General features: G+C 55.8%; 54 protein-coding genes, 1 other RNA gene and 1 pseudogene (2 of these 56 only partly in view). 28 read left to right on the top strand and 28 right to left on the bottom strand.

The window, feature by feature from the left end; all coding sequences use genetic code 11:
- The 5 genes from ACFQ14_RS11775 to def all read right to left on the bottom strand — a co-directional run.
- Positions 1–819, bottom strand: the 5' portion of a protein-coding gene (locus ACFQ14_RS11775; protein WP_377212926.1) for an adenosine deaminase. It extends 162 nt beyond the left edge of the window; 819 of the gene's 981 nt are visible here — the first part of the coding sequence; it begins with the start codon at positions 817–819; the stop codon falls past the left edge of the window.
- The gene (locus tag ACFQ14_RS11770; RefSeq protein WP_377212925.1) at positions 816–2,036 is read right to left on the bottom strand and encodes a phosphopentomutase; all 1,221 of its coding nucleotides are present in this window, start codon (positions 2,034–2,036) and stop codon (positions 816–818) included. The genes ACFQ14_RS11775 and ACFQ14_RS11770 overlap by 4 nt, the downstream gene beginning before the upstream one ends.
- Before the next feature lie 63 nt (positions 2,037–2,099).
- Complete coding sequence (gene truA / locus ACFQ14_RS11765) at positions 2,100–2,855, bottom strand: tRNA pseudouridine(38-40) synthase TruA (RefSeq protein ID WP_377212924.1); 756 nt, start codon at positions 2,853–2,855, stop codon at positions 2,100–2,102.
- On the bottom strand, positions 2,855–3,751 hold the full coding sequence (fmt, locus tag ACFQ14_RS11760) for a methionyl-tRNA formyltransferase (protein WP_377212923.1): 897 nt from the start codon (positions 3,749–3,751) through the stop codon (positions 2,855–2,857). Before fmt ends, truA begins: the two co-directional genes overlap by 1 nt.
- A 9-nt stretch (positions 3,752–3,760) precedes the next feature.
- Positions 3,761–4,318, bottom strand: a complete 558-nt coding sequence (gene def, locus ACFQ14_RS11755) for a peptide deformylase (RefSeq protein ID WP_377212960.1) — start codon at positions 4,316–4,318, stop codon at positions 3,761–3,763.
- Positions 4,319–4,428: 110 nt separating this feature from the next.
- Between def and ACFQ14_RS11750 the strand changes: the two genes are divergently transcribed.
- Genes ACFQ14_RS11750 through ACFQ14_RS11735 form a run of 4 tightly spaced genes read left to right on the top strand, consistent with a single transcriptional unit; the run spans position 4,429 to position 7,646 of the window.
- Complete coding sequence (locus tag ACFQ14_RS11750) at positions 4,429–5,646, top strand: DNA recombination protein RmuC (protein WP_377212922.1); 1,218 nt, start codon at positions 4,429–4,431, stop codon at positions 5,644–5,646.
- Between the two features lie 35 nt (positions 5,647–5,681).
- Positions 5,682–6,119: a CAP domain-containing protein gene (locus ACFQ14_RS11745; protein WP_377212921.1), complete on the top strand. Its 438-nt coding sequence runs from the start codon at positions 5,682–5,684 to the stop codon at positions 6,117–6,119.
- Positions 6,120–6,123: 4 nt separating this feature from the next.
- Entirely contained in the window at positions 6,124–6,789 is a 666-nt protein-coding gene (locus tag ACFQ14_RS11740; protein ID WP_377212920.1) for a glutathione S-transferase, read from the top strand.
- Between the two features lie 14 nt (positions 6,790–6,803).
- Complete coding sequence (locus ACFQ14_RS11735) at positions 6,804–7,646, top strand: NAD(P)H-hydrate dehydratase (protein WP_377212919.1); 843 nt, start codon at positions 6,804–6,806, stop codon at positions 7,644–7,646.
- A gap of 61 nt (positions 7,647–7,707) precedes the next feature.
- On the opposite strand, the gene ACFQ14_RS11730 is transcribed toward ACFQ14_RS11735, so the two are convergent.
- Entirely contained in the window at positions 7,708–8,703 is a 996-nt protein-coding gene (locus ACFQ14_RS11730; protein WP_377212918.1) for a BMP family lipoprotein, read from the bottom strand.
- Between the two features lie 241 nt (positions 8,704–8,944).
- Between ACFQ14_RS11730 and glk the strand changes: the two genes are divergently transcribed.
- The 4 genes from glk to ACFQ14_RS11710 all read left to right on the top strand — a co-directional run bounded on the left by glk (position 8,945) and on the right by ACFQ14_RS11710 (position 13,394).
- Positions 8,945–9,952: a glucokinase gene (gene glk / locus ACFQ14_RS11725; protein ID WP_377212917.1), complete on the top strand. Its 1,008-nt coding sequence runs from the start codon at positions 8,945–8,947 to the stop codon at positions 9,950–9,952.
- A gap of 123 nt (positions 9,953–10,075) precedes the next feature.
- On the top strand, positions 10,076–11,905 hold the full coding sequence (locus tag ACFQ14_RS11720; protein ID WP_377212916.1) for an ABC transporter ATP-binding protein: 1,830 nt from the start codon (positions 10,076–10,078) through the stop codon (positions 11,903–11,905).
- 21 nt (positions 11,906–11,926) lie between these two features.
- Positions 11,927–12,742 (top strand): 4-hydroxy-tetrahydrodipicolinate reductase, encoded by an 816-nt coding sequence (gene dapB / locus ACFQ14_RS11715; protein WP_377212915.1) that lies wholly within the window; start codon positions 11,927–11,929, stop codon positions 12,740–12,742.
- Between the two features lie 10 nt (positions 12,743–12,752).
- Positions 12,753–13,394: a 2,3-bisphosphoglycerate-dependent phosphoglycerate mutase gene (locus tag ACFQ14_RS11710; protein ID WP_377212914.1), complete on the top strand. Its 642-nt coding sequence runs from the start codon at positions 12,753–12,755 to the stop codon at positions 13,392–13,394.
- A gap of 10 nt (positions 13,395–13,404) precedes the next feature.
- On the opposite strand, the gene ACFQ14_RS11705 is transcribed toward ACFQ14_RS11710, so the two are convergent.
- The 6 genes and pseudogenes from ACFQ14_RS11705 to ACFQ14_RS11680 all read right to left on the bottom strand — a co-directional run bounded on the left by ACFQ14_RS11705 (position 13,405) and on the right by ACFQ14_RS11680 (position 18,662).
- Complete coding sequence (locus ACFQ14_RS11705) at positions 13,405–14,652, bottom strand: serine hydrolase domain-containing protein (protein ID WP_377212913.1); 1,248 nt, start codon at positions 14,650–14,652, stop codon at positions 13,405–13,407.
- A 227-nt stretch (positions 14,653–14,879) separates the two neighbouring features.
- Positions 14,880–15,203 (bottom strand): annotated as a pseudogene (locus ACFQ14_RS11700) (septal ring lytic transglycosylase RlpA family protein); the annotation flags it as partial.
- Between the two features lie 62 nt (positions 15,204–15,265).
- Positions 15,266–16,255 (bottom strand): acrylyl-CoA reductase (NADPH), encoded by a 990-nt coding sequence (acuI, locus tag ACFQ14_RS11695; protein ID WP_377212912.1) that lies wholly within the window; start codon positions 16,253–16,255, stop codon positions 15,266–15,268.
- A gap of 10 nt (positions 16,256–16,265) precedes the next feature.
- Positions 16,266–16,769 carry a signal peptidase II gene (gene lspA / locus ACFQ14_RS11690; protein WP_377212911.1) on the bottom strand — a complete coding sequence of 168 codons (504 nt, stop codon included), beginning with the start codon at positions 16,767–16,769 and terminating at the stop codon, positions 16,266–16,268.
- On the bottom strand, positions 16,759–17,604 hold the full coding sequence (locus ACFQ14_RS11685; RefSeq protein WP_377212910.1) for a TrmH family RNA methyltransferase: 846 nt from the start codon (positions 17,602–17,604) through the stop codon (positions 16,759–16,761). The genes lspA and ACFQ14_RS11685 overlap by 11 nt, the downstream gene beginning before the upstream one ends.
- Positions 17,601–18,662 (bottom strand): class I SAM-dependent methyltransferase, encoded by a 1,062-nt coding sequence (locus ACFQ14_RS11680; RefSeq protein WP_377212909.1) that lies wholly within the window; start codon positions 18,660–18,662, stop codon positions 17,601–17,603. The genes ACFQ14_RS11685 and ACFQ14_RS11680 overlap by 4 nt, the downstream gene beginning before the upstream one ends.
- Before the next feature lie 108 nt (positions 18,663–18,770).
- On the opposite strand from ACFQ14_RS11680, the gene ACFQ14_RS11675 reads away from it, so the two are divergent.
- Complete coding sequence (locus ACFQ14_RS11675) at positions 18,771–19,235, top strand: CoxG family protein (protein ID WP_377212908.1); 465 nt, start codon at positions 18,771–18,773, stop codon at positions 19,233–19,235.
- 246 nt (positions 19,236–19,481) lie between these two features.
- Here ACFQ14_RS11675 and ACFQ14_RS11670 read toward each other — a convergent pair whose 3' ends face one another.
- The 3 genes from ACFQ14_RS11670 to sppA form a co-directional block, all read right to left on the bottom strand.
- Positions 19,482–19,862 (bottom strand): LapA family protein, encoded by a 381-nt coding sequence (locus ACFQ14_RS11670; RefSeq protein WP_377212907.1) that lies wholly within the window; start codon positions 19,860–19,862, stop codon positions 19,482–19,484.
- Positions 19,863–19,915: 53 nt separating this feature from the next.
- On the bottom strand, positions 19,916–20,200 hold the full coding sequence (locus ACFQ14_RS11665; protein WP_377212906.1) for an integration host factor subunit beta: 285 nt from the start codon (positions 20,198–20,200) through the stop codon (positions 19,916–19,918).
- Positions 20,201–20,376: 176 nt separating this feature from the next.
- The gene (gene sppA, locus ACFQ14_RS11660) at positions 20,377–21,342 is read right to left on the bottom strand and encodes a signal peptide peptidase SppA (RefSeq protein ID WP_377212905.1); all 966 of its coding nucleotides are present in this window, start codon (positions 21,340–21,342) and stop codon (positions 20,377–20,379) included.
- A gap of 153 nt (positions 21,343–21,495) precedes the next feature.
- On the opposite strand from sppA, the gene mnmD reads away from it, so the two are divergent.
- A complete protein-coding gene (mnmD, locus tag ACFQ14_RS11655; RefSeq protein WP_377212904.1) occupies positions 21,496–22,224 on the top strand; it encodes a tRNA (5-methylaminomethyl-2-thiouridine)(34)-methyltransferase MnmD in 729 nt (242 codons plus the stop codon).
- Positions 22,221–23,300 (top strand): NAD(P)/FAD-dependent oxidoreductase, encoded by a 1,080-nt coding sequence (locus tag ACFQ14_RS11650; RefSeq protein ID WP_377212903.1) that lies wholly within the window; start codon positions 22,221–22,223, stop codon positions 23,298–23,300. The genes mnmD and ACFQ14_RS11650 overlap by 4 nt, the downstream gene beginning before the upstream one ends.
- On the opposite strand, the gene ACFQ14_RS11645 is transcribed toward ACFQ14_RS11650, so the two are convergent.
- Positions 23,297–24,253, bottom strand: coding sequence for an NAD(P)H-dependent flavin oxidoreductase (locus ACFQ14_RS11645; RefSeq protein WP_377212902.1), 957 nt, complete (start codon positions 24,251–24,253; stop codon positions 23,297–23,299). The two genes, ACFQ14_RS11650 and ACFQ14_RS11645, sit on opposite strands and share 4 nt — an antisense overlap.
- 188 nt (positions 24,254–24,441) lie before the next feature.
- On the opposite strand from ACFQ14_RS11645, the gene ACFQ14_RS11640 reads away from it, so the two are divergent.
- Positions 24,442–25,674, top strand: coding sequence for a hypothetical protein (locus ACFQ14_RS11640; protein WP_377212901.1), 1,233 nt, complete (start codon positions 24,442–24,444; stop codon positions 25,672–25,674).
- 9 nt (positions 25,675–25,683) lie between these two features.
- Here ACFQ14_RS11640 and ppk2 read toward each other — a convergent pair whose 3' ends face one another.
- Together ppk2 and ACFQ14_RS11630 are read right to left on the bottom strand one after the other, a co-directional pair.
- A complete protein-coding gene (gene ppk2 / locus ACFQ14_RS11635; protein WP_377212900.1) occupies positions 25,684–26,553 on the bottom strand; it encodes a polyphosphate kinase 2 in 870 nt (289 codons plus the stop codon).
- 135 nt (positions 26,554–26,688) lie between these two features.
- Positions 26,689–27,198: a GcrA family cell cycle regulator gene (locus tag ACFQ14_RS11630; RefSeq protein ID WP_377212899.1), complete on the bottom strand. Its 510-nt coding sequence runs from the start codon at positions 27,196–27,198 to the stop codon at positions 26,689–26,691.
- A gap of 491 nt (positions 27,199–27,689) precedes the next feature.
- On the opposite strand from ACFQ14_RS11630, the gene ACFQ14_RS11625 reads away from it, so the two are divergent.
- The 5 genes from ACFQ14_RS11625 to ACFQ14_RS11605 all read left to right on the top strand — a co-directional run bounded on the left by ACFQ14_RS11625 (position 27,690) and on the right by ACFQ14_RS11605 (position 36,147).
- Positions 27,690–28,913 (top strand): aspartate aminotransferase family protein, encoded by a 1,224-nt coding sequence (locus ACFQ14_RS11625; RefSeq protein WP_377212898.1) that lies wholly within the window; start codon positions 27,690–27,692, stop codon positions 28,911–28,913.
- 5 nt (positions 28,914–28,918) lie between these two features.
- Positions 28,919–29,845, top strand: coding sequence for an ornithine carbamoyltransferase (gene argF / locus ACFQ14_RS11620; RefSeq protein ID WP_377212897.1), 927 nt, complete (start codon positions 28,919–28,921; stop codon positions 29,843–29,845).
- A gap of 49 nt (positions 29,846–29,894) precedes the next feature.
- Positions 29,895–30,881, top strand: coding sequence for an Hsp33 family molecular chaperone (locus ACFQ14_RS11615; protein WP_377212896.1), 987 nt, complete (start codon positions 29,895–29,897; stop codon positions 30,879–30,881).
- A 202-nt stretch (positions 30,882–31,083) separates the two neighbouring features.
- Positions 31,084–32,661 carry an efflux RND transporter periplasmic adaptor subunit gene (locus ACFQ14_RS11610; RefSeq protein WP_377212895.1) on the top strand — a complete coding sequence of 526 codons (1,578 nt, stop codon included), beginning with the start codon at positions 31,084–31,086 and terminating at the stop codon, positions 32,659–32,661.
- A gap of 3 nt (positions 32,662–32,664) precedes the next feature.
- The gene (locus ACFQ14_RS11605; RefSeq protein ID WP_377212894.1) at positions 32,665–36,147 is read left to right on the top strand and encodes an efflux RND transporter permease subunit; all 3,483 of its coding nucleotides are present in this window, start codon (positions 32,665–32,667) and stop codon (positions 36,145–36,147) included.
- A gap of 7 nt (positions 36,148–36,154) precedes the next feature.
- Here ACFQ14_RS11605 and ACFQ14_RS11600 read toward each other — a convergent pair whose 3' ends face one another.
- A complete protein-coding gene (locus ACFQ14_RS11600; RefSeq protein ID WP_377212893.1) occupies positions 36,155–37,606 on the bottom strand; it encodes a TrkH family potassium uptake protein in 1,452 nt (483 codons plus the stop codon).
- Between the two features lie 9 nt (positions 37,607–37,615).
- The gene (apaG, locus tag ACFQ14_RS11595) at positions 37,616–38,035 is read right to left on the bottom strand and encodes a Co2+/Mg2+ efflux protein ApaG (RefSeq protein WP_377212892.1); all 420 of its coding nucleotides are present in this window, start codon (positions 38,033–38,035) and stop codon (positions 37,616–37,618) included.
- A 113-nt stretch (positions 38,036–38,148) separates the two neighbouring features.
- On the opposite strand from apaG, the gene ACFQ14_RS11590 reads away from it, so the two are divergent.
- Positions 38,149–38,760, top strand: coding sequence for a CDP-alcohol phosphatidyltransferase family protein (locus ACFQ14_RS11590; protein ID WP_377212891.1), 612 nt, complete (start codon positions 38,149–38,151; stop codon positions 38,758–38,760).
- Here ACFQ14_RS11590 and ACFQ14_RS11585 read toward each other — a convergent pair.
- The 3 genes from ACFQ14_RS11585 to ffs form a co-directional block, all read right to left on the bottom strand.
- The gene (locus tag ACFQ14_RS11585) at positions 38,757–39,080 is read right to left on the bottom strand and encodes a YbaB/EbfC family nucleoid-associated protein (RefSeq protein WP_377212890.1); all 324 of its coding nucleotides are present in this window, start codon (positions 39,078–39,080) and stop codon (positions 38,757–38,759) included. The two genes, ACFQ14_RS11590 and ACFQ14_RS11585, sit on opposite strands and share 4 nt — an antisense overlap.
- A gap of 44 nt (positions 39,081–39,124) precedes the next feature.
- Positions 39,125–41,011: a DNA polymerase III subunit gamma/tau gene (locus ACFQ14_RS11580; RefSeq protein ID WP_377212889.1), complete on the bottom strand. Its 1,887-nt coding sequence runs from the start codon at positions 41,009–41,011 to the stop codon at positions 39,125–39,127.
- Between the two features lie 45 nt (positions 41,012–41,056).
- An RNA gene (ffs, locus tag ACFQ14_RS11575) (signal recognition particle sRNA small type) lies at positions 41,057–41,154 on the bottom strand.
- Between the two features lie 77 nt (positions 41,155–41,231).
- On the opposite strand from ffs, the gene ACFQ14_RS11570 reads away from it, so the two are divergent.
- The gene (locus tag ACFQ14_RS11570) at positions 41,232–41,648 is read left to right on the top strand and encodes an HIT domain-containing protein (RefSeq protein WP_377212888.1); all 417 of its coding nucleotides are present in this window, start codon (positions 41,232–41,234) and stop codon (positions 41,646–41,648) included.
- On the top strand, positions 41,645–42,625 hold the full coding sequence (gene nudC, locus ACFQ14_RS11565; protein ID WP_377212887.1) for an NAD(+) diphosphatase: 981 nt from the start codon (positions 41,645–41,647) through the stop codon (positions 42,623–42,625). The genes ACFQ14_RS11570 and nudC overlap by 4 nt, the downstream gene beginning before the upstream one ends.
- On the opposite strand, the gene ACFQ14_RS11560 is transcribed toward nudC, so the two are convergent.
- A complete protein-coding gene (locus ACFQ14_RS11560) occupies positions 42,622–43,476 on the bottom strand; it encodes a prephenate dehydratase (protein ID WP_377212886.1) in 855 nt (284 codons plus the stop codon). The genes nudC and ACFQ14_RS11560 overlap by 4 nt on opposite strands.
- A 21-nt stretch (positions 43,477–43,497) precedes the next feature.
- A complete protein-coding gene (locus ACFQ14_RS11555) occupies positions 43,498–44,229 on the bottom strand; it encodes a 3-deoxy-manno-octulosonate cytidylyltransferase (RefSeq protein ID WP_377212885.1) in 732 nt (243 codons plus the stop codon).
- A 164-nt stretch (positions 44,230–44,393) separates the two neighbouring features.
- On the opposite strand from ACFQ14_RS11555, the gene ACFQ14_RS11550 reads away from it, so the two are divergent.
- From ACFQ14_RS11550 to ACFQ14_RS11515, 8 genes are all read left to right on the top strand, one after another.
- On the top strand, positions 44,394–44,945 hold the full coding sequence (locus ACFQ14_RS11550) for a c-type cytochrome (protein WP_377212884.1): 552 nt from the start codon (positions 44,394–44,396) through the stop codon (positions 44,943–44,945).
- 175 nt (positions 44,946–45,120) lie between these two features.
- On the top strand, positions 45,121–46,980 hold the full coding sequence (locus ACFQ14_RS11545; protein ID WP_377212883.1) for an extracellular solute-binding protein: 1,860 nt from the start codon (positions 45,121–45,123) through the stop codon (positions 46,978–46,980).
- 10 nt (positions 46,981–46,990) lie between these two features.
- Positions 46,991–48,868 carry an extracellular solute-binding protein gene (locus ACFQ14_RS11540; protein ID WP_377212882.1) on the top strand — a complete coding sequence of 626 codons (1,878 nt, stop codon included), beginning with the start codon at positions 46,991–46,993 and terminating at the stop codon, positions 48,866–48,868.
- A gap of 41 nt (positions 48,869–48,909) precedes the next feature.
- The gene (locus ACFQ14_RS11535; protein ID WP_377212881.1) at positions 48,910–50,022 is read left to right on the top strand and encodes a microcin C ABC transporter permease YejB; all 1,113 of its coding nucleotides are present in this window, start codon (positions 48,910–48,912) and stop codon (positions 50,020–50,022) included.
- A gap of 3 nt (positions 50,023–50,025) precedes the next feature.
- A complete protein-coding gene (locus tag ACFQ14_RS11530) occupies positions 50,026–51,174 on the top strand; it encodes an ABC transporter permease (protein ID WP_377212880.1) in 1,149 nt (382 codons plus the stop codon).
- Between the two features lie 8 nt (positions 51,175–51,182).
- Positions 51,183–52,817, top strand: a complete 1,635-nt coding sequence (locus tag ACFQ14_RS11525; protein ID WP_377212879.1) for an ABC transporter ATP-binding protein — start codon at positions 51,183–51,185, stop codon at positions 52,815–52,817.
- A gap of 9 nt (positions 52,818–52,826) precedes the next feature.
- Positions 52,827–53,423 carry an NUDIX domain-containing protein gene (locus tag ACFQ14_RS11520; RefSeq protein ID WP_377212878.1) on the top strand — a complete coding sequence of 199 codons (597 nt, stop codon included), beginning with the start codon at positions 52,827–52,829 and terminating at the stop codon, positions 53,421–53,423.
- Positions 53,420–54,379 carry a 2-hydroxyacid dehydrogenase gene (locus ACFQ14_RS11515; RefSeq protein ID WP_377212877.1) on the top strand — a complete coding sequence of 320 codons (960 nt, stop codon included), beginning with the start codon at positions 53,420–53,422 and terminating at the stop codon, positions 54,377–54,379. Before ACFQ14_RS11520 ends, ACFQ14_RS11515 begins: the two co-directional genes overlap by 4 nt.
- On the opposite strand, the gene ACFQ14_RS11510 is transcribed toward ACFQ14_RS11515, so the two are convergent.
- From ACFQ14_RS11510 to ACFQ14_RS11500, 3 genes are all read right to left on the bottom strand, one after another.
- Positions 54,376–55,236 (bottom strand): C40 family peptidase, encoded by an 861-nt coding sequence (locus tag ACFQ14_RS11510; RefSeq protein ID WP_377212876.1) that lies wholly within the window; start codon positions 55,234–55,236, stop codon positions 54,376–54,378. The genes ACFQ14_RS11515 and ACFQ14_RS11510 overlap by 4 nt on opposite strands.
- The gene (locus ACFQ14_RS11505; protein ID WP_377212875.1) at positions 55,233–55,571 is read right to left on the bottom strand and encodes a MarR family transcriptional regulator; all 339 of its coding nucleotides are present in this window, start codon (positions 55,569–55,571) and stop codon (positions 55,233–55,235) included. The genes ACFQ14_RS11510 and ACFQ14_RS11505 overlap by 4 nt, the downstream gene beginning before the upstream one ends.
- A 61-nt stretch (positions 55,572–55,632) precedes the next feature.
- A protein-coding gene (locus tag ACFQ14_RS11500; protein ID WP_377212874.1) for a leucyl aminopeptidase family protein crosses the window boundary here: on the bottom strand, positions 55,633–56,205 show its final stretch. 813 nt of this gene lie beyond the right edge of the window; only the last 573 of its 1,386 coding nucleotides appear in the window; the start codon falls outside the window, past its right edge — the gene reads right to left on this strand; the stop codon is at positions 55,633–55,635.

The following is a 56,205-nucleotide window of genomic DNA, read 5'->3' as shown; positions in this document are numbered from 1 at the left end:
CGGTGGGTCGTCTGAATTGAGGGTGCAGGCAATACCGGCATCGAGAAATTCGGCAAGCGGATGACTGTCGAAGCCGGGGTATATGTTCAGCGCCACATTCGATCCGGCACAAACCTCGAGCACGATGCCCTCCTCACGCAAACGTTCCAACAAAAGCGGATCTTCAACTGAGCGCACGCCATGACCGATTCGGGTGGCGCCCAAAATGTCGATAACGTCCCGCACGCTTTGCGGTCCACGCAGTTCACCTGCGTGGGCGGTGAGGCCCATGCCAGCGTCTGAGGCGATTGCGAACGCGTTGGCAAAGTCTGCAACCTCAAACGCTCTTTCATCGCCAGCCATGCCGAAGCCAGTGACTAGTGGATGCGGGTTGGCAGCCAATTGCTCGGCAACCTGCTCCGCAGATTCCGGCCCAAGATGGCGCACGCACGTGACCAAGATGCGCCCTTCGATGCCGTGATCGGCCTTTGCATCTTCGATTCCGTCTGCAATCGCACCGATCAATTCGGTGTAGGAAATTCCCATCAAGCCCGCATGATCGGGCGACGCGAAAACCTCGCCGTAGATCGCATTCTGATCAGCCAGACGTGAGTAATAATCATATGCCAGCAACCGGTAGTCTTCCGGTTCACGGAATACGCCTGATGCTTGATCGTAACAATTCAGGAACGATGTAAAGTCTGACCAGACATAACGGCCATCTTTGATGATGCCGCTCATATCCAGACTGTATTTCCGTGCCAGGCGCAGCACGAGCTCAGGCTCCGCCGCGCCTTCAATGTGGCAGTGGAGTTCCGCTTTTGGAATATGCGCAGTCACAGCAGGCTCTTGCCATGCGGGCCGGGTTCAATGCCCAGATGAACCGCCAGCGTTGCGCCAATGTCGGCAAATGTGTGTGCGGCGGGGAGAGGGCCGGTGTGGGTGCCGGCACCGAGCATAATGATAGGAACCTGCTCTCGCGTATGATCTGTGCCGTGCCATGTGGGGTCATTGCCGTGATCGGCAGTCAGTATCAATAAGTCTTCCCCGCGCATGGCCTCGATGATTTCCGGCAGTCGACGGTCGAAATGTTCGAGACAGGCAGCATAGCCGGGCACGTCGCGGCGGTGGCCGTACAACTGGTCGAAGTCAACAAAGTTGACGAAGACGAAGTCGTCGTGCGCCGCATCCTTCATCGCTTGAAGGGTGGCGTCGAACATGGCGTCGTTGCCGTTGGCCTTTCGCACATCCGTTACGCCACGATGGGCGAAAATATCCGCGATCTTGCCAACCGCAAAAACACTCCGGTCATCGTCCTCAACCCGATCGAGCAAGGTGGTTTCGGGCGGTGGCACAGAATAGTCGCGCCTATTGCCCGTGCGCTCAAACGTGTCTGACGTTTTGCCAAGGAAGGGGCGTGCGACAACGCGCTGGATGTCGAGCGGATCAACCAGTTTTCGCGTGATGGCACACAGCCGATAGAGATTTTCCAGCCCAAAGAATTCTTCGTGCGCGGCGATCTGGATCACGGAATCTGCTGATGTGTAAGCGATAGGTTTGCCAGATTGGATATGTTCTGCGCCAAACTCTTCGATAATTTCAGTGCCCGAAGCGTGCTTGTTGCCCAGCAGACCGGGAAGCTCAGCCTGCGCAATCATCGCGTCGGTGAGGTCTTTGGGAAAAGCGGGAACTGTTTCAGGGAAATGCCCCCATTGGCGGGTAACGGGACAGCCCACCATTTCCCAATGGCCCGACGGGGTGTCTTTGCCGCTGGAAACTTCCGCTGCGCACCCGTAGGCGGCTTTGAACGGACCATCGCTGTCGAAACCCTCTAATCCTTCACCAGTCGCCATCTTGGCAGCGGCGGAAAGACCGAGTGCCTCCAAATTGGGCAAGTTCAAGGGGCCGCTTCGCAAACCCTCCTGATCACCGCCACCACGGGCGCAAGCAGCGGCTATATGGCCGAGCGTATTGGCACCAACATCGCCAAACGCTTCTGCGTCCGGCGCGCCACCTATGCCGACTGAATCGAGAACAATGAGAATGGCTCGTGCCATGAAAAGCTCCTGCGGCTGAATATGGAACGTAGTGTGGCGCAGGGCGAGGCGCGCTTCAACATATCAATAGCTTACTGCCACAAGATACAGTCCGTGCGGGGGCGCGACTGGTGCGCAGGCTTGGCGGTCCCGCGCTTCCAGCGCCACACGCATGTCTTTCGCCGTCCAGCGCCCTTCGCCTGCCAGCTTCAACGCGCCAGCAAACGAACGCACCTGCGAATGGAGGTATGATCTTGCAGTGGTCGAAATTTCAATCACATCAACGCCATGGAGATGGCGCTTTGAGACTCGAAGCGTGTCTAGGGTTTTGACCGGAGACTTGGCTTGGCATTCTGTAGAGCGAAATGTTGTGAAATCATGTTCGCCAATGAGCACCTGCGCGGCCTCATTCATGGCGTCTATATCAAGTGGAACTTTCACGTTCCATGCCAAGCCGCGCTCCACGGTAAGCGGTGCACGGCGCGATATGATGCGGAAAATATAGTGGCGCTGGATAGCACTGAAGCGGGCATGGAATTCGTCATCGACAATTTCGGCGTCAAGAATAGCCACCGTTTCACCGCTCTGGCGCAGATGGGCGTTTACGGCCTCAGTTAGACGAAAACCCGTCCATTTCTGTTGCAGGTCAACATGGGCAATCTGGCCCAGCGCGTGAACGCCAGCATCAGTGCGGCCAGAACCTTGGACGATGCTTCCCGGCTCACCGATATTTTCCAACGCCTGCTCAATGGCTGCTTGCACGCTGAGAACATCGTCCTGCCGCTGCCAGCCGCGGTAAGGGCTCCCATCATATTCTACGGTCAGCCGATAGCGGGGCATTAGGCGAGACCGTCAAACGTGTTGCCACGCAGGAATTCATCGGCATTCATCGGCTTGGAACCGGCCTTTTGCAAGCGGGTGAGGATCACGTCTTTGTTGGCGCAGGCGATCTGAACGCCCTCGCCCGACAACGCTGCGCGGAGGACCTTCACGCGGGTTGATTTGCCGGAGAGCCGCATTTCCGTCCAAGCGCCGGGGAACGGTGACAAGCCCATAATGTGGCGCTGCACTTGCTCGGCGGTTTGAGTGAAATCGATGCGGGTTTCTTCCTTGGAAATCTTGGAAGCATAAGTGACGCCCTCCTCCGATTGCGGCGTCAGCGTTAGCACTCCATCTTCCAGCGCGGCCATCGCCTCAACCATTAGCGCAGCACCCTCTTGCGATAGCGTATCGTGCAGATCGCCAGCGGTCATTTCTGGCGTGATCGGAACTTTGCGCGTCATCGCTACAGGCCCGGTGTCCAAGCCGGCTTCCATCTGCATCACCATCATTCCTGTTTCGCTATCGCCTGCCATGATCGCACGTTGGATGGGCGCAGCGCCGCGCCAACGGGGCAAAAGCGACGCGTGCCCGTTGAAACAGCCATGTCGCGGCGCGTCGAGGACGGCTTGCGGCAGCAAAAGCCCATAAGCGACGACAACCGCAACGTCAGCCTTATGGGTAGCAAACTCGGTCTGCTCGTCCGAACCTTTCAAAGATTTTGGCGTGAAAACCGCAATGCCTAATTCTTCCCCCGCTTTATGAATCGGCGAGGGCGTCAGTTCTAACCCGCGCCTGCCCGCCGGTCGCGGAGGCTGCGTATAGCAGGCAACAATCTCGTGGCCCGCATTGTGCAGCGAGCGCAGCGTTGGCACGGAGAACTCAGGCGTGCCCATAAAGATGATGCGGAGCGCCATAAGCGGGGCTTATCCTATGAAGGGCTTGCCGGATTGTTTGGCAATCTTTGTGAATTTGCGCACCACCATGTCGCGCTTCAACTTCGATAGATAGTCGATGAACAAAACACCATTGAGATGGTCGACCTCGTGCTGAATGCACGTTGCCATGATGCCATCGGCTTCCAAGGTTTGCTCTTTGCCATCCCGATCGAGAAACTTCACCGTACACTCGGCTGGCCGTTCAACCTCTGCATAATAGTCGGGGATCGACAGGCAGCCTTCCTCGTAAACATTTGGCGCATCCGATGTGGCGACAATTTCCGGATTTATCAGAAAGATCGGTTCACGCTTAGGGTCCGGATCTTCCTCACCACGCTCATTCACTTCACGCTCGGCGCAGTCAATCGTAACAACGCGGATCGGTTCACCCACCTGCACGGCGGCAAGCCCAATGCCCGGCGCGTCGTACATCGTCTCCAGCATGGAATCGAGGAACTTCTGGAGGTCACCATCAAAGCGCTCTATCGGCTTGGACGGAGCGCGCAAAATGGGGTCGGGAATATGAACGAGCGGTAGAATGGCCATGGCGGTGAAATAGTGCTTCGCCCTTCGCTGGTCAACGATGCGAGGGCGCTGAACCAACGCAAAAAATGTTCTTGTTTCATTCTATCCCCCGAATCGGCTAGTTTCCCGCGATGAACGCTTTCGATTTTTCCCGCGATTTCCTGACCATCGGCACAACAGTGCTGTCGTTTGGCGATTTTCTCATCATTGCGCTCGGCTTATGTCTTTTGCTGGCGCTGTTTTTCCTGTTTTCGATTTGGCGCAGCGCGAGAATGCGGGCGCTTGAGGCGCAGTATCTTCGCCAGCAAGACGAATTGCGCGCGCAGGAGGCAGAGGCGCGCATGGCCCAGCTCGTTGCCACGCAGAGCGAGCTGACGGGGCGTTTGGCCTCGATGCAAGACAGCGTAACCGTTCAGCAATCGGCGTTCTCCAAGCAACTTGATGAGCGGTTGGCGAACGTAACCGGACGGGTGTCACAATCGCTGGCGGATACGCAGAAAAACACGATGGAAAATCTTGCTAAACTGCAGGAGCGGCTGGCTGTGATCGACACCGCGCAAAACAACATCCAATCGCTGGCGCAAGACGTTGTGGGGCTGCAATCAATCCTGCAAAACAAACAGACCCGCGGGGCGTTTGGTCAAAGCCGGATGGAGGCCATCGTGCAAGATGGTCTGCCGATGGGCTCGTTTGAGTTTCAACCGACACTATCAAATGGAAAGCGGCCCGACTGTACTATTTTAATGCCCAATGACGGACCTGTTCTGGTGGTGGATGCGAAGTTTCCCTTGGAAGCGTGGTCGCGCCTGCAAGAGGCCCAGAATGCCGATGAACGAAAGATTGCAGGAGCGGACTTCAAACGGGATTTGGAAGTTCACGTGAAGGATATAGCCGAGAAATATTTTGTGCCGGGCGAAACGCAGGACACGGCTTTTCTCTTCGTGCCATCGGAATCGATCTTTGCGGAAATCCATGAGCATTTTGAAGGCGTGGTTCAAAAAGCACATAAATCGCGCATCGTTATCGTCTCCCCTTCGCTGTTGCTGCTGTCTGTGCAGGTGATCCAATCGGTTTTGAAAGACGCACGGATGCGTGAGCAGGCGCATCTTATTCAAGGCGAGGTGATGAAGTTCATGACCGACCTCAGCCGCCTTGACGATCGCATCCGCAAGCTGAAAAGCCATCACGACCTGGCGGCCAAAGATATTGATCAGATTTTAACGTCTACCGACAAGCTTACGCGTCATGGCGCAAAGATCGAAAGCTTGGAGTTCGGCGCGCCGGAGGAAACCAAGCCGGTAGAAAAGGGCAAGCCTTTCCTGCGCGCGATAGAGAGTGGCGAACAGTGAGAACAGTTTTAGCAACAGCGCTTTTGGGGCTAACGATGGCTGGATGCACCAGCACTTCAGTGCTGGAAAGCGGGCTGAATGTATCTGGCAACACCAAAAGCCAGTATTCGTCGGTCAACGATGTGCGGCGCAAATTTGGTCTGTCGGTCTTGCAGCGCGACCCTGTGCTGGAGCGCATGGCCAAAGAGCAGTCGCGGCTGATGGCAAAGCATCTCAAAATGACGCACAACACCGAGCGTGGCCAGCGCTTCGCACAGCGCTTGAAACGCGCGGGATACAACAGGCTGGCGGCCGAAAATCTGGCCGAGGGGTATAAAAGCCGTGGCGAGACGATGGACGCTTGGGTGCGCTCGAAACCGCATCGACGCAACATGCTGAACCCGCGCATGAAGCGCTATGGGCTGGGCGTTGTGGAGACAGACCACCCGACACGGGGCAAACGCAAATACTGGACACTGGTTCTGGGCGGCTAGGCTTGTGAGCGATTTGCCTATTTTCTATTCGTTCCGCCGTTGCCCCTACGCCATGCGGGCGCGGCTGGCACTTTTGGCGAGCGAGATCTCAGTTGAGCTGCGCGAAATCAAACTAAAGGAAAAGCCGGAGGCTTTTCTTGCAGTGTCGAAAAGCGCGACGGTTCCTTGTCTTGTTCTCCCCGATGGCTCGGCGCTGGATGAAAGCTATGACATCATGGTTTGGGCGTTAAAGCAGAACGATCCGTTCGATTGGCTGCCGATGGATGGTGCAGAAGGCGACGCAACAGATGCTTTGGTTGAACAGGCGGATGGACCGTTCAAAACCAATCTGGATGGCTACAAATATGCGCAGCTTGACGCTGACAAACTGCCGGTCGCAGACGGCTTGGCACATCGTTCTTATGGGCTGGAATTTCTCGTCAAACTGGATGCTCAACTGGCGGCCTCCGCCGGCTTAGTTGCTGATCGGCTAACGCTGGCGGACGTGGCTATAGCGCCGTTCGTGCGGCAGTTTGCGAATGTGAACCGCGAATGGTTCGATACTCAACCGCTGCCCCATCTGCACGATTGGCTTGCCGCGTTCCTGAGTTCTGATCTGTTCGCAGCGACAATGTTTAAGTTTGACGTTTGGCAACCAGGAGAGGCAGGAATTGTCTATCCACCACGATGAGTGGATCGTCCGATATGGCAGCTATCAACTCACCTTCTTTATGGTGGAAAGCCTTTCCCAAACCGTCCGATGATGGCCACAAATATGATCGAGGCCACGCTTTGGTTTTGTCCGGCGGTGCAGCACAAACGGGCGGTGCTCGGCTGGCCGCGCAAGCGGCGCTGAGGGTTGGCGCGGGTTTGGTGACGGTTATGTCGCCTCCATCTGCTGTCATTGTAAACGCATCCCATCTAACTGCCGTTATGTTGCGGGCCGTCGCAGATGCCGATGAGTTGGCGGCTGTTATGGACGATCAACGCATCACCTGTGCAATCGCTGGCCCCGCACTGGGGTTCAGCAAAACGGCACGAGCCAAAGTGGACGCGCTGCTGCGCTGTCGTCAAAAGCTCGTGCTCGACGCGGACGCACTGACCATGCACGCAGAAGCTTCTGACGCGTTTTTCTCTAAATTAGGATCTCACGGACTGGCTGTGCTGACGCCGCATGAGGGCGAGTTCAAGCGACTGTTTCCCGATTTGGACGGTCCGCGAGAAGCAAGAGCCGCACATGCTGCAAAACGCAGTGGCGCGGTTGTGACTTTGAAAGGCGCCGAAACGATTGTCGCCTCTCCCAAAGGCTCGATAGTGCGCAACGAGCACGCGACGCCTTGGTTGGCGACAGCAGGCAGCGGAGATGTTTTGGCGGGCGTGATTGGTGGATTGATGGCGCAAGGGATGGAACCGTTCGACGCAGCCTGCGCCGGAGTGTGGTTGCACGGGGATGCTGGGAGACGATGTGGACCGGCACTCATTTCAGAAGATCTGGACGCTGGATTGCGGCGCAGTCTTGCGGCTTTGTTCGAGACCCCACCCACCTGAACGACAAAGCCGCCCCGGTTTCCCGAGGCGGCTTCATCATTTCAGCGATTGCTATTCGTTCTTATTGAACGGGGCAGGCGCTGTCGTCCATGTAGTTGTGGACTTTCACTTCGCCGGACGTGATCGCCATTTCAGCTTTTTTCACAGCGGCCATCATGTCGTCGTTGACGAGCTTGGCGTTGTTGTCGTCCATCGCATAGCCAACACCGCCGGCTTTGAGATCAAGAACATTGAAGCCCGTGGTCCAATTATCGTTCTTCACATCCATAAAGGCGTTGTAGACAGCGTTGTCGACGCGCTTGAGCATGGAAGTGAGAACAGAACCGGGGTGCATGCCGTTTTGGTTGCTGTCCACACCGATGCCGAGTTTGCCTGCGTCTGCTGCAGCCTGAAGCACGCCGATGCCGGTGCCGCCTGCTGCGTGATAGACAACGTCAGCGCCACGGTCGAACTGGGATTTCGCAAGCTCGCCGCCTTTAACCGGGTCATTCCAAGCAGCGCCTGTTGTGCCGGTCATGTTCTGGAAGACTTCAGCTTCAGGGTTCACCGATTTGACGCCTTGCACGTAGCCGCAGGCGAATTTGCGGATCAGCGGGATGTCCATGCCGCCGATGAAACCGACTTTACCCGTCTTGGAGGCTTTCGCTGCCATCACGCCGACAAGGTATGAACCTTCGTGCTCGGTGAAAAGGATGGAGCGCACGTTTGGCTGTTCGACGACCATGTCGACGATGGCGAATTTCGTATCGGGAAATTCTTTTGCGACTTTTTCCAGAGCAGCGGCTTGCGAAAAGCCGATAGCGACGATTGGGTTGTGGCCATCACGAGCGAAGCGGCGCATGGCTTGTTCGCGCTGGGCGTCGTTCTGGATTTCGAAGTCCTTGTATTCCATGCCCGTTTCACTCTTGAAACGCTCGGCACCGGTAAAGGCTGCTTCGTTGAACGACTTGTCGTTCTTGCCACCAAGGTCGTAAACGACGGCGGGCTTGAGATCGGCGGCGATGGCGCTGACCGTCATCGAGACGGCGGCGGCAAGGCCCAGGATAAATTTCTTCATGAGGGGTGTCCTTCCCTTGGAACTGCACACTTGTTAGGCATCCGCGTATGACGTTGTTTCAGTGTCGTTTTCACGGATTACACGCCCCCCTATCCATTGACGCCGGATATGGCGACATAATGGAACGGGATCGTGGAAACAGATTTGCACGATTGCCGGGACAATGCATTCACTTTATTGCCCTGATTCACAGGCTGGGACCGGCTGAGAAATCCACGCAAACCGCAGGTTTTACGCATCAATGAGCGCTTTTACCTTCCCCGTTCTTTTGGCTGATATCGGGGGCACGAATGCACGGTTTCAGGTGTTGGAAGCTGCTGACAGCACCGCCATCACATTCAAAACGGTAAAAACTGCCGATTTTTCAACCATTGAGGACGCTTTGCGGGCTGTTGTGCTTGACCAAGGGTACCAACCCAAAACCGCACTGATCGCTGCTGCAGGGCCAATAAAAGTGGATGGGCTAGACCTTACCAATTGCCATTGGCGTATCAAAGCTAACGCATTTGTGAACAATCTGAAACTCGACCACCTGATATTGTTTAATGATTTTGACGCTCAGGCACTCGCGCTGCCGTTTTTGACCAAAGACGATGTATCATCGCTCGGCGGCGTGGGCCTTGGCGAAACCAAGCGTACGATGGGTGTTGTCGGCGCGGGAACCGGTCTTGGCGTCGGCACACTGGCGCGTGCGGCCGGCAAATGGGTGCCTGTCGGCGGTGAAGGCGGCCATGTGGATTTGGGACCGCGCACCGAACGCGAAAGCACGATCTGGCCCCATCTGGAAAGGATCGGCGGACGCATTTCGGCAGAACAGGTTTTATGCGGCGATGGATTGGTCAATCTCTATCGCGCAGTTTGCGGTGCGGACAGAGTGGAGCCTAGCCTTCAAACGGCATCGGATATCTCAACAGCAGCTATGGAAGGGCGCGACGATCAGGCTTACGAGGCACTCTCGATCTTTTGCGCTTGTTTCGGTCGTGTGGCCGGCGATCTAGCCTTGACCGTCATGGCAAAGGGAGGGGTTTTTGTGGCTGGCGGCATAGCGGGGCATATTCTGTCGTTTCTTCAGCAGAGTGGAATGCGGCGTTCCTTTGACGACAAAGAGCCCCATAGCGAGCTGATGGAAGCGATCGGATTGCATGTGGTCACTCACAAGCTGCCCGCTCTGTTGGGATTGGCGAGCTATGCATGCCAACCCGACGCGTTTGCTATCGATCTGGAACACCGTTCTTGGAAATCTGCCTGACACATTTGCGCAACAGTGCTTCCTGTTGCACGGTTTGAAACCAGATAGGATGGTGCGGTTGCCTTGCCTGCCTGCTAGAGCGGGGTTGAACCGCAGACGTCGAAACGACTTGAGAGCGATCCTTTGAGCCGACTAGCCGCATTTTTGTTCCGAACGCCCGGCGAAGCAGGTGTCTTCCGCCGCATGGCGAACGAGAACTTTCGACGCTATCGCAGCCAATACGCCATCGCCATTGTCTGCCTGCTGTTTTCAGCCGGAGCCACCGCCTACAGCGCGTGGTTGATGGGGCCAATCGTCAAGGACGTGTTCTACGGCAACGATATGAACCGTGCGCTGGTGCTAGCGGCCACGGTGGCGGGCATCTTTCTGGTCAAGGGCATCGTCACCTATTTCCAAAGCGTGATTTTGAGCAAGATCGGCAACTCGCTGGTCGCAAATTATCAACGCCGCTTGTTTGACCACATGCTGCGGCTCGGTGTGGATTTTTTCTCACGTCAGCACTCCGTTGACCTCATCAGTCGTCTGAACCAGAACGTCATCGCTGTTCGTGACCTGCTGAACACGGTCGTGCTGGGCTTCGTGCGTGATCTGGTGACACTGCTCGGCTTGATCTTCGTGATGTTCTATCGCGATCCATATATGTCTCTTGCGGTCTTCGTCATCGGCCCCATAGCGCTCATCGCAATTGCCGGCTACGCGCGTCGGGTGAAGCGCATTGCGCGGGAAGAGGTGAAGATTACAGCGCAAGTAGCCACCTCTATGCAGGAAGCCGCTCACGGGATCGAAGTGGTCAAGGCCATGACGATGGAAGATCAGATGCGCGCGAAACTGAACATGCTGACAGTGGAGGCGGAGAAGCGCTCCAATCAGATTGCGCGGATCACTGCCCGTTCCAGCCCGTTGATGGAAACGCTGGCTGGTTTTGCAGTGGCTGGTGTAATTGCCTATGGCGGCTACCGCGTTATCAATCACGGCTACGCGCCCAGCGATTTAACGTCTTTCATGACCGCGCTGTTGCTCGCCTACGAGCCCGCAAAACGTCTTGCACGGATGCGGGTTTCGCTGGAACGCTCGCTCGTGAATGCAAGGATGATCTACGAAGTCCTCGATACGCCGATCCGGCAGGCCGACAAGGGAGATGCCAAGCCGCTGGATTTGAAGGCCGGCACGATCCTCTTCGATAAAGTCAGCTTCCACTATGAGACCAACGCGCAAAATGAAGCCCAATCGGTTTTGACTAACCTCTCGTTTGAAGCCCTGGCCGGTCAAACCACCGCGCTTGTGGGGCCATCAGGCGGCGGTAAATCCACCATCATCGCGCTGCTACAACGATTCTATGACCCGGCCTCGGGCACGATTACCATCGACGGCCAAGACCTAACCGGCCTTCAAGTGGCCAGCGTTCGCAGCGCCATTGCTTATGTATCCCAGCAACCAATCTTGTTTCAGGGCACCGTAATAGAAAACCTGCGCTATGCGCGTCCTGAAGCCACTGACGCGGAAATAGAAGAAGCCTGCCGGGCGGCTCAGGCGCACGACTTCATCATGCAATTGGCGGAGGGTTATGACACGCTGCTGGGCGAAAACGGCGCTAACCTCTCCGGCGGCCAGCGACAACGCCTTTCAATCGCACGCGCCATCGTGCGCAATGCGCCCATTCTGCTGTTGGACGAAGCGACGTCTGCGTTGGACAACGAATCCGAGGCTCAGGTCCAACAGGCGCTCGATACCTTGATGCAGGGGCGCACATCAATCGTGGTTGCTCACCGGCTTTCCACAATTGAGAAGGCCGACCGTATTGTCGTCATCGACAAAGGCCGTGCAGTCGATGCAGGCACGCATGACGAATTGATGAAAGCAGGCGGCATTTATGCACGGCTGCAAAGCGTTGCGGGCGGCAAGGGCTTGCCCGGACCGTCGAAGCGGCGCAAAAGAACTGCCAAAGCCGGATAAAAGTTCAAAAGGCCATTGCAGATGTCGGATGTGAAACTTGTTGTGGTTGGCGCTGCTGGCCGGATGGGTCAGTCGCTTATCCGCGCCATTTCGGAAGTCGATGGCGCGGCTCTGAGCGCCGCCGTGGAACGTCCCGGTTCGCAACATCTGGGTGAAGATAGCGGCGTGGTTGCTGGTCTTGCAGCCAACGGTATCGCAATCACCGATGATCCCCTGCCCGCTTTTGCAGCCGCTGATGGCGTTTTGGATTTTACCATGCCTGCCGCCAGCGTTGAATTTGCTGCCTTGGCCGCGCAAGCTCGTATTGTTCATGTGATCGGCACAACGGGTTGCAGCGAAGACGACGAGGCGAAGTTTGATGCTGCAGGACGGCACGCGCGGATTATCAAGAGCGGGAACTATTCGCTCGGCGTGAATTTGCTGGCCGTGTTGGTGAAACAAGCTGCACAGGCTTTGGCCGCGTCGGATTACGATATCGAAGTGCTGGAAATGCACCACAGGCACAAGGTCGACGCGCCTTCCGGCACGGCGCTTCTGCTCGGTGAAGCGGCAGCTGAGGGTCGTGGAATCAAACTGGGTGAAAAGAGCGTCATGGTGCGCGAAGGGCAGACGGGCGCGCGCGAAGACGGCACAATCGGGTTTGCAACCCTGCGCGGTGGTTCCGTGGTTGGTGAACATTCGGTTCTGCTGGCGGGTGAAGGCGAGACCATCACGCTTTCTCACTCGGCGCTAGACCGCCAGGTTTTCTCACGCGGCGCGGTGAAGGCCGCCCTGTGGGGCCATTCTCAAAAACCAGGACGCTACGATATGATCGACGTTCTTGGTCTTTCAAACTAAGAGGTATTTCATGTCTGGCACTCTGGTTCTCGTCCGCCACGGGCAAAGCGAATGGAACAAGCTCAACCTGTTTACCGGTTGGAAAGATCCTGACTTGACCGAACAGGGCGTAGCAGAAGCCATTGAAGCGGGACGCATTCTGGGCGAGCGCGGCATGAAGTTTGATATCGCCTTCACCAGCGAACTGACCCGCGCTCAAAAGACCTGCCAGCATATTCTCGATGGCGTTGGCCAGAGCGATTTGAAGACGATCCGGAATGAGGCAATCAACGAGCGCAATTACGGCGATCTGGCCGGATTGAACAAAGACGATGCCCGCGCAAAATGGGGCGAAGAGCAGGTGCATATCTGGCGACGTTCCTACGACACACCGCCCCCCGGCGAGGACGGCGAAAGCCTGCGCGACACGGGGGCGCGTGTTTGGCCATATTACCTCACCGATATTCTGCCCCACGTCCTGCGAGGCAACACGGTTCTGGTTGCCGCCCATGGAAATTCTCTGCGGGCGCTGGTGATGGTGCTTGATGGTTTGGGCAAAGACGAAGTGACGTCGCTCAACTTAGGAACCGGTATTCCTATGATCTACGAACTGAAAGCGGACTCGACCGTGGCCAGCAAAGAAGTGCTGGGCGATATGTCCGGTGCACACTGACAACCGCGGGCTAAGCGTAGTTTCCATCTCCGACCACAGCCGCGTTCACAAGCGCCCTCAATTGGGGACGGCTGGGCCACGCGCTTGAGGGGATAAGCTGGGTGAAGAAGATGGTGGTGATATCTTGAACAGGGTCGTTCCACCAACCGGTGCTGGCCAGCCCTCCCCAGCCATAATCGCCCATACTGCCGGGCACTTTCACTTGAGCCGGGTCAATCACCACTGACCAACCAAGGCCAAAGCCTGTGCCGTCCATCGGCATTTCAGCGAAGCTGGTTGGGCCCATTGATGCTATATCGCCCTTGAGGTGGTTTTGGCGCATGAAGTCTAACGTGCGGGGCGATAGGAAACGAACCCCGTCACGTTCGCCACCTCGACGCACCATGTCTGCAAATTTAAGATAGTCGTCCAGCGTGGAAACCAACCCACCCCCGCCAGAAAAGGCAGTGACCGTGCCGCGCTTGTAACGCGTGGTCTGCGGCGCATCGCTTAACGCCATCAGTGTGCTTTTGTCCTCCGAGCAGGTGTAGCAGGCGGCAAATCGGTCAAGCTTGTCTTCCGGCACATCAAAGGCGGTATCGACCATGCCTAGCGGCTCGATGATGTGGTTGTGAAGGAATTGATCCAGCGGCTCACCGGAGGCAACCTCAATGATGCGCCCCAACAGGTCGATGGCAATTGAGTATTCCCACTTGCTTCCCGGCTGAAAGGCCAGCGGCAGTTCTGCAACGCGTTTGGCAGCGGTCTCCAGTGTAAGACCAGGTTCGACGGGGCCGGTGCCGAAATGAATTTGGTTTTCAAGATAAGCTTCGCCCATCAAGCCTTCGTTGAACGAGTAGGAAAAACCTGCCGTGTGAACCAGCAATTGATGGACGGTCGGTGTTGGTGCCGGTTCGCTCTGACTAAGGTTTTGCGCGCCGGGCAGCAATGCGCGACATTTGGCGAATTCGGGAATGAATTCTGAAATCGGTGTGTTGAGCGTAAACAGGCCACGCTCAACCAACATCATGATCGCGACCGATGTGAGCGGTTTGGTCATCGAATAAATGCGAGCAATAGTATCTTGCTCAAAGGGCTTGCCCGCCTCGATGTCGCGTTGGCCGACTTGAGAGCGAAAGGCGACATTGCCACCCCGTGCGATCAAAACCGATGCACCGGGATAGCGGCCATCATCGACGTAGGATTGCATCCAATCGGTAATCCGCTCCAGACGGTCCGGCGCGAAGCCGAGCCTTGTCTGCAAACCTGCTGTTGTCATGGAATGTTCCCTGCCCTGATCTTAGTTGCGCAGTGTCGTGCGAAGCGTGGCAGGTGGCAAGTGAGTGAGGGCTATTCGAGGCCAGAAAAATCGGCCTGCGCAACATCCCAGCTTTGTACTGGCCTTTGAATTGGACGCGCCGGCTTGAGAGGCAAAAGGCTTGCACCATCGTTGAGCGTACGGCAGATGCGGCCTTTGGCGAAACGCTTTCCCTCACGCGAAATGCCAACGCGGGTCCATCCAGCCCAGCGGAAGCCGAGTTTTGTAGCGACCATTTCCGTCAAATCAATCACGCGCCCTTTTATAAATGGCCCACGGTCGTTGATCGTGACCACTGCGCTCTTGCCGTTGCGCAAATTCGTGACGCGCACTTTGGAACCCAGAGGCAATGTGCGGTGAGCGGCAGTCATGGAGCCAGGATTGGCCCTCTGGCCGCTGGCGGTTTTCGAGGTCATCGCATACCAAGATGCCTTGCCGCATTGGGCTTGCGCTATCGCAGGCATGGCAAGCGCCATAGCGGTGGCAGCTATGGTGATTTTGACGTGTGACATAAAAAGAAAAAACCGGCACGCGATGAACATGCCGGTTTCTTGCTTTGTAAATGCGGCGAAGATTAGAGCGTGGCGACGACGCGGCCCCGGATCTTGCCTTCAACAATGTCGCTGGCAGCACCGATCAGATCATCAAAACCGATCTCGGTGGACAGGCTCTCCAGCTTGCCCATGTCGAGATCTCTGGCCAAGCGCGACCAAGCTTCCTGACGGATCGACTTCGGTGCCATCACGCTGTCGACACCCAACAGGCTGACACCGCGTAGAATGAACGGCATCACGGTTGTTGGTAGATCAAAGCCTTGTGCCAAGCCACAGGCAGCGACAGCGCCGCCGTATTTTGTCTGCGCCAACACGTTGGCAAGCGTATGGGAACCGACGCAATCGACGCCGCCAGCCCAAAGCTCTTTGCCCATTGGACGGCCCGCTTCGCTCATTTCAGCCGCGTCCATTATCTGGCTTGCACCCAGATCTTTCAGGAAATCCGCCTCGCTGGTGCGGCGTGTTGTGGCAATAACTTCGTAGCCGAGCTTGGAAAGGATCGACACGGCGACCGTGCCGACGCCACCATTTGCGCCGGTCACAACGACCGGGCCGCGGTTTGGCGTGATATCGTGACGCTCCAGCGCCATGATGCACAGCATCGCTGTGTAGCCGGCGGTGCCGATTGCCATTGCCTGTGTGGCAGAAATGCTATCGGGACGATGAATCAGCCAGTCGCCTTTAACGCGCGCTTTTTCTGCGTAGGCACCCCAATGGGTTTCACCCACGCCAAAGCCGTTCAAGATCACATCGTCACCAACAGAGAACTCAGGATTGTCCGAGGCAGTCACCTTGCCTGCGAAATCAATGCCGGGAACCATGGGCCAATGGCGCACGACCGGCGATTTCCCGGTGATGGCAAGGCCGTCTTTGTAGTTCACGGTGGTGGCTTCCACGGCGACGGTCACATCGCCTTCCATCAAATCGGAATCGGAAAGCTGGGTCATTTCGACGGACTGTTTCTTGTCTTCGTCGCGGGAAATAAGGATGGCCTTGAATGTGTCGGACATGGTTGCTCCGTTAGGCTGAAGGGTTCGTTTCGTCTTGGCTGTCTTTTCGACGCATGGCAAGAATTTCATCCAAAATGATCGCAGCCGCACCCACAGAAATAAAGGCATCGGCCAGATTAAACACTGCAAACGCCCATGTTTGGGTGTGCAGTAAGACCATGTCGATCACATGCCCCCACAGAGAGCGGTCAATGAGATTGCCGATCGCGCCCGCGATGATTAGCGCAAAACCCAGGTGTGAAAGCCAGCGTGCAGCAGGCACTTTTGACCACAGATAGATCATCAACAGCACAACCACGAGCGCTAGAACGATCAAGCCTGTAGCACCCGCCCAATCGAACATGGAGAAGGCGATACCTGTATTGTAGGTGCGGTAAAGAGAGAGGATTGAGACGAGGTTGATCGCCTCTTGCAGCGGCAGATAGGCTTCCGTCGCCCATTTGGACACTTGGTCCACGACGATCAACCCGACTATCAAAGCGACCGTCCAAGGTTTGATGAAATCAAAGCGCATGGCGGCGGGCCTCAAACAGCATGATGCCTGTGGCAACGGCGAGGTTGAGGCTGTCTGCCTGCCCGGCCATAGAGATGAGCGCCAGGCGATCACAAGCGCTCGCTAGATCGTCGGTCAGCCCCTGCTGTTCATTGCCCATCAACAGAAGTTGCGGGCTGTTCGTGTAGTCGATGCTGCGATGGTCAATCGCACCTTTAAGATGCGTTCCTGTAACGTGACCTTTAAAATCTTCACGCCACTTTTCGGCAAAACCGACAAACGCTTCCTCGCTCATCCGCACCAGAGGCACGTGAAAGAGCGAGCCCATAGTGGCGCGCACGGCTTCCAACGCGAAAGGGTCGGTCGTCTCGCCAACCAGAATGACACCTTTTGCGCCAAGACAATCGGCCGTTCGGATGATTGTTCCCAAATTACCGGGGTCGCGGACACGATCCAGCGCCAGCCAGCAATCGTTTGCGACGGGCTTGATATCGGTCGGTGTTGTGAAGCGCTGTTCCAATACGCTGACAACCATCTGAGCGTTATCGCGGCGTGTGATCGAGGTGAGAATTTTATCGCTCACGATCAACACGTCACCGCCTAGCGCACGGGCCTGAATCGCAAGCGCCTGCACTTTATCGCGGAGATTATTGTCTTCCAGCGCTTTCTTGCCGTGGATCAGCGTGCGCAGCCGCCAGCCCGCTTCCATGGCGTCAGTAGCGAGTTTCAAACCCTCCGCGAGAAACAAACCTTCCCGGTCGCGGTTTTTCTTCAGCGCGAGTGCCTTGATATCTTTGATAATCGGGTTGGAAGTGGCGGTGACTTCTTTGATTTTTCCCTGAATGGTTGCGCTCATACGTCGACGCCCTCACCAATGTGGCGCGAGAACATGGAGGTCGACAACATCCGCTCGCCGCCTTCCTGGCGCAGGATGAGTTCGCCCGTCTCGATGCGCCCTGCCATGCCCGCGAAAACCTCTTGCATGAGTTCATGAAGGGCGAACGAGGATGCACGGATAGCGTAGGATGTGAGAACGGTCATGATTGGTTTCTCAGCCTGCAATTGGCGCACGAGGTCCAGCATGAGCGGCACGTGTTCGAAAAATTGCCAGACTTCGCCCTTGGGTCCGCGGCCGAAGGCGGGCGGATCAAGCAGGATGATGTCGTAGGTGTTTCCCCGCCTGACTTCGCGGGCACAGAATTTCACCGCATCTTCGCAAATCCAGCGAATGGGCGCGTCTTGCAATCCGCCCTCCAACTGGTTTTCCCGCGCCCACTGGATCGCCTTCTTCGACGCATCCACATGGGTTACTTCCGCTCCTGCGCGTGCGCCAACCAGCGAAGCGACGCCGGTATATCCAAAAAGGTTCAGCATTTTCACTGGGCGCTTGGCGGCGCGGATGGCGGTTTGCATCGCGTGCCAATGGGCTGCCTGCTCTGGAAAGACGCCGACATGGCGAAACGAGGTGAAACGCCCGTGGAAGCCAACACCATCAAAGGCCAGCGGCCACGTTTCGCCGCGATTGCCTTTGGGAAACTTCCAGCGTCCTGCACCCTCTTCTTCCGTATTGCCGGTGAAGATTGCATCCGCTTGGTCCCACGTGGACTGTGGCAGTGCAGGCAGCCATAGCGCTTGCCCTTCAGGGCGATCAACGATGACGTCGCCGTATCGCTCCAACTTGCGGCCCGCGCCGCTGTCGAGCAGGGCATAATCGGCAGTGGCTTCCGTCTCCAAAACCATTGATGTGCGTTCCGCGAGGCGTGCACCTTTCCACACCATGCGTTCCGGCAAGGGCTCGGGCGGGGGCTTGGAATTCTCACGCGGTCGCGCCTGGCCATTGGCTGACGCTCGGGGCCGCTTGGCGATGGACGGGGCGCTTGGGCGGCGCTGTGATTTGTATTTCGGCTTTGCCATGAACCTGCTGTAACCAAAAGAGGGGCTGGCGGAAAGTCTTGGTTGCAAGCTGGCCTGCGCCGCGCTTCAATGTGTTTTGTTGTTTACGCCAAAACGAGAACCACCACTATGGAAATGAACGGAAGTCACATTATCCCGGCAGACCGCGAAACGGTTTGGATGGCGCTGAACAACCCAGATGTTTTGCGGCAGGCGATTCCCGGTTGCAAAGAGCTGGAGCAGATCGGCGAAAACCAGTTGGCCGCAAAAGTCGTTGCCAAGGTTGGACCCGTGAAAGCGACTTTCAAGGGCGAAGTGACGCTAGAAAATATAGTGGCGCCAGAAAGCTACACAATTACGGGTGAAGGCAAAGGCGGCATCGCGGGCTTCGCAAAGGGCGGTGCGAATGTGAAGCTGACAGAAGTGGAAGGCGGAACCCAACTTGATTATAGCGTCGATGCGAAGGTAGGCGGTAAGCTGGCGCAACTCGGCTCGCGGCTTATCGACGGCACAGCAGCAAAGCTCGCGAACGAATTTTTTGAGAATTTCTCAGAAATCGTATCGGGAGAAGGCGAAGAAGCCGTTGACGCGTGAGTTATTCACAGCTCTCGGTTTTGACCATCTGGGCCCGATGCGGCTAACGTAAAGTCAAAATGGCGTGCGCCACCAATAGTCTTGTTTGAGGGAATACCGAAATGGCTGATTCAACTTACAGCGAAAATCACTGGAGCTGCTTCTTCTGGGGTTTGGTAATTTGCGCCATTTTGGCTTTCATCACCTATTCATTCGGCTAGAGCCGCCCCTAAAACCCTTGGTTTTTGGTCTGTTTGGTTTTTGAAGCTAAGCGGCCTTTGACGGCGAAGGCAAGCCACGAGCCGCGGGGCTTGAGTCTGCTGAAGCGACCTTCTGAGCAAGCTCGTTGGCACGTTCTTTTTCTTTATCGGCCTCGAAGTGCCATTTGGTCGCCTCTGCCTTACGCACACGCGCTGCTTTGCGGTGCTTGCCCTGTTTCAGCCACGTGGTGAAAGAGCCGATCAAGATACCCACCAAGAGCGTTGCAAAGAATGCGATAAACAAAGGCACTTGGAAAGAAAACAGCGGTTCCCCGCCCACATCCGGCGGAATGAATACCTGAATGAGCTGACGGTTGTTTACCGCCAGCCAAATCACGATGATGGCGATCGGGACAATTATCAATAGGATCAGCAGCCGCTTGAGCATTAGTCAGTTCCTGTCATTAACGCTGGCGCTTTGGCTGCTGCCCTGATCGACAATCAGGATTGTTCGTTGAGCCGTTCGCGCAATTCTTTACCTGTTTTGAAGAATGGCACCGCTTTGGCCTCCACTTCAACCTTTTCTCCCGTGCGCGGGTTGCGGCCGGTGCGTGCACCCCGGTGTTTCACCGAAAAAGCACCAAAGCCGCGCAGTTCAACGCGATCACCGTCTGACAGCGCGCCGGTGATCTCGTCAAAAATCGCGTTGACGATGTTTTCGACGTCGCGCTGATAGAGATGTGGGTTTTGTTCAGCAATTTTCTGAACCAGTTCCGATTTAATCATGCTTTTTCCGAAGCGCCTTATCTCCGACGCATCGCCCTCTCCGAAAATGTATTTCTCAAATTCAAAACAGCGTCAATTTCTGGGTTTTGTCGCTGCTTGAACCACCTGTTGCCTGCGTAAGTTTCCCAAGCCTTACCCAACGGCAACACGTATAAAGTCTTTTTTATGTTCTCCAGTCAACCGTGCCAAACGGACAACAAGCCGTCAAGAAACAGACGCTTTGGTACGATGGCGGGCAGCGTGTCCGGGTCGATGCCGTCAAGGCCACTGCTTGTATCGCCCATCATCCATCTCACAGCACGAGCGGTAAAGGGAATGGCAGAGACGTTGGACTTTACTTTCCAGTCCAGCACTTTCAGGTCGTCGGACAGTCCCTTTTCATCGACCAGCCACTTGCGTGCAACATCTTCGCCGCCCAAAGCGTCGATGAGTTTCAGGTCAAGCGCGCGGGTGCCTGAATAAACTGAACCATCGGCTAGCCGCAGCACTTCTTCGCGCGGTAGCTTGCGCCGCTCGGTTACCAGATCGACAAACCAGCGGTAACCATCATCGATTAGCGTCTGCAACATTGCGGTAGCCTCGGGGGGCGATTCGTTGAACGGTGATGGTTCTGCCTTCAAGGGGGAGGACTTCACCTCTTTCATTTCTATGCCAATTTTCGCCAGCAATTCTGAAGCTTGGGGATATTGAATGATCACACCAATAGAACCGACAATAGACGAATTGCGTGCCACGATGTGATCGGTCGCAGAGGCAATCATATATCCGGCAGATGCTGCCAAGGTTCCTACGCTGGTAACGGTCGGCTTCTTTTCGGTAAGATTGCGCACCGCCTCATAGATGGCCTCCCCGCCAACGGTAGTGCCGCCGGGCGAATCAATGACCAGCACAACGCCTTTGACATTGTCGTTGTCTTCAACCTCTTTGATCAGCTGAAGCAGCTTGCGGTTTTCTGTAATCGTGCCTTCAATTTCAACGCGAGCGATATGATCGACGGCGGTGGCTGCACCTTTGAAAACGCCCAGAGAGGAGAGCAGAGCCAGCACAACGGCGGCAAATGCTAGAAGCGCGGCGATGCGCCAGAAGCTCACCTTTTTGCGCAGACTTCGGCGGTCAAGAATGTGGTCGATATCAGTGGTCATCGGGGAGCCCTTCAAGCTGTTCTCAAGGTGGCCAATTCATTCTCTGTCCCTAGGCCGATGCAACGCACGGCGCAAGTCGACGGCAAGGCGCAGGGTAAGCGAAGAATGAACGGGACTTTGCCAGCATGCTTCTAGTCGTTCTAAGACGCTTGCATGAACAATGAAAAAGACAATTGGGTGGCGGTCACGCCGAGACAGCGCGCTGTTTTGGAATGGGACGAGGCGAACCAGCCTTACTCAACGCAGTTTGAAGACCATTATTTCAGCAGCGGCAAAGGGCGCGAGGAAACACGCTTTGTGTTTCTGCAGAGCAATGGCCTGCCGGAGCGCTGGAGCGGGATGTCTGACTGTGTGATCGGGGAATTGGGCTTTGGAACAGGGCTTTCATTTCTTGAGACGTGGGCCACTTGGCGCGAGAATCGCGTTGAAGGGCAGCAGCTTATCTTTCAATCGGTCGAGGGCTTTCCCATGTCTGCGCAAGACTTAGAACGCGCGCTTTCACCTTGGAGCGACCTTTCCCCTCTCAAAGAGCATTTGCTGGAAATTTGGGAAGAGCTGGCAAACGGTCCCGTTCAGATTGACGAGCAAACGGTTTTGCAAGTGGTCATGGAAGATGTGACGATCGCGCTAGAGCGTTTTGAACATCCGGTTGATACTTGGTTTCTTGATGGCTTTGCACCTGCGCGCAATCCGCAAATGTGGTCAGTACAGGTGATGGAAAGCGTGGCTGCAGCGAGCGCCCCGGGTGCCCGGTTTGCCAGCTATACGGCAGCGGGCTGGGTGCGACAGAATCTGCGGCAGGCGCGATTTCAGGTTGAACGCCGACCCGGCTTTGGCAACAAGCGGCATATGATTGCTGGATATTTGGAAGATGCCATATGATCGTTGTCGTTGGCGCAGGCATTGCCGGGCTGTCGCTCGCTTGGGCGCTGTTGCAAAAGGGTGCCGACGTGACCGTGTTGGAAGCCGCAAGTGTCGGCAGCGGCGCGAGCGGTGCAGCGACGTGCTACCTTGAACCGCGGCTTGGTACGACGCCGATCAGGCGGTTGGAGTGGGAAGGGTTGCAAGCCTGGGAAGACTACGCCGCACGGCTTTCTTCAGACAGCGGCACCGATGTTGAATATTGGCGCGAGGGGCAAATTCGTGTGACGCTTGCCGAAAATCTGGAACGGTTTGTTGCCGACTACGACGAGCGCACAGACTATGGCTGGCATGTCGATCTGCTATCAACAGACGAACTGTTGCAGCGCGAGCCGATGCTTTCGCCAGATCTCGTAAGAGCAGCCTATGTGCCAATCGTTCGTTGGGCCAATGGGGCGACGGTGTGCGCTGCGATGGCGGTGGCGATTGAGAAGGCAGGCGGAACCATAAAAACCGGTTGGTCCGTGGAGCGTTTGGAAACAACGGCTTCTGATGTGATCGTTCATTCGCAAGATGGCGGCAGCGTTACGGCAGAAACCGTGGTTTTCGCAAACGGATTGGGCGCAAATAGTGTTGCTGGAACGCCGGAAGACTTGCCAGTCAGCCGCGCAGTTCGCGGCGTCAATTTAGTCGTCGACATGAGCGGCGCTGCGCAGCCGATCAGGCATCTCATCAAACACCGCGATGGCACGCTTTGCCCGCGTTTGGGCAGCCGACTGATCATCGGACCTACTTACGAGCACGGAATTGACCACCACGATGTAGCCGATGATGTTATCGAGATGCTGTATTCTCGCGCAGCGCCCATCGTTCCGGGCCTGCGCGACATGCCTCTGATCGGTGTGACAAGCGGAATTCGCACAAAGATCGGCAATGGCCAGCTGGCACTGGGTCGTTCAAGCGCGAACCCAAGAGTTGCTTTCTCACTAGGCCACGCAGGAAGTGGCTTTCTCCGGGCCCCCATAGTGGGTGATGCGTTGGCAGACTATCTGCTGAACGGTGAGCGGCACCCACTGCTGGATGCCGTCTTGCATTAAGTGGCGAACAGGCGCTCGCGAGCGGCGGCGTACTGGTCTTTCAATTGCTGCACCATTTCAGCGGTCGTCATCACATGGTCAATTGCACCAATGCCTTGGCCAGAACCCCAGATATCTTTCCAAGCCTTAGTGGTATCAGAACCGAAATTCATAGCACTGGGATCGCTCTCTGGCAGATTGTCCGGGTCCATCCCGGCATTGACGACAGACTTCTTCAGGTAGTTGCCGTGAACGCCAGTGAAGAGGTTGGAGTAGACGATGTCGTCCGCCTTACCCTCAGCAATCGCTTCCTTATACTCGTCAACCGCGCGGGCTTCTTTGGTGGCAATGAAGGCGGAGCCGATGTAGCCAAGATCAGCGCCCATGGCCTGCGCTGCCAGCACGGAATCACCACGAGCAATTGCGCCGGACAGCAGCAGTGGGCCGTCAAACCATTCCCGAATTTCCTGGATCAAAGCCAGCGGCGACAGCGTTCCCGCATGGCCGCCAGCACCGGCTGCAACAGCAACCAGGCCATCAGCGCCCTTCTCAATTGCCTTGTGGGCGAAACGGTTGTTGATGATATCGTGCAACGTGATGCCACCATAGGAATGGATGGCATCGTTGACCTCCGGCCGTGCGCCCAGCGAGGTGATGACGATTGGCACCTTATATTTTACGCACATTTCCAAGTCGTGTTCCAAACGGTCATTCGATTTGTGAACGATCTGGTTGACAGCAAACGGCGCGGCGGGTTTGTCCGGGTTTTCACGGTTGTATTTGTCCAGCGTTTCGGTGATTTCGTGCAGCCATTCATCCAGCTGGGCCGCAGGGCGGGCATTGAGCGCAGGGAACGAACCAACAATACCGGCCTTGCATTGCTCAATCACCAATGGCGGGTGCGAAATGATGAAAAGCGGCGCGGCGACCACCGGCAATTGAAGATTGTCTTTAAGAATTGAAGGAAGAGCCATTTTCATTTTTCCGCTGGATGTCAAATTTTGCGCCACACTAAGACTTCTTACCAATACGTCAATTGCGTCCTTATGGTCTGTTGTCGCTCAATTCCGGTGCGCTCGCCGTGGGAAAGCGGGTTTATAGACGTTTGCAATCGGCTCTAGGGCGGTTAGAAAGGAACGAATGCTGTGGCGGGAGAATTTGTGTGGCCGGTTTCGAAGATCTGATCCGAGGCGCATTGGCAAAACAGGCCGATCCGACGCCGGAAGCACGCGAGAAAATTTACGATTCAGCACGTCAGGCTTTGCAGCGTATGCTGGAAGGCAACGATGCATTGGCGCCCGAAGTCGTTCAGGCACAGCGCGTGAAACTTAACGAAGCTATTGCTTCCATCGAGGGCGAATACTTAGCGGATGTAACAAAAACAGCGTCCGAGGAACCAACACCGCCGCCACCTCCCACCGCGCCAGTTGCGCCCATGCCACCACCGGTCGCAGCAACTCCAACGCCTGCCCCCATCGATGCACCTGCTCCAGCGCCAAAGGCTGAAAAACCATTCCGGCCAGAGCCCCAGATCAGTGCACCAACTCGGGCAACACCGCAGGTCGATACTCCTCGGGTTTCCCAGCCAAGTGCACCTGCTCCAACTGGCGAGCTTTCGGCATCGCGCCAACAACCGGCCGGTTCATCGTCGCCTGAGCCATCTGTTTCGCGGCCAGTAGCACCATCCATTCGCGAAATTCCAGAACCGCCCTCGCCACCGCAGGACACGGAATATCCCGAAGCCTACATCGGTGATGCCTTGCGAGAGAAAAAACCCTACGCAAAGATTTTGCTTTGGGTAATCATACTTGTCGGTCTCGGCGTCGGTGGCTGGTGGGTATATTCCAATGGCCGTGCGCTGATTGAACAAGAACTTGGCGGCGGTGTGCCCAATCCACCGCGCACTTTCGAATCTGGAGCATCCGCCGGTGCGCAGGATGAGGAAGGTTGGGTGACAGTCTTTGCTCCGCAAGACAACGCACAAAACGTCGGCACGCCTGGCGCGGGCGCTGCGGAGTTGCAGCAGGACGGAACGCGGCCAATCATGCGTCTTGCCTCGCCGGATGCGGCGCTAACAAACAATCTGCTCATCCGTTTGCCACGCGGTTCAATGAACGAATTACAAGGCAAATCCGCGACGTTCGAACTTATCGTTCGCTCCGGCGGCGATGAAGACCAGAGCTTTGTGATTTTCTGCGAATTTGGCACGATGGGAGAGTGTGGGCGTAAGCGCTTTGTCGCTGGGTCAAACCCACGTCCTGTGCTTTTTGACGTGCTGATAAATGATGTGACGCTTGGCGCTGACGAAGATGCATTTATCTCCATCAACACAGATTTCGAAGGCACAGGGCGTGCGCTTGATCTCTATTCTATTCGCGTTCGTGAAAGCGGCTAAGCTACGTTGCTAAGCCCCTGCCTTGTTGATGAACAATGGTCCTTGCCCGATGATCTGGGGGTCTAGTCGACCAATCGCGCGGGTGTCTTTGCCCTCATATTTAAGTGAGCGAAGAATATGGCGCATCGTGTTGATGCGTGCGCGGCGTTTGTCGTTTGAACGAACAATCGTCCACGGCGCGTGGGGCGTGTGGGTCTTTTTCAACATCAAGTTACGCGCTGCGGTGTAGTCGTCCCACTTCTGCATCGCTTTGATATCCAAGGGCGACAGTTTCCAGCTTTTGAGGGGGTTGTGACGGCGATCGTGGAAGCGCTTGATCTGCATTTCTTGCCCGACATTCAGCCATATCTTGAAAAAGGCGATGCCTTCATCGGTTATCTGTTTTTCAAAAGACGGCACCTGAGCGAGGAAGTGCTTGTGTTGTTGAGGAGTGCAAAAACCCATCACAGGTTCGACGCCTGCTCGATTATACCAAGAGCGGTCGAAAAGGATCATTTCGCCATCGGTTGGAAAGTGATCGACATAGCGCTGGAAATACCACTGGCCTTGCTCCGTCTCGGTCGGCTTGGTGAGCGCAACTGTGCGGGCATGGCGGGAATTGAGATAGGAGCGCACAGCGTTGATGGTGCCGCCTTTACCGGCGGCATCCCGGCCTTCAAATATGATTATGATGCGCTGGCCGGTCTTTTGCTGATGCGCCTGAAGCTTCACAAGCTCCAGATGCAGGGCATCGAGTTGGCTGTTGTAAGCGGAGCGCTTCAATTTCTCATCATAGGGATAAAGGCCAGAGCCAAACGCCTCATCAGCGATCCAATGGGGCAATTGCGGATCTTCAAGATCGAATTTCCGCGCCTTTCCGCCAATGGTAATGTTCAACATCGCACTTAGCCCTCCAACACCTGTCCGGCGAGGCAATCGCACCGCTTGCCCTCTGTCAACTGTCGCGAGCCAACCACATAAAGCAAAAAGCCCGCCAAAAAAGGCGGGCTTTTGGAATTTGTTGGATGCAAAAGCCTAGCGGCGGCGACGGCGCTCACTTGGTGGCTGGAAGGCCAACTTGTTGTGAAACTCACAATAAGGCTTGTCGTCTTTGGTCTTGTGTCCGCAAAAGGAAAAGCCGGGCATCGTTGGGTCGCCATGGGGCCACTTGCACGTGAACTCCGTGATTTCCAGAAGCGTCAGCTTTTTCGACTCCGGCGCGACCAAGCTTTCGACTGGCTTGGTCAGAACTTCGCCGTCAACATCTGGCGCAGCTTTTGCCTTGTTGGTGCGGCCTGTTGATGGGCGCGCGCGCTGGTAGGTGCCAGTGCTTGATGCTGTTCGCGCCGTTGTTGTCGGCTTGCGGCGTGGTTTCGCACCACCGCCAGTGTTCGACTTCACCCGACCCGACAGGCCCAAGCGGTGAACCTTACCGATCACAGCGTTACGCGTTACGCCGCCCAGTTCAGCCGCAATTTGGCTGGCGCTCAGGCCATCGGCCCAGAGTTTGCTTAGCTTCGCAACGCGATCATCGGTCCAGGCCATATTTGTGCTCCTCGTATATCTCTGACCGTTGGAAATATCCTGCTGAATACCCAACGACATTGACTGCGCTGCCGCAGAAATAAGCGCGCAAAAATCCAGCATCAGCCAATGGCTAAATTGAAAAACCCCAAAAATTACGGGGATAATACTTGGATTTGAGCCCGCAGATTTCTTGCGCAGTCTCGTTGAGGGGCAAACTAGAGGGCTGCGGAGTCAGCGGCAAGAGTCCTTGTCAGCGAACGAATCAATTTTTCAACTTGTCCCCAACCAAACGAATCAAAATTCCCGAAATCGGGGAAAACCTGCGGTGTTGGCGCAAAATTAATCTCTTTTTAACCCTCTCAAGCCGCCTCCCGGCCCTTTGCATTGCGAAGAAAAAGCCGAAAGCGCTTGGGTTGAAGATGAATTGACACCGCAGGCTCCCATTATAAGATGCAATTTCAATGCCGCCGCTGGCGGCTTTTTTTGTTGCAAACAGAAGTGCACACATCATGGCTCCCCATCCGGCGCCCGCGACAGGCGATACATCACCGATCTTCAACACATTCGCGCGCAAGCCCCTGCGCTTCGAACGTGGCGAAGGTTCGCGCTTGTTTACTGAAGATGGCGAGACCTATCTGGATTTCGCCGGTGGCATCGCCGTGATGGCGCTTGGCCATTCGCACCCGGTTTTGGTGGAGACGATCAAGAACCAGGCCGAAAAGCTGTGGCACGTTTCCAATCTTTACGACATTCCGGGTCAGACAGAACTTGGAAACAAGTTGGTCGAGAATACATTTGCCGACAAAGTGTTTTTCACCAATTCCGGCACGGAAGCACTGGAACTGGCGTTCAAGACGGCACGGCGTTTGCATTATGCTAATGGGAATCCGGAGCGCATCGATATTCTCACATTTGATGGCGCCTTTCACGGTCGTTCGCTCGCAGCAATCGCAGCAACGGGCAACGAGAAATATCTTGAGGGTTTTGGCCCCAAGGTTGAAGGCTTTATCCAATTGCCTTTCGGTGACCACGAGGCGCTGAAGGAAGCGGCTGCACGGGAGACGACAGCCGCTATCCTAATCGAGCCAGTGCAAGGCGAAGGCGGCATCCGCCCCGTTCCGCACCAATGCTTGCGTGGCCTGCGCCAGCTTTGCGATCAGCATGGCATTTTGCTGATTTACGATGAAGTGCAGTGCGGCGTCGGCCGGACAGGCAAATTCTTCGCCCACGAATGGGCCAGCAACGATGCGGGTTCTGCCGAGCCAGACATTATGGCTGTTGCCAAAGGCATTGGCGGTGGCTTTCCGCTTGGCGCATGCCTCGCAACAGCGGCCGCAGCCGAAGGCATGACGCCGGGCAGCCACGGCACGACATATGGCGGCAACCCGCTGGCTATGGCGGTCGGCAATGCTGTGATTGATCTGGTTCTGGAAGAGGGCTTTCTCGAAGACGTTCAGGACAAGGCGATCTGGCTGCGGCAGCGGCTGGCCGAATTGGTTGATAGCCATAGCGATCTGCTCGACGAAGTGCGCGGCGAGGGTCTGCTTCAAGGTTTGAAGTGCAAGGCATCCAATCTTGATGTGGTCGCCGCGTTCCAAAGCGAGCATCTGCTGAGCGTTCCTGCTGGCGACAACGTCGTGCGCCTGTTGCCACCGCTCAATGTGGAGCTTGATGTCCTGGCCGACGCGGTGAACCGCATGGATGCGGCTTTAACCGCCATGGGTAAAGCGTAACCGCCATGCCCAGACACTTTCTCGATATTGCCCGCTTCGATGCGGATGAACTCAGAGCTATTCTTGACGACGCCAAGGCTATCAAAGCCGCACGCGAGGCCGTCGCCGCTGAAAAGCCGCTGGCAGGAAAAATGCTAGCGATGATTTTTGACAAGCCTTCGACACGCACACGCGTGTCGTTCGATGTTGGCATGCGCCAACTTGGCGGCGAGACTTTGATACTGGATTCTTCGGGATCGCAAATAGGTACCGGCGAGACAATTGCGGACACAGCCCGTGTCTTATCGCGATATGTGGACGCCATAATGATCCGCACAACCGAGCACGACCGCCTGTTGGAAATGGCAGAATACGCGACCGTGCCGGTGATAAACGCGCTGACCGACGACACGCATCCCTGCCAGATCCTGGCCGATGTCATGACGTGGGAAGAACATCGCGGCTCTGTAAAAGGCAAGACGATGTCGTGGTATGGTGACGGCAACAATGTGCTTCATTCGTTTCTTGAGGCCGCGCCGCGCTTTGGTTTCGACGTGAACATCGCCGTGCCGGAAGGCCACGACCCCCAAGACCGCTATGTAGCAGAAGCGCAATCTGGCGGCAGCGCTGTTCAATTGATCCGCGATGCGGCGGCGGCGGCGCAGGGGGCAGACTTGATCGTCACGGACAAATGGGTGTCGATGGGTCAGGAAAAGGCTGGTGGTCACAACACCTTTGCGCCTTATCAGGTGAATGAGCAGATCATGAAAGCCGCCAAGGATGATGCATTGTTCATGCACTGCCTGCCTGCAAAGCGCGGTGAAGAGGTGACGGACGCTGTTATCGACGGGCCACAATCTGTGGTGTTTGACGAGGCCGAGAACCGCCTGCACGCTCAAAAGAGCATCCTAATGTGGTCCCTTGCACCGGGCTACAAGCCTCCCCAAATATAGCGGCGAAATTTGAATAGAGGCGGGCCTCGCGCCGCCGGAAAGCAATCACATGGCTCAAACCCAGGAAACTGCCGCAATCGCGCTGGCGGGGCTCGATGCCGTCATTCCGTTTCAGGTCGCTCCGCTCGATGTGCGCGGACGCGCGGTCCAGCTTGGGCCGATGCTGGATGCGATGTTGGGACGGCACGATTATCCCCAGGCCGTAAGCCGTCTGATTGCGGAAGCGGTGACGCTTACGGTTTTGCTCGGCACCGCGCTGAAATTTGAGGGCAAATTTATCCTCCAAACCCAAACCGATGGTGCTGTGCCGCTGATCGTGACGGAGTTTCGCACGCCTTCATCCGTGCGCGCTTACGCAAACTTTGACCGCGAGGCGGTTGATGCACTGGTGGCAGAGGGAAAATCCGACGCCCCGTCGCTGATGGGCAACGGCATTCTTGCCATGACCATCGACCAAGGCACTTACATGCAACGCTATCAGGGCATCGTGCAGCTGGACGGGATCACGCTGGAGGAGGTGGCGCGGCGCTATTTTCTTCAGTCAGAACAGATCCCAACCGAGGTGCGGCTTGCTGTTGGCGAAACGCTGACCCGTGGCGAAGACGGCAAACCGATCAGTGGCTGGAGCGCTGGTGGCGTGTTGCTGCAATTTTTACCCGATTCCGAAGAGCGGATGCGGCAAAAGGATTTGCACGGCGGCGACGGCGCGGAAGATTATGAATTCTCAACCGACGATGCTTGGGCGGAAGCCTTGGCGCTGATGGGTACGGTTGAGGATCTCGAGTTGACGGATCGTGATGTGGAGCCGGAACGGCTACTATACCGCCTTTTCCATGAGCACGGCGTTCATGCCTTTGACGCCAACCCGGTGTTCGACGATTGCGGTTGTTCAGAGGACAATGTGCGCGGTGTGCTTTCCGGCTTCACAGCCGAACAATTGAATGAAAGCACGGAAGAGGGTGAAATCACGGTGACCTGCGAATTTTGCTCCAGCACATACCGCTTCAGCCCCAGCGAATTTACAACGTCACAGTAACCAAACCCGTGAATTTGCCGCATTTGCAACGCTGAAAGTATGGTAGGTAATTGCAAGTAAGGAATGAGCAGCGGTGCGACAGAGCCGCTGTCTCGCGCATCGGGAGCCGCCTTTACAAACTTTAACTTGGTTCTGCTCGTATAGATTATACGATACATGCAGCCGAAATTGTATTTGCGCGATACACCGTTAGGAGCGCTTGATGCTCAAAAAAGTCGATGAAACAGAACGTTACGAGATGACTGACGACAATACGGCGGCCGAAAACGCGCAGACTAAACCAGCGCTATCAAAAGAAGCCGCCAACGTCGTGCGCATCGCCCGTTCTGTTGGCCAGGCCATCTTCATGGTCCTCATCATTGCCGGTTCGGTGATGGTGATGAACCGTATCATCGACTCCAAACCACCGACAAAGAGCCGCCCTTCGTTTAAATCAGCGTACACGGTTGATCTTTTCACGGCGTCGGCGGCGGACAATCAACCCACTTTTGTCTCTTACGGTCAGGTTGCAGCCGCGCGGACGGTGGAACTGCGTTCGCTGGTTTCTGGCGAGATTGTTGCGGTCAACGCGAAGCTGCGCGCTGGCGAAACCATCGCAAAGGGCGAAACGCTCGTCGAAATCGACAGCTTTGAATACAAGGGGGCGCTTGCAGAAGCACAGTCGAATTTGCTGGAAGCAAAAAGCCGGATTACCGAGAACGAAGCCCGCATACAGCTTGAAAACTCCAAACTGGAAAGCCTGCAAGAGCAGCTTGCTTTTGCGCAGGCCGATCTGGACCGCATAACCCGCCTTCGCCAACGCGGCCAATCAACCGAACAACAACGTGAAGCCCGCCAATTGGTGGTGAGTCAGCGGCGGCAGGCCAGCGCTTTGGCGCAAGATACCATAAAGGTTGAGCAAGCACGCCTCGCGCAGCTTCAGGCATCTTTGCAACGGCTGGAATGGAAAGTTGAGCAAGCGCAGCGCAACCTTGACAGCACCAAGCTCGTCGCTCCCTTCACAGCCATCGTGCGCAGCGCGGCTGCTGATGTTGGCAGATTGGTTAGCGCCAACGATGTGGTCGTTTCGCTTTACGAAGAAGGCACGCTGGAAACGCGCTTCACGCTCACCGACGAGCAGTATGGACGTCTGCAAACGGGGCAAGACGGACTGTTAGGGCGTGTGGTTGATGTTACATGGACCGTCGGCGGCAAAAGCTATGTTTGGCCAGCAACGATTGATCGCCTCGGTGCAGAAATCGCCTCCAGTCGCGGTGGCGTTGAGGTCTATGCGCAAGTGGGCGATGCCGATAACGCAGTAGCACTGCGGCCCGGTGCTTTCGTTGAAGTGACCGTGCCGGACGTGACGTTTTCCGACAGTTACCGCGTCCCGGTTACGGCGATATATGGCTCCGACACTGTCTACGTTGCGGTTGATGGCAAGCTCGAAGAGCGCAAGGTTGATGTCGCCGCTTACGAAGGCGAAGACGCAATCATCGCGACAGGCGTGAACGAAGGCGACCAGATACTAACCACCCGCATTACCGAGGTCAGCGCTGGCCTTGCTGTGCGCACCGAAGAAGAAGCAAACGCGCCGCAACCTCCACGGGAGGAAGGCGCACCCTCCGCCGATGGCGGCCCGCCGACAGGGCGCCCGACACGCGAGGAGATCGCTAAGCTTCTCGACGACAATAAAATGAGCCGTGAGCAGTTTCAGGCCATGCCTCAAGACGAGCGGCGCAAGCTTATCCGCGAATGGCGCCAGGCCAAGGCGAAGCCAACCTCTACGTCTGGCAGCTAGATCATGGCAACGCGCACCCTGCCCACTGGTGGACTCGTTAGCCTTTTTGTAAGGCACCGCAACGCCGCGAACCTTGTGATGATCCTGATGATTATCTTTGGTGTTTTCGCTATTGGACGCATCAACACGCAGTTTTTGCCAAAGGTCGAAATTCCCGTCATCACAGTGGGTGTCGCTTGGTCGGGTGCCAGCGCGGAGGATGTGGAAGCCAACATTCTGGAAATCATGGAGCCGGAATTGCGCTTTCTCGATGGCGTTGACCGGGTTACATCGCGAGCGCGTGAAGGCACCGCCTCGATTGGCTTGGAATACAAGGCTGAGAAAGACCTGGCCGATGCGCTGCGAGAGGTGGAAACCGCCGTTAAGGCGATCACCAATCTGCCGGAGGATTCTGAGACACCAACCGTGCGGCAAGCTGCACGCGGGTTTGACCGCGTAGCGCGGCTGGCGGTGACGGGCGATTTTCCTGAAAGCACGCTTAGATTTTATGCAAAGAAAATCCGCGATGACCTAATCGATCGTGGCATCGACAAGGTTACGATGGTCGGGCTTCGCTCCCGCGAGCTCAAGATTGATGTGCCCGAGCAGGAATTGCGGCGTCTCGATATGACGGTGCAAGATATATCCGCCGCCATCGCCGCCAACAGCCGCGACCTGCCGTCTGGCCAGATGGAAGGGCAGATGGAAACCCAGTTGCGCACCGTGGCAGATGCGGAGTCGCCAGAAGCCCTAGCGCGTCTGGAGATCAAGTCTTTTCCCACGGGAGAAAAGGTACGTTTGGGCGACATAACCACCATTCGCTCCGGCTATGACGACAGCCAAAGCCAGGGTTTTGTCGGCGGCAAAAGAGCGATCCAGCTCACCGTTGAGCGGGCAGACAGTGCCGATACGCTTAAAACCGCGCGGTTGCTGTTGTCTTATGTAGACGAAATCAAAGATCAGTTGCCGCCGGGGCTGGAGCTTGCAGTCTACGATATTCGCGCCGACGCGCTGACCCAGCGCATCATGGTGCTTGTCAAAAACGGCCTTGGTGGGCTGCTTCTGGTTGTTCTCATTCTGTTTGTCTTTTTGAATGCACGCATCGCGTTCTGGGTCGCGGCCGGCATTCCCGTCGCGATGTTGGCGACCATCGGCATCATGTATGTCACCGGCCAGACAATTAACATGCTCACCCTGTTTGCCCTGATCATGATGTTAGGGGTGATCGTTGACGACGCCATCGTGGTCGGAGAACACACTGCCACCCGTTTTGCGCAAGGCGACGGGCCTTATGAGGCTGCTGAAAACGGGGCGGGACGCATGGTCGTGCCCGTCACCGCAGCCATGATCACCACAATTGCAGCTTTTGCGCCTGTGCTGGTGATTACAGGCGTAATAGGCCAGATCGTGAGCGTGCTGCCGTATGTGGTGATCGCCGTTATTCTGGCAAGCCTGATCGAGTGCTTTCTCATCCTGCCGGGCCATCTGGCGCACACTTTGCAGCCGCGCCAATACAAGCGCTGGTCATACTGGCGTCAGTTCACGATTGCGCTTGTCGTAGCCGCCTTTGGCGTATCGATCTCTGGCGACAATGCCGGTGGCTGGTTCGTCGAGGTGAGCAAAGGCGTTATGCAGTTGATCCGCGATTACCTGCCACTGCCAATCATACCCGGTTCCGCCCAAGGGCTTGTTGACGCCGCCCAATCTTGGCGCGCTGATGTCTCTTTCCCTGTGTTTATGCTGGCACTGGCAGTTATCGCCTACACGCTATCAGTGCTCGTTGAGGCCGTAGCCTCGGCGTTCGGCGCGTGGCGCAGGCGCGGGCGCACCGAAGATCAAATGATGGAAGAAGGCGCATTCCGCAAAGGCTTCGACCGTCAGTTTGAGCGATTCAAAGAAGGCCCGTTCAACTGGTTCACCCGCCTCACTTATCGCTATCGCTACATCACGATTGCTGTCGCCATCTCCACGTTCCTGATCGGTGCCATTGGCATGATGGCCGGTGATAAAGTGGGCTTTGTCTTCTTCCCCACAGCAGAGGCTGAAAACATTAACGCCCGCGTTGTCTTCAACGCTGGTGTTCCAGAGGAGAAAGCGGTCGATGCAATCAAACGCATTGAGGATGCTCTGCGCACCGCTGAGAAAAGCCTGTCCGATGACGGCGAAGTGCTTGTGACCGCAGCCTTCTCGACATACGGGGAAGCCGGACGAAGCGTTGGCGACAACCTTGCTTCAATCCGCGTTCAGCTGACCAGTTCCGAGGTTCGCACTGTTCGCACACCTGAAATTGTGCGGGCTTGGCGTCAAGCCATTCCGAAGATTGCAGGCGTGCGTCGCGTGGCTGTTTTTGAGAGCCGTGGCGGACCTCCTGGTCGCGATATCGATATACAATTGCGCGGCGAAAATGCAGCTACGCTGAAACGTGTGGCAACTGAAATCATCCCGATTGTCGAGACCGTCAACGCCATCAGCGGCGTGGCCGACGATCTGCCCTACGGCAAGCCAGAACTGGTGATGGAAATGACGCCACGCGGCACCGCGCTAGGCTTCTCCATCGACGCCGTTGGACGCCAACTTCGAAATGCTTTCGAAGGTGCAATCCCACGCCGTTTCGCCGATGGCGACGATGAAATTACGGTTCGAATTACCAAGGTTATGCGTACTAAGGGCGTTGCGGCATTGCGCAACTTTGAACTGAAAAGCCCGGCTGGCGAGTTTGTGCCATTGTCGGAAGTTGTGACCATCACCGAACGGCAAGGCTTTGCCGCCATCGAACGGATTGATGGACGCGCGACGGTTTCTGTAACGGCTGATTTGAACACCGATATAAATACGACCGAAAAGGCCATCGAATATCTGGAACAGAGCGCAATGCCCAGCATCATCTCGCAGGCTGGTGTGGACTACCGCTATTCGGGTCGTGATGAAGAGCGCAAGGAAGCGTTTGCCGATTTGCAGATCGGCGTCGTTATTGCTTTGTCAGTCATCTACATCATTCTGGCATGGGTTTTTGCTTCGTATTGGCGCCCAATTTCAGTGATGGCGATCATCCCCTTCGGCGCGGTCGGTGCCGTGATGGGACACTATCTATGGGGCGTGCCGCTCACTATTTTTTCAATGATCGGTCTGTTGGGTTTGGCGGGTATTTTGGTGAACGACTCGATTATTCTTGTCAGCCGCCTTGATGAGCGGTTGGAAGAGGGAGATACGCTGGAAGAAGCTGCAATTGGCGCAAGCCGCGACCGCCTGCGCGCCGTTTTGCTCACCTCGCTCACTACAATCGGCGGCTTGGTTCCTCTGTTATATGAAAAGAGTGTGCAGGCGCAATTCCTCATTCCGATGGCATTGACGATGGTGTTTGGCCTTGCGATTGCCACGCTGTTGGTTCTGTTTTTGGTGCCAGCCATTATCGGTGTCGGTTACGATATCCGCGGCTTTTTCAGTGCGCTTTTCGGTCAACGCCGAAAGCAGTCAAAGGATGACCCGGGCCTACAAGCGGCGGAGTAGCAGCGCGTTAAGCTCGCCAGAAGCGCGGCGACAAAAGAACCAGCACTGTGAAGAGTTCAAGCCTGCCGATCAGCATGGTGACGGCCAAAATCCACTTCGGCAGATCGCCTAACGACTGATAGTTTCCCGCTGGCCCAATAATCGCGCCAAGCCCCGGCCCGACGTTAGAGATTGCAGAGCCTGCACCCGACAGCGCGGTCAGCGGATCAACGCCGCACAGCGAAAGCGCGGTTGCGGAAATGGCAAATGTCATCATGTAGAGAAAGAAAAAGCTCATCACGGCGGAGACCACATCATCACCGATAGGGCGACCATTGAACCGCGCGATGAACACACCGGAGGGATAGAGAATACGCAGCACGTGCTGGCGGACATTTTGAAACAGAACCTGAAAGCGGAAGACCTTGATGCCGCACGAGGTCGAGCCAGCACAGCCGCCGATGAACATAATGAAAAAGAAGAACGCGATAGAAACCGGGCCCCACCCGTCATAGGCGGTGGTGGCGTAGCCTGTGCCGGTTAGGATCGACGTCACATTGACCATCGCATAGCGCAGCCCTTCCCAACCACTGCGGATGCCAAGTTGGTATTCGATGGTCCATGCAAAGCCTATGAAAACGGCAAGCAGCACGAAAAAGAGTTTCACCTGAGCATCGGTGAATAGGGGTTTGAACTGGTTTTGCAGCGCCTGGACATAGAGCAGAAACGGAAGCGAGCCGATAATCATGAACAGGGTCGCAATCATATCGATGCGGGCGCTGTTGAAATGGCCCAGCGAGTCATCGTGGTTGGAAAAACCGCCAGTCGCCACCGTCGTCATGGAATGAACAACCGCATCAAGAATGTTCATGCCTGCTGCCAGATAGGCCAGCATGCACAGAACGGTGAGCGTGAGAAAAATTAGCGTTATAAAACCTGAAATTTGTGTGGCCCGAGGCAAGATTTTTTCCGGCGTCTCGAAGGCTTCTGCCTTGAACAATTGCATCCCGCCGATTTGCAACATGGGCAGAACGGATACGGCCATCACGATAATGCCCAAGCCGCCGAGCCATTGCAGGATGCCGCGCCACAGCAAGATCCCTGGCGGCATATCCCCAAGGCCGGTCAGCACAGTTGCGCCCGTGGTTGTGAGGCCCGATATGCTTTCAAAATAGGCGTCAGTATAGCTTGGTACCAAGCCGGACCAATAAAACGGCAGTGCGCCGAACGCCGATAGTAGAATCCAAACCAACGTTGTCATGACAAAGGCTTGGCGGGTGGAAAGCTGTTTTGTTGTACCACGTGTTGCGAGAAACAGGCCGAGCCCAAAGCCGGACGTTACGAAAGATGACAGCAGGAAAATCTGCCAATCGGCATTGCCCAACGCGAGATCAACAAATGCCGGCACCAACATCGTCGCGCCCAAAAGGGCAACGAGAACGCCGATGACGAGGGCGATGGGGCGAATATCGAACAGCAAAGATTGCGCCTAGTTCAGCGACGCGCGAGCGTTGGGAAGGTCCAGCGAAAAGGCGGGAATGGCCGCTTCGAAAACCGACCCATCGTCGCGCACCATTTCGTAGTGGCCCACCATAAAGCCGGACGGTGTGGCGAGGGGACAGCCGCTCGTGTAGTGGAATTCATCGCCGGGATTAAGAATTGGTTGCTCGCCCACAACACCGGGGCCGTCGACGGTTTCAACCTTGCCCATCGCGTCGGTAATCGTCCAATGACGCGCGCGCAGTTGCACCGTTTCCTGCCCCTCGTTGAAAATCTCGATACTATAGGCCCAAACCCATCGACTGGCGTGGGGCGCGGATTGATCTTCCAGATAGCTTGGCTGCACCACCACACGAATGCTGTTGGTGACGCTCTCATAATGATTTTTTGTATCGCTAGCTTTAGACATGGGCAGATGGATTCCAGCCTTTTAATCGGGTTCGCATTCCACGCGGATGGATTGGCGTAGACGGCGCTGGCAATCTATACTGCAAAACGCTGTTTGGCCCAACAAGGCTTGTCATGTTCGACAATTCAATCCGTCCGAAAATCGACCCGATTCTTATCCGACTTGCACGGCACATTGCTGATGCGGGAATTTCCGCCAATGGCGTGACGCTGATCGGTTTTGCATTGGGGTGCGTAGCGGGCGTTTTGATCGTCTTCGAGGCGTATTGGTCGGCCTTGGCGTTTCTTTTGGTGTCCCGGCTTTGCGATGGGTTGGATGGAGCGGTGGCGCGTCTTACGCATAAGTCTGACTTTGGTGGTTATCTCGATATCGTTCTGGACTTCGCTTTTTACGGCCTCATTCCCACCGCCTTCATCATCGCAAATCCAGCTGCCAATGCGGTGGCTGGCGGGGTTTTGCTGCTGACATTTTATGTCAATGGCGCCAGCTTCCTCGCATATTCGGTGATGGCCGAAAAGCGAGGGGTTGATGAAAGCGACAGAGGCTCAAAAAGCCTGCTGTATACAATAGGGCTGGCGGAAGCCACGGAAACGATTATCGTCTTCGTACTTTTCTGCCTGCTTCCCGCCTGGTTCAGCTTGATCGCCTGGGTGTTCGCAGCCGTGGTCGCATGGACAACACTGTCCCGCTTTATGTTAGCGCGACAGACTTTTGGCCGCGATTAGAACGGCAGTTTCATGCCCGGCGGGATGGGCAGACCGGCGGTCAATTCGGCGGTCTTTTCTTTGGTGATTTCCTCAGCCTGTTCTTTCGCCTTGTTGTGAGCAGTGACGATCAGGTCTTCCAGAATTTCTGCCTCGTCGGGGTTGAACAACGATGGATCGATGGACACACCGCGCATAATGCCCTTGCCGCTGAGTGTTACCGTAACAAGACCGCCACCTGATGTTCCAACGGCTTCCAGCTCTTCAAGTTCAGATTGCATGGCCTCCATCTTGGCCTGCATTTCCTTCACTTTGCCCATCATGCCCATGATGTCTTTCATCGGGTCTGTCCTTTTGTGTGCATTGATGATCGCTGTTTATGCGATCAGTTAAAATAATCGTCCAAGCCGCCCGCACCCGGGTCTTCGGAATCACTCGTTTCTTCCTGACCCTCATCGGGGTTGGCCAGAGCGGCATCGTTGACGTCGGCTTCGTTCAATCCGTCTTCGGACGCGCCCACACGAATGTCGAGAATTTTAGATTTGGGAAACGCACGAAGCACGGCATTAACAACAGGATCAGCCTGTGCATCGGCAACCAGCGCCTCGCGTTCGGCGTCTTCGATTTCTTTTATCGTTTCCGCACCGGCCGCTTCGCTGACGGTGATCATCCAGTTTTCACCAGTCCACTCTTTCAGGCGGGCAGAGATCTGGTTGACCATATCGCGTGGTGCATTCCCGACCGGGTTCAGTTCAATATGGCCAACAGCGAAAGAGATGAGCGAGACGTTGTTGCGCAGCAGCATCTTGAAGCGGATATCGCGATGCCTTTCTGCCGCTTCCAGCAGCTCTTCAAATGTTGCAATCACCTCATATGCTGGCGCTTGCTCTTCGACAGGTTCCGGCTGTGGAGCAGGTTCTGGCGTGTTGTCGACCACCAGAGACGGCCCGTTCGCCTGCCGCATGGTCGTGTTGCCGCCGGGGTTTGATTGCGTTGCTACAGCGCTTGCCATCGGTTGGTTTGGTTGCGGTGGCTGTGCGTTAGACGAAGCCGTGCCGTTGGTGGATACGGTGGGAGAAGGCCCATCGCCCATCGATTTCAGCGCATCTTCAGGAGACGGCAAGTCAGCAGCATGGGTGAGGCGCACCAACACCATGTCGGCAGCGGCAACCGGACGCGGTGAAGATTGCACCTCATCGATTCCCTTCAGCAACATCTGCCATGTGCGGCCCAGAATTCTGGGGCTGAGCTTTTCGGCAAACGCTTTGCCTCGGCTTTTCTCATCAGGGCTGAGCGAAGGATCATCCAACGCGGTATCAACATAGCGAACGCGGGTGACGAAATGGACGAAATCAGCCAGATCGGTCAGCACAGTCGCTGGGTCAGCGCCCGTATCGTATTGGTCTTTCAATTCCGCCAAAGCGGCGACGATGTCGCCCTTCATGATGTGTTCGAACAGATCGATCACACGCGCGCGGTCTGCAAGGCCAAGCATCGAGCGCACTTCGTCGCCCATCACCTTGCCGCCGCTCGTTCCCGCCGCATGGGCAATCGCCTGATCAAGCAGCGAAAGCGCATCGCGGACTGAGCCTTCGCCGGCACGGGCGATCATGGCGAGCGCGGTGTCTTCGACTTCGATTTTCTCGGCTGTGGAAATTTTAGAGAGCAAAGCCGTCATCTCGCCAGCATCAATGCGGCGCAGATCGAAACGCTGGCAACGTGAAAGGACTGTAATTGGAACTTTGCGAATTTCGGTCGTGGCAAAGATGAATTTGACGTGTTCGGGCGGCTCTTCCAGCGTTTTCAGCAGGCCATTGAACGCCGCCGTCGATAGCATGTGCACTTCGTCGATGATGTAGACCTTGTAACGCGCCGACACCGGCTTGTAGCGCACGCTGGCGATGATCTCGCGAATGTCACCAATGCCCGTGTGAGAGGCCGCGTCCATCTCGATCACATCGACATGGCTGCCTTCCATGATGGCGGGGCAGTGCACGCCCGGTGTGGCGATATCCAGCGTGGGTTGGGTTACGCCATCGGCTTCGTAGTTCAAAGCGCGGGCGAGAATGCGGGCCGTGGTTGTTTTGCCAACACCGCGAACGCCGGTCAGCATATAGGCTTGGGCGATGCGGCCCGTCTCAAACGCGTTTGAAAGCGTTCGCACCATCGGCTCTTGGCCGATCAGGTCGTCAAAATTGGCAGGGCGGTATTTGCGGGCCAGCACGCGATATTCGGCGTTTTCAGAACTTGCCGTTTCTATCGTATCGCTCATGCATGATCCGCTTTGAAAGGCGCAGCGCCGAAAGAAGCGTGCGGTGGAAGACTGGCTTAGCGTGACCCGTGCCGGAATCTCGTTGGGGCTGCTTCGTTCCCGACCTGACCCGATTGGCGAGTGGCGCGTCCACAAACCAGCCTTCCAACAGCACCATATCATGTGTGCAAGGGGCAAAAGCAAGCGTGACTCTGGAAAAAAACTGACTAGCCTGCGCGCTATGTCTGACGTTGATAAAACATGGGCGCTTGATCCGCGCCTCGAAACGGATTCACTGGCGCTGACCTCGTTGGAACTATGCGATGTGCGGCTGGCGAATGATGCCCGCTGGCCTTGGCTCATTTTGGTGCCGCGCGTGGCAAATGCGGAAGAATTGTTCGATCTGCGACCTGGCCAAAGAGAGGCCGCGATGCAGGAAGCGACAATGGTGGGCGAAAAGCTAAAAGCCGTGACCTCTTGCGAGAAGATCAATATCGCTGCCATCGGCAATGTGGTGCGCCAATTGCACATTCATGTCGCCGCCCGCGCGACGGGAGACGAAAATTGGCCGCGCCCGATTTGGGGCCACGGCACAGCGCAGCCCTATGAAGCTGGCCACGGACAAGCCTTGATCGCCCATTTGAGGAGCATTTTGTGACGAAACCATTCATGCATCCTGACTTCGCGCCATCGGAAACCAGCGCGAAGCTTGCCTTTGCTGGCGGTCGCTTGGACAGGCTTTCCGAGGAGCGCGACGAGAATTGCCTCAACTCAGCACTGGCTGATCCGACTGCGCGGGCCATGGGCTTTGCGAGGGGACGGGTGTTGTTGAGTTTTGAGACGGATGAGACCGGCGTTGCCGTAATGACCAAGGATGCGCTGGAACCCTTCGCACCAAAATGGGACCGCGCTGTTCTAATGGGCTTTGCAGAAACCGCGCCGCGCCTTGCGGTGCCGCTGGGCATCAATCCCGATGACGAAGATTTCAGCTTGCCGGAACATTTCAAAGCGGTGGATTTTCGCTCGCTTGCTTTGCAAGGGCTGCTCGATCACGAAACGCTCGGCATGGTGGCGCACGGGGGCTCGCTGATCGCTTGGCATTCGACCCACCGCTTTTGTGCACGTTGCGGCAACGAGACGGAAAGCCGGATTGGTGGGGTAAAGCGGTCTTGCCCCTCGTGCGAAAAAGATCATTTTCCGCGAACCGACCCCGTTGTGATTATGTTGACCACCAAAGGAGAAAAATGCCTGTTGGGCCGCTCGCACCACTTCCCAACGGGGATGTATTCGGCGCTTGCCGGCTTTGTGGAACCGGGGGAAAGCTTAGAGAGTGCAGTGCGGCGGGAAACGTTTGAGGAAAGCGGTATTCGCATCGGTGACGTTCGCTATCACGCCAGCCAGCCTTGGCCGTTTCCACACACGCTGATGATTGGCTGCTACGGCGAAGCGCTCGACAGCGAGATCAATATGGACGCAATAGAGCTTGACGATTGCCGCTGGTTCACGCGCGACGAAGTGCGGGACATTCTGGCCGGTGGTGGGCCAAAGAACGACGATGGAACGCCCAAATTCTTCATGCCGCCCAAAATGGCCATTGCCAATCGGTTGGTGGCAGACTGGGTGAAGGACGGCTAATCGCCGTTCTGGCGGCGGAAGTCGCTGGCTGGATAAACACCAACAATGCGCTTTTCCGCACAGAAGAATTCCATCTCTTCCAAGGCGTGGGCCACGTTTTGTTGATCTGGATGGCCCTCAACATCGGCATAAAATAGCGTTGCTGTAAACGAACCGCCGATCTGATAGCTCTCCAGTTTCGTCATGTTAACGCCATTGGTGGCGAAACCGCCCATGACCTTATACAGCGCCGCAGGCACGTTTCGCACGCGGAAGAAAAAACTGGTCACTGCAGGGCCATCATCGACGTTGGGCGTCTTTGCATCACGTGACAAAATGATGAAACGGGTCGTGTTATTGCTCTCGTCTTGGACGTTTTCAGCCAGAATGTTCATGCCGTAGAGTTCAGCTGCGAGTGGCGGTGCGAGCGCTGCTGCGTTCATTAATTTGCGCTCTGCAATCATTCGCGCGGCACCGGCGGTATCGTTTGCAATTTCTCCCTTCCAGCCATTTTCGTTGAGAATCTTGCGGCATTGGCCGAGTGCATGAATGTGCGAGTAGACCGTCTCGATGTCTTCCATACCCACGCCCGGCATAGCCATCAGGTGAAACGGAATTGGCAGGAAATATTCGCCAATGATGTGCAAATCCGACTGCGGCAACAGGTGGTGAATATCGGCCACGCGACCAGCCACCGTGTTTTCAATTGGGATCATGGCGAGATCGGCATTGCCACCAACGACCAGATCAAACGCATCTTGGAACGTCGCGCAGGGTATTGGCTGCATGTCCGGATAGACATTGCGGCATGCGGTATCGGAATTCGCGCCCGGTTCACCCTGAAAGGCGATGCGGCCTGTTGGGCTGGTCATGATTGGAAGCTCCGCATTTGGTCAGCCCAGCAGAGCGCGGGCGCGGTCAAGATCGGCTGGAGTATCAACACCCAACGGAACAGTGTCAACGATAGCCGCATCGCAACGCATGCCCGCTTCCAGCGCCCGCAATTGCTCCAACTTCTCACGCATTTCCAGCGGTGATGGCGGCAATTTCACAAAGCGTTCCAAGGCCGCCCTGCGCCAAGCGTAGAGGCCGATATGGTGGAACAATGGGCCATCGCCATGGGGTGCGGTGGCACGGGTAAAATAGAGCGCGCGCAAGATACCGGGCGAGACTTCCGTGCCCACCAGTTTCACCACATTGGGGTTTGAGCGCTCTTCTTCGTCAGTGATTTGCGTGGTCAGTGTTGCGAAATCGACTTCCGGGGCGGCCAGAGGTAGGATGCTGGCCCGGATGGCGGCTTTATCGATGGTTGGCAGGTCTCCCTGCACGTTGATGATTGTCTCGACCGCGCCATCGGGATCAATCGCTTCCAAAGCCTCATAAATACGGTCCGAGCCAGAAGGGTGATCTTCGCGGGTCATCACCGCTTCCCCGCCATGAGCACGAACAACTTCAGCGACCTCTTGGGTATCCGTGCAGACGACAACCCGGCCTACATCGGCTTCCTCAGCACGGCGCACAACTTGCACAATCATCGGCAGGCCTGCGATATCGGCCAAGGGTTTTCCCGGCAAGCGGGTGCTCGCCATACGGGCAGGAACCATAACGAGGGTCGAAGCGTTCAAATCAGGTCTCCAAAAAGCTATAATGGGTCCAAAAGTCTCACAGTTTCGGCTTCTACAGGTGTTGCAAGTGAGGGGCAAAAGAAATAGCTTCCGGCCAACAAATCAAAGCCGCCAGACACGGAGCCGTCTGCGGCCTTCACATACCAAATTTGGGAGCCTCACTCATGGATTCATTTGAGTGGAACAAGATTTTTGGAGCCCTGCTGGCTGGTGCATTCGTCGTGCTGGGGCTGAACTTTCTGTCAGAAGCTATCTACCACTCCGAAAAGCCGGAGCAGTTTGGCTATGCAGTTGAGGTGGACGAAAGCGCGACAGCGTCCGCATCGGCTGAGCCGGAAGAGGTGGTTATTCCACCCGTTGCACCGCTGCTGGCGAGTGCTGACATTTCCAAAGGGGAAAGCGTTGCCAAGAAGTGCGCTGCTTGCCACAATTTCAATGAAGGCGGCGCAAACAAGGTTGGCCCTGCCTTGTGGGATATCGTGAACAAACAGATGGCATCAGCCGAGGGATTTTCCTACTCGGGTGCGCTAAAAGAGTATGGTGCAGACAAGGTGTGGAGCTACGATTCACTCAATAAGTTCCTGTTGAAGCCAAAGGCTTATATTAAAGGCACATCAATGGGTTTTGCTGGTATCAAGAAAGTGGAAGACCGCGCTGCGCTGATCGCTTACATGCGCTCTTTGTCGAACGATCCTGCGCCTCTGCCAGACAGTTGATCGCAGCTGATTGCACACATCCAGAGCCGGGCGATACAGCCCGGCTTTTTTTTGCCGATTTTTCTGCGCAGCCTGCTAACGCAAACGTGCCTTGACGTGACAGGGTGTCATAACGACTTATCCTTCAACCACGTCTTATTATATTTCAGTGATTTAAGCCGGAGACACTGCGCCCATGATCAAACTATTTGCCCCGCTTGCCGCAGTCATTGCGAGCCTGTGCCTCGCCCTTCCGGCTGTTGCTCAAGAGACCACATGGTACACATCAAGCTCGCTTGGGGCGGAGACAAAATACAAGGACAGTTTCCCACACTACGATTATGTGAACCCGAACGCGCCGAAAGGAGGCACGCTTAACAGCGCAGCTCTCGGCACGTTCGACAGTTTCAATCCATTCATCGTGAAGGGCACCGCAGCTTCTGGTCTGACATTTTTTGGCGGGCTTTTGTGGGATACGTTGATGGCCCAAGGCATAGACGAGGCATCCGTTTCGCATCCACTGATCGCGGAAGCTTTCACCTATCCCGATGACTATTCTTCGGCGACATACCGACTGAATCCGAACGCAAAATTCCATGACGGCAAGAGCATCACCGCAGAGGATGTGAAGTGGTCGATGGAGACGCTCAAGCAGCATTCCCCGCAGCACGTTCGTTACTTCGCAAATGTGCAAGAGGTCGAGATCATTGACGAGCGGACCGTGCGCTTTGTTTTCAATGAAAAGAACAACCGTGAATTGCCCCATATTATGGGCGACTTGCCAGTGCTGCCAAAACACTGGTGGACGGCAAATGGTGCTGACGGACAGCCCCGCGATTTCACCCGCTCTACGCTGGAAATTCCACTTGGAAACGGCCCCTACCGCATCGCTTCGTTTAGCGCCGGTTCGTCTGTGACTTGGGAACGGGTGCCAGATTATTGGGCGGCTGATCTGCCAGTCAACAAAGGGCGCTACAATGTCGATAAGCGTGTGATCCGCTATTTTACTGACCCAAATGCGATTTGGCAGGCTTTCACAAAGGGTGGATTGGAAGACATCCGGGAAGAAAACCGCGCTCAGCGCTGGGCGCAAGAATACAATTTTCCCGCATTTGAAAAAGGGCTCGTGAAGCGCACTCAGTTCAAGGAAACGTCCAGCTTCCCTATGGTTGGTTGGGTGTTCAATCAGCGTCGCGATATTTTCAAAGACCGCAGGGTGCGCAAGGCGCTCTCTCTGGTGTTGAATTTTGAGCGGATGAACAAAGACCTCTTTTTCGATCAATATAAACGCCTGAACACGTATTTTGGTGGCACGGAGCTTTCCGCCACCGGTATGCCCGAAGGCCGCGAACTTGAAATTCTGGAGGAATTCAAAGCCGAACTTCCGCCAGAGATTTTCACCGAGCCGTTCACACAACCCGTTTATGAAAGCCGGGGCGACGAGCGCAAATATCTCCGGGAAGCCTTTGACCTGTTGAAAGAGGCAGGCTGGGTGCGCGAAGGCACTCAACTGGTGAACGAGCAAACGAAAGAGCCGTTCAAATTTGTCATTCTTGGTTTTGATCCCAATTCTGAACGGGTGAACGCCCCGTGGATGACATCGCTGCGCAGGCTTGGCATCGATGTGAGCTACCGCGTCGTCGATACGTCGCAGTTCATCCAGCGCCGCCGCGGTTTTGACTACGATGTTGTCGTAGCCGGCGCGGTGCAATCACTTTCACCAGGCAACGAGCAGCGCGATTATTGGACAAGCAAATCTGCTGACACCGACGGTTCGCGCAATTGGTTTGGATTGAAAAATCCCGTTGTCGACAAATTAGTGGATCGCATCATCTTCGCAAAAGATCGCACAGAGCTGGTAGCGACCACCAATGCACTCGACCGTGTGTTACTGTTTGAATATTTGCAGGTCCACCAGTGGTATCTCGATCAGGACCGCGTGGCATGGTGGGATAAGTTCGGTATTCCCGAAAAGCAGCCGCTGTATGTGGGCTATGACCCCGAAAGCTGGTGGATCGACAGTGAGAAAGAAGCAGCGTTAAACGCTGCTCAATAGGAGCCTTGCCATGAGCAATCTCACGCGCCGTCAATTCGGCAAACTTTCTGCCGCCGCCTTGTTGGCACCTGGCCTTGCTGCGCTGCCGAGCGTTTCGCTTGCGAGCAATCCTACAGGCAGAAGGTTGCACGGCCTCTCGGCCTTTGGCGAGTTAGCATTACCCGCAGATTACCCCAATTTCCCATGGGTGAATGTTGATGCGCCCAAGGGTGGCGTTTTCAATTTTTCCGTCTCCAATTGGGCTTTCAACCAAAACCCACAAAGCTTCGACACGCTCAACACATTCGTGCTGAAAGGCTCGGCCCCACCACGGATTGAGTCATGTTTCGATACTCTCATGACGCCCGACGCCGATGATCCATCAGCTATATACTGCGCATTAGCGAGCGATGTAGAAATCAGCGACGACCGTAATACCTACACTTTCTCCCTGCGCCCGGAAGCACGCTGGCACGACGGGTCACCGGTTTCGGCAGAAGACGTCGCCTACACGTACAACACCTTTAAAAAAGACGGGCATCCAGATCTCGCGCTCAACCTGATCGAACTTGTTGAGGCGAAAGTTTTGGCTGATGGGCGCGTTTCGCTGATCTATTCGGGAAAACAAAGTGACCGGCTTATTTTGGCAAACGCGGTTTTGCCAATCGTCTCGAAAGCCTTTTTCGAAGCCAACGATTTTCTCACCACCACAATGACGCCACCGCTCGGGTCCGGTCCTTATAAAGTGGGCCGCCTGCGCGCGGGTTCGTTTATTGAGTATGATCGGGTGGATGATTATTGGGCAAAAGATATGCCTTTCGCCAAAGGACAGGCTAACTTTGACACGCTCCGGGTCGAGTTTTACCGCGAACGACAAGCGGCATTCGAAGCCTTCAAGAAGGGCAACATTCATTACCGAGAAGAATTCACTTCAAAGACTTGGGCGACTGAATACAATTTTCCAGCGGTAAGCGAAGGGCGCGTCAAACAGCAGCTTTTCGATGCTGAGAAATCGCCTTCCATGCAAGGCTGGGCTTGCAACACCCGGCGGGAAAAATTAGCCGACCCCAGAACGCGCGAGGCAATCGGTCTGTGCTTCGATTTCGAGTGGACCAACGCAAACTTCTTCTACGGGATTTACGAACGCAATTCGTCGTTTTTCCAAAAATCAGATTTCGCGGCTTCCGGCCCCGCTTCGCCGGAAGAGCGTGAATTGCTGGAGCCCTACAAAGATCAACTTGATCCCTCGGTTTTTGAGGCTGCCTACGTGCCGCCGGTATCCGATGGCTCAGGCCGCGACCGCACGCTTCTGCGGCGGGCTAATGATCTTCTCTTGGCCGCAGGCTGGACGCGACAGGGCTCAAACATGGTGGATGCTAGCGGAAACAAGCTGGCCGTGGAATTCCTAATCCGTTCGCCAACCTTCGAGCGGATATTAGCACGGTTTGTTGAAAACCTGCGCCGCCTTGGCGTTGATGCTTCCATACGGCTGGTGGACCCGTCGCAGTTCCAAAAACGGTTGGAGACATTCGATTTCGATATCGTGGGTCTTGCCCGCAATGTGGGTGCTACACCGACCGCTGAAGGTTTGGCGCAATTGTTCGGCAGCAACGCCGCCACAATTCCAGGAAGCCCCAACACAGCTGGCATTTCGTCGCCCGTGGTTGATGGATTGGTAGCAAAAGTGAACGATGTGCAGTCGCGGGAAGAACTCACCGTGATACTGCGCGCTCTCGACAGGGTCTTGCGTTCCACGCATAGCTGGATTCCAAATTGGCATTCAACGAATCACCGCGTTGCCTACTGGGATATGTTCGGCTTTCCCGAGGCGAAACCACAATATGCCTTTCCAGTAGAAGCCACTTGGTGGTTCGACGCTGAAAAGGCCAAGGCGATCGGCAAGGGCTAACCCGCCCGCGCTGAAAAAAGCCCGGAGACGAGAAGCACCGCATGGGCGCCTATATCGCACGACGTCTGTTGCTGATGATCCCAACCATTTTGGGCATCATGCTGCTGTCGTTCACCGTAATCCAATTCGCGCCCGGCGGCCCCGTCGAACAGGTGATCGCACAGATCACGGGACAGGGTGGCGACGGCACCGAGCGCATTTCTGGTGGTGGCAGCGACTTTGGTGCAGACCAAAGCACGCAGACCCAATCTGCTGGTGGTGGTGGCTCGTCTCAATATCGCGGCGCGCAAGGCTTGGACCCGGAGTTCATCGCTAGGCTCGAAAAACAATTCGGTTTCGACAAGCCCGCCCACGAGCGCTTTATGAAACTGGTTTGGGATTACGCCCGCTTCGATTTTGGCGAAAGTTATTTCCGCTCAATCTCTGTCATTGATCTCATCATCGAAAAACTGCCCGTTTCAGTTTCGCTTGGTCTTTGGATCACGCTCATTTCCTATGGCATCTCCATCCCGCTCGGCATCCGCAAAGCGGTGTCTGATGGTTCGCGTTTTGACGTGTGGACGTCAGGCGTAATCATCGTGGCTTATGCGGTTCCCGGCTTTTTGTTCGCCATTATGTTGATGGTCTTGTTTGCAGGCGGGTCGTTCTTCGACTGGTTTCCACTGCGCGGCTTAGTGTCTGAGAATTTCTCAGAACTGCCGTGGTACATGAAGATCGTCGATTATTTCTGGCACCTCACCCTGCCTTTGATCGCGCTTTGCTTGTCCGCTTTTGCCACGACTACGCTACTGACGAAGAACTCTTTTCTCGACGAGATCAAGAAGCAGTATGTCGTCACTGCCCGCGCCAAGGGGCTGAACGAAAAGCAGGTGCTTTACGGCCATGTTTTCCGCAACGCGATGCTGATTGTGATTGCTGGATTTCCAGGTGCGTTTATTTCGGCGTTCTTCACAGGGTCGCTGTTGATCGAAGCCATTTTCTCGCTCGATGGTCTTGGCCTGCTCGCCTATCAATCAACCATCCAGCGCGACTACCCGGTGGTCTTCGCAACGCTTTACATCTTCTCGTTGATGGGCCTGATCGTGTCGCTTTTATCTGATCTTCTCTACACATGGATTGATCCACGTATCGATTTCGACAGGCGGGATGTTTAGAAGATGGATGCGCTCGTGACCGATAGCGTGAAAGAAGCAAGGCCGCGCAAGGGGCGCTTTAGCCTGTCGCCAATCAACCAGCGGCGCTGGGCCAATTTCAAGGCGAACCGTCGCGGATATTGGTCTCTTTGGATTTTCATCTTCCTGTTTTTCTTCACCTTGATTGCCGAGTTTATTGCCAATGATAAGCCAATTCTCGTCTCCTATAAGGGCGAATTGCTGATGCCTGTTCTGGTGGATTATCCGGAAGAGAAATTCGGCGGCTTCCTGCCGGTGACAGACTACCGTGACCCGGTGAATATCGAAGAGATTGAGAGCAACGGCTGGATGCTGTGGACGCCAATCCGCTATTCCTATCGCACCGCCAATGTGGACATTCCCCGCCCTGCCCCATCGCCGCCAAGCTGGTTGATGGATGAGGAAGAAACGTGCCGCAAATATGAAAAAGGCGTGGATGACCCACTCTGCACGTTCGGCAACAAGAATTGGCTGGGAACCGACGACCAGGCTCGCGATGTTGTAGCGCGGTTGATTTACGGATTCCGAATTTCGGTCCTGTTTGGCCTAACACTGACACTATTCTCCGCACTCATCGGTGTAACAGCAGGCGCGATTCAGGGCTATTACGGTGGCTGGGTGGACTTGCTGTTCCAGCGCTTCATTGAAATATGGACGTCGATCCCGCTTCTCTTTCTGCTCATTATCATTGCATCCGTGCTGCCGCCCGGCTTTTGGATTTTGCTGGGCATTATGTTGCTGTTTTCGTGGGTAGGCTTTGTTGGTGTGGTCCGGGCGGAGTTCCTGCGCGCACGCAATTTTGAATATGTGAACGCGGCGCGTGCTCTCGGTATCGGCAATCGTACGATCATGTTCCGTCACCTGCTCCCCAACGCCATGGTGGCGACATTGACCTTCATGCCATTCATTCTGTCTGGCTCAATCACATCGCTGACCGCGCTGGACTATCTCGGCTTCGGCTTGCCCCCTGGCTCACCGTCTTTAGGTGAAATGATGAAGCAGGGGCAGGATAATCTACAGGCGCCGTGGCTCGGTCTGATGGGCTTTATGGTGCTGTCAGTAATGCTCTCGCTGCTAATCTTCATCGGTGAAGCCACCCGCGATGCGTTCGACCCGCGTAAGACATTTCAGTAGGAGCGGTGATGAGTAACAACACCCCCCTCCTATCCGTGCAAGATCTCTCGGTCGCCTTTACCCAAGGTGGCGTGACGACGACGGCTGTGGACCATGTATCCTTCGACATTCACCGGGGTGAGACGGTGGCCTTGGTTGGCGAATCCGGCTCTGGCAAGTCTGTGTCTGCACTGTCTGTGATGAAGCTGCTGCCCTATCCACCCGCAAGCCATCCTTCAGGCAGGGTTTTGTTCAAGGGCGAAGACCTGTTGGACAGCGATGAGCGAGACCTGCGCCGTGTGCGTGGAAACGACATCACGATGATTTTTCAGGAGCCTATGACGTCGCTCAACCCTTTGCACACAATCGAGCGCCAGATCGGCGAAATTCTGCAGATGCATCTGGGAGTGACCGAAACGCAGGCGCGGGAACGGACGATTGAACTGCTCAATCAGGTCGGTATTCGTGACCCCGAAAAACGTCTTGATGCCTACCCCCACCAGCTCTCTGGCGGACAGCGCCAACGGGTGATGATTGCCATGTCGCTGGCCAATGAACCCGAACTGTTGATTGCGGATGAGCCAACCACTGCGCTTGATGTGACCGTGCAAGCGCAAATTCTAGAGCTGCTTTCCGTGCTGAAGCGCGAACGCGGACTGTCCATGCTGTTCATCACACACGATCTGGGAATCGTGCGCAAATTTGCAGACCGTGTGTGCGTGATGACTAAGGGCAAGATTGTCGAACACGGTCCGACCGCAGAAATTTTCGAGAATCCGCAGCACGATTACACAAAGCACTTGCTGGCCGCTGAACCCAAGGGCAACCCGCCGGAGAAGCTGGCAGGCGCATCAACCGTTCTTTCTGGCGATGACATAAAGGTCTGGTTTCCAATCAAAGCCGGATTTTTGCGTAAGACGGTTGATCACGTGAAAGCTGTCGATGGCATCAATCTGCAATTGAAGGCCGGGCAAACGCTGGGCGTGGTGGGTGAGTCCGGTTCCGGTAAAACGACGCTGGGCTTGGCGTTGACGCGGATGATTTCGTCAGAGGGCAAGATCAGTTTTACAGGACGCGACATCCACGATTACAGCTTCAAAGAGATGAAGCCACTGCGCCGCGAAATGCAGATTGTGTTTCAGGATCCCTATGGCTCACTCTCTCCACGCATGTCTGTGGCAGAAATTATTGCGGAAGGTCTGGAACTTCATCGCCCCGAACTGAGCGCCAATGAAGTGGACGACATGGTTGCTGGTGTTCTGGGCGAAGTGGGGCTGGAGCCAGCGACACGCCATCGCTATCCGCATGAATTTTCGGGCGGCCAACGCCAACGCATAGCCATTGCACGCGCCATGATTTTGGAGCCGAAATTCGTGATGTTGGACGAACCCACGTCTGCGCTGGATATGAGCGTGCAGGCGCAGGTGGTCGAGCTTTTGCTGCGCCTGCAGGAAGAACGCAATCTGGCTTACTTGTTTATCAGCCACGATTTGAAGGTGGTTCGTGCGCTGGCTAACGATGTGATTGTGATGCGCCTCGGCAAAGTGGTGGAGCACGGCGATTCCACACAAATCTTCGACGATCCACGTGAGGACTATACCAAAGCCTTGATGGCCGCGGCTTTCGATCTTGAGACCGCGCCCGCTGGCGTTGTCTCGCAATAGGTTCCCTTTATGACAATTAAAGACACCCATCTCGCGGTGACAATCACGGATGAGCGGCTGGATCATCAGGGTTTTCGTTCGCTCAAGACGATCTTTTACCGCGAGGATATCAGCGGTATCGAGGCCAAGCGTGAGCTGGCCATCGCGCCCTGCGCTGTTGCAGTTGTCGCTTATGACCCCGATTTGGAAAAGCTCGTGATGATCCGCCAATTTCGTCTCGGCGCACAGATGGGCACAGGTTGCGGTAAGTGCGTTGAAGTGGTCGCCGGACTGATTGATGAAGGCGAAGCGCCTGAACAAGCTGCCATCCGTGAGTTGCAAGAGGAAAGCGGGCTCACGGCTAAACGTGTTGAAAAGCTGTGCCAATTTCTCACAACACCGGGCCTTGCCGATGAGGTGATCCACCTGTTCTACGCCGAAGTGGATGCCAGCAAGTTGGTGAGCGAGGCCGGGGAGGCGAGCGAGACGGAACAGACTTTTCCTTTCACCCTGTCTTTAGATGAGGCGCTGAACGCGGTCGATTCCAACGGCATACAAAACGGCATCGCAATGATCGCCCTGCTGTGGTTTGCCCGCCATAAAAACAGACTTGTGAACGCTGAGTGATGACAAAGCCGGATGTGCTGCTGCAAATTCGATGGGACGCCGACAACAAGGTGAGCGCATTCGCCGATCGTCTGGCAGGGCGCGAAGTGCTGAATTATGAAGGCGAGGCAGGCGTTGATTTGTCCGCAGTCCGATATGCGGTCGTTTGGAAGCCCGATCCCGGTTTGCTCGCTAGCCTTCCTTCGCTCGAAGTCATTTTCTCTCTCGGTGCTGGCGTCGATCATCTGCTTTCTGATCCACAATTGCCGACAGACAAACCAATTGTTCGGTTTGTCGATCCTGATCTTACCGGACGCATGGTCGAGTGGATTGCGCTGCAAGTGCTGCTTCATCTGCGCCAACAGCGCGTTTATGATGCCCAACAGCGCAAACGACTCTGGCAGGAGAACATGCAACCGGCAGCGAAAGACCTGCGGGTTGGGATTATGGGCTTCGGCGAGTTAGGCCAAGCCTGTGCCAAAGCTCTTTTAGCGCTTGGTTTCCCGGTGAACGGATGGGCGCGATCCCCCAAGCAATTCGAGGCCGTCACCACCTATGCAGGTGACGGTGAACTGGATGCCTTTCTGAATCACACAGACGTTTTGGTTTCGCTGCTCCCCTACACGCAAGACACACATGGAATTTTGAACAGCGCTCTTTTTGAAAAGTTATCACGAGACAATCCATTTGGAGCACCGTTCCTCATCAATGCCGGGCGGGGCGGTTCGCAGGTGGAATCGGACATTGTGGCAGCGCTGAAGGATGGCACGTTAGCGGGTGTTTCGCTGGATGTGTTTGAAACAGAGCCGCTGGACCCTTACTCTCCGTTGTGGGGTTTTGATAACGCGATCATCACGCCTCACATCGCAGCGTTGTCGGAGCCTAATGCGCTTGCGAATTATGTTGGTGACCAGATAGAGCGCTATGAGGCGGGTAGGTCACTTGAGAATCTGGTAGACATGAAACGCGGCTACTAGAGCCTGCGAACATGCGTGGGCTGTCCGTAAAGATAGCCAATCCGCTCAATAGCTTCCACAAGCGGCTCCACAGCAACATTCATCGTGTGGCCGTTTGCATGCAGCAAATTGTCAGCGTCGATCATGATGCCGACATGCCCTTTCCAGAAGACCAGATCGCCACGCCGCAAGTGCCTGTAGTCTCGGGTTTCAACTACAGCACCATATGTTGCCGCCTGCATGTCGGAGTCCCGTTGAACATCGATGCCACAGACACGGTGAGACAGCGTGACAAGTCCAGAGCAGTCTATCCCGAAGGCTGTTGCACCACCCCAAAGGTATGGTGTGTGCAACAGTGCTTCCGCCATCGCAACAGGATCTGACGGCAGATTATCAAGTGGTACAACATGTTGGGCGATGACCGAAGAGCCATCTTCCAAGACCAGATAATCAGTGCCCCGCGTTGTCGCTTCTCCTGTCACGATGAGGCGCGAACCCATGGAGAGAATGTCGGTGCGAGGAGATTTCAGATCTGACAGCGAATATAAAAACGTGCGGGGATGGGTGATGATATGTGTTGGTTTTGAGCCAATGGCCTCCAGCGTTTCGCTGCGAACATAGCCTACATATTTGAAGGCATCACACTGTATCCAAGACCAGCCATCCGCTTCCTCAAACACTTTCACCGTCTCACCGTGTACAGCTTGTGTATCGATGCCACTGTCGCTTTGCGGGCTGGGATGCATGTCGGCATAGGGGGCTGCAATCCGCGCCGGGCGACCTTCAACGAACCGTTCCGCTTCCACCTGCCCTTGCAAGCGAGCGTCTGCCAGATCAGGACGGTAAGCATTGAGACGGCGGTCCAGAACATATGTCATAGAACCGCATCTTCCGTTTGGCTGCTGACGAGGCGGGCGAACCGTTCCAAATATTCGGAACCCTGAACTGTGCGTTGTATGAGAACATTGCGGCGGTCGCGCTCATCTCGTCTGCGGTCGACCAGTTTCATCTGGCCCATCGTATCGAGAGCGCGGGTGATGACCGGTTTGGTCACACCCAAATGTTCGGCCAATGCACGCACGGTGTGAGGTGGTGGATTGAGGTAAACGGTGAGCAAAATTGCCATCTGCCGCATAGTCAAATCAGGCGCATCGGCATGGACCTGCGCCAGCGCTGTCTTGTGCCAAATCGTCAATGCTTGTGCGGGTGTCATGGCAGCGCCGTTTGTTTCGCCTCCGTATCAATTAGCATTGCAGGTGAGCCTGCGGCAAGGATCAGCGATAGGAGCGCTCGATATGAGCGAATAGAGCGCGGATCGCCTGCGCCTCGCCACCAGTTTTTGCCCAAGGTTTATCGGTGGGAACCCAGCCGAAAATATCGAAATGCGCCCACGTCTTCGCATTTTCGACAAAGCGCGACAGAAACAGCGCTGCCGTGATCGAACCACCAAAACCGCCAGACGTGATGTGGTTTACGTCTGCCACTTTGGATGACAGCATTGACTGGTAAGGGGCCCAAAGCGGCATACGCCAGAGCGGATCGAAGCAGGCATCAGCACGTTTCATCAAGGCATCGGCGAATGCGTCATCATGGGTGTAAAATGGCGGCAAATCGGGGCCAAGCGCAACGCGGGCTGCGCCCGTCAAAGTTGCCATGTCGATCATCAGTTCAGGCTTTTCTTCATCACCCCAAGTCAGACAGTCGCCCAAGACAAGTCTACCCTCCGCATCGGTGTTGCCGATCTCGACCGTTATTCCTTTGCGACTGTCAAGGATATCACCGGGTCGGAATGCATTACCCGATATCGCGTTTTCAACAGCCCCCACGATCACACGCAACCGCACGGG

Origin of the sequence: Pseudahrensia aquimaris (assembly GCF_042676045.1) — a bacterium.
Lineage (GTDB): Bacteria > Pseudomonadota > Alphaproteobacteria > Rhizobiales > Rhizobiaceae > Pseudahrensia > Pseudahrensia aquimaris.
Note: the sequence above shows the minus strand (reverse complement) of the source record. Positions and strands in the feature narration are given on the sequence as shown.

What these genes read in the sequence shown, in the direction of transcription:
- def (WP_377212960.1), bottom strand. Translation starts at nt 4,318, where the DNA reads ATGGCCATTCTACCGCTCGTTCATATTCCCGACCCCATTTTGCGCGCT.
- ACFQ14_RS11670 (WP_377212907.1), bottom strand. Translation starts at nt 19,862, where the DNA reads ATGCTCAAGCGGCTGCTGATCCTATTGATAATTGTCCCGATCGCCATC.
- ACFQ14_RS11585 (WP_377212890.1), bottom strand. Translation starts at nt 39,080, where the DNA reads ATGAAAGACATCATGGGCATGATGGGCAAAGTGAAGGAAATGCAGGCC.
- ACFQ14_RS11675 (WP_377212908.1), top strand. Translation starts at nt 18,771, where the DNA reads ATGGAAATGAACGGAAGTCACATTATCCCGGCAGACCGCGAAACGGTT.
- ACFQ14_RS11680 (WP_377212909.1), bottom strand. Translation starts at nt 18,662, where the DNA reads ATGGCAAAGCCGAAATACAAATCACAGCGCCGCCCAAGCGCCCCGTCC.
- ACFQ14_RS11505 (WP_377212875.1), bottom strand. Translation starts at nt 55,571, where the DNA reads ATGACACCCGCACAAGCATTGACGATTTGGCACAAGACAGCGCTGGCG.
- argF (WP_377212897.1), top strand. Translation starts at nt 28,919, where the DNA reads ATGCCCAGACACTTTCTCGATATTGCCCGCTTCGATGCGGATGAACTC.
- ACFQ14_RS11550 (WP_377212884.1), top strand. Translation starts at nt 44,394, where the DNA reads ATGGATTCATTTGAGTGGAACAAGATTTTTGGAGCCCTGCTGGCTGGT.
- ACFQ14_RS11540 (WP_377212882.1), top strand. Translation starts at nt 46,991, where the DNA reads ATGAGCAATCTCACGCGCCGTCAATTCGGCAAACTTTCTGCCGCCGCC.
- truA (WP_377212924.1), bottom strand. Translation starts at nt 2,855, where the DNA reads ATGCCCCGCTATCGGCTGACCGTAGAATATGATGGGAGCCCTTACCGC.
- apaG (WP_377212892.1), bottom strand. Translation starts at nt 38,035, where the DNA reads ATGTCTAAAGCTAGCGATACAAAAAATCATTATGAGAGCGTCACCAAC.
- ACFQ14_RS11730 (WP_377212918.1), bottom strand. Translation starts at nt 8,703, where the DNA reads ATGAAGAAATTTATCCTGGGCCTTGCCGCCGCCGTCTCGATGACGGTC.
- ACFQ14_RS11630 (WP_377212899.1), bottom strand. Translation starts at nt 27,198, where the DNA reads ATGGCCTGGACCGATGATCGCGTTGCGAAGCTAAGCAAACTCTGGGCC.
- ACFQ14_RS11605 (WP_377212894.1), top strand. Translation starts at nt 32,665, where the DNA reads ATGGCAACGCGCACCCTGCCCACTGGTGGACTCGTTAGCCTTTTTGTA.
- ACFQ14_RS11580 (WP_377212889.1), bottom strand. Translation starts at nt 41,011, where the DNA reads ATGAGCGATACGATAGAAACGGCAAGTTCTGAAAACGCCGAATATCGC.
- ACFQ14_RS11625 (WP_377212898.1), top strand. Translation starts at nt 27,690, where the DNA reads ATGGCTCCCCATCCGGCGCCCGCGACAGGCGATACATCACCGATCTTC.
- ACFQ14_RS11735 (WP_377212919.1), top strand. Translation starts at nt 6,804, where the DNA reads ATGGCAGCTATCAACTCACCTTCTTTATGGTGGAAAGCCTTTCCCAAA.
- ACFQ14_RS11525 (WP_377212879.1), top strand. Translation starts at nt 51,183, where the DNA reads ATGAGTAACAACACCCCCCTCCTATCCGTGCAAGATCTCTCGGTCGCC.
- ACFQ14_RS11770 (WP_377212925.1), bottom strand. Translation starts at nt 2,036, where the DNA reads ATGGCACGAGCCATTCTCATTGTTCTCGATTCAGTCGGCATAGGTGGC.
- ACFQ14_RS11615 (WP_377212896.1), top strand. Translation starts at nt 29,895, where the DNA reads ATGGCTCAAACCCAGGAAACTGCCGCAATCGCGCTGGCGGGGCTCGAT.
- ACFQ14_RS11545 (WP_377212883.1), top strand. Translation starts at nt 45,121, where the DNA reads ATGATCAAACTATTTGCCCCGCTTGCCGCAGTCATTGCGAGCCTGTGC.
- ACFQ14_RS11665 (WP_377212906.1), bottom strand. Translation starts at nt 20,200, where the DNA reads ATGATTAAATCGGAACTGGTTCAGAAAATTGCTGAACAAAACCCACAT.
- lspA (WP_377212911.1), bottom strand. Translation starts at nt 16,769, where the DNA reads ATGCGCTTTGATTTCATCAAACCTTGGACGGTCGCTTTGATAGTCGGG.
- mnmD (WP_377212904.1), top strand. Translation starts at nt 21,496, where the DNA reads ATGAACAATGAAAAAGACAATTGGGTGGCGGTCACGCCGAGACAGCGC.
- sppA (WP_377212905.1), bottom strand. Translation starts at nt 21,342, where the DNA reads ATGACCACTGATATCGACCACATTCTTGACCGCCGAAGTCTGCGCAAA.
- ACFQ14_RS11570 (WP_377212888.1), top strand. Translation starts at nt 41,232, where the DNA reads ATGTCTGACGTTGATAAAACATGGGCGCTTGATCCGCGCCTCGAAACG.
- ACFQ14_RS11650 (WP_377212903.1), top strand. Translation starts at nt 22,221, where the DNA reads ATGATCGTTGTCGTTGGCGCAGGCATTGCCGGGCTGTCGCTCGCTTGG.
- ACFQ14_RS11685 (WP_377212910.1), bottom strand. Translation starts at nt 17,604, where the DNA reads ATGAGCGCAACCATTCAGGGAAAAATCAAAGAAGTCACCGCCACTTCC.
- ACFQ14_RS11560 (WP_377212886.1), bottom strand. Translation starts at nt 43,476, where the DNA reads ATGACCAGCCCAACAGGCCGCATCGCCTTTCAGGGTGAACCGGGCGCG.
- glk (WP_377212917.1), top strand. Translation starts at nt 8,945, where the DNA reads ATGAGCGCTTTTACCTTCCCCGTTCTTTTGGCTGATATCGGGGGCACG.
- dapB (WP_377212915.1), top strand. Translation starts at nt 11,927, where the DNA reads ATGTCGGATGTGAAACTTGTTGTGGTTGGCGCTGCTGGCCGGATGGGT.
- ACFQ14_RS11610 (WP_377212895.1), top strand. Translation starts at nt 31,084, where the DNA reads ATGCTCAAAAAAGTCGATGAAACAGAACGTTACGAGATGACTGACGAC.
- ACFQ14_RS11705 (WP_377212913.1), bottom strand. Translation starts at nt 14,652, where the DNA reads ATGACAACAGCAGGTTTGCAGACAAGGCTCGGCTTCGCGCCGGACCGT.
- ACFQ14_RS11645 (WP_377212902.1), bottom strand. Translation starts at nt 24,253, where the DNA reads ATGGCTCTTCCTTCAATTCTTAAAGACAATCTTCAATTGCCGGTGGTC.
- ppk2 (WP_377212900.1), bottom strand. Translation starts at nt 26,553, where the DNA reads ATGTTGAACATTACCATTGGCGGAAAGGCGCGGAAATTCGATCTTGAA.
- acuI (WP_377212912.1), bottom strand. Translation starts at nt 16,255, where the DNA reads ATGTCCGACACATTCAAGGCCATCCTTATTTCCCGCGACGAAGACAAG.
- ACFQ14_RS11710 (WP_377212914.1), top strand. Translation starts at nt 12,753, where the DNA reads ATGTCTGGCACTCTGGTTCTCGTCCGCCACGGGCAAAGCGAATGGAAC.
- ACFQ14_RS11590 (WP_377212891.1), top strand. Translation starts at nt 38,149, where the DNA reads ATGTTCGACAATTCAATCCGTCCGAAAATCGACCCGATTCTTATCCGA.
- ACFQ14_RS11510 (WP_377212876.1), bottom strand. Translation starts at nt 55,236, where the DNA reads ATGACATATGTTCTGGACCGCCGTCTCAATGCTTACCGTCCTGATCTG.
- ACFQ14_RS11535 (WP_377212881.1), top strand. Translation starts at nt 48,910, where the DNA reads ATGGGCGCCTATATCGCACGACGTCTGTTGCTGATGATCCCAACCATT.
- ACFQ14_RS11530 (WP_377212880.1), top strand. Translation starts at nt 50,026, where the DNA reads ATGGATGCGCTCGTGACCGATAGCGTGAAAGAAGCAAGGCCGCGCAAG.
- ACFQ14_RS11745 (WP_377212921.1), top strand. Translation starts at nt 5,682, where the DNA reads ATGGCTGGATGCACCAGCACTTCAGTGCTGGAAAGCGGGCTGAATGTA.
- ACFQ14_RS11520 (WP_377212878.1), top strand. Translation starts at nt 52,827, where the DNA reads ATGACAATTAAAGACACCCATCTCGCGGTGACAATCACGGATGAGCGG.
- ACFQ14_RS11750 (WP_377212922.1), top strand. Translation starts at nt 4,429, where the DNA reads ATGAACGCTTTCGATTTTTCCCGCGATTTCCTGACCATCGGCACAACA.
- fmt (WP_377212923.1), bottom strand. Translation starts at nt 3,751, where the DNA reads ATGGCGCTCCGCATCATCTTTATGGGCACGCCTGAGTTCTCCGTGCCA.